Raw genomic sequence first — 57,671 nt, forward strand, 5'->3', positions numbered from 1 at the left:
TCTTCTTTTAACTCACTGATAATAAGATTTTTCAATGATTCAGGATTTGCCAATTGCTCACGAATAATGGCAGCTTTAGCTTCCAGTTCTTCTTGCTCACGGCGAATTTCCATTTCTTCAAGTTTGGCTAAATGGCGGAGCTTGAGTTCTAAAATGGCTTCAGCTTGAATTTCATCAATGCCAAAATGCTGCATCAATTCAGGTTTTGGCTGGTCTTCTTCACGAATAATCCGAATCACGGTATCAATATCTAAGTAGGCAATTAAAAGACCAGCCAAGATATGTAAACGCTTTTCAATTTTGGTTAAATGATATTGCAAACGACGCGTTACCGTTTGCTTACGGATCTCAATCCACTCTAACAAGATTCGGCGAATCGATTTCACCTGTGGGCGACCGTCGGCTCCAATCATGTTCAGGTTGACACGATAGCTTGATTCCAAATCAGTCGTCGCAAACAAGTGACTCATTACCGTTTCTGCATCGACACGATTCGAGCGCAGCACAATTACCAAACGCGTTGGATTCCGATGATCAGATTCATCACGAATATCGGCAACCAGTGGCAACTTCTTGGCAATCATTTGATCGGCAATTTGGGTCACAACCTTTGAACCAGAAACCTGATAGGGTAATTCGCTAATCACGATTTCATTTTTCTCGACCGTATATACTGCTCGAACACGGTAACTACCACGACCTGTGGTTTGAATTTTCAGTAATTCTTCAGGCGGAGTAATAATTTCAGCTTTGGTCGGTAAATCTGGCGCAGGAATATATTCTGCTAATTTTTCATCTGTGGTTTCAGGATTGCGAATCAGTGCAATCGTGCCTTTCACCACTTCACGCAAGTTATGTGGTGGGATATCGGTTGCCATCCCTACCGCGATACCCGTGGTACCATTCAATAAAATATTGGGAATACGTGCAGGCAACGTGATTGGCTCTTTCATTGAACCATCGAAGTTATCTTGCCATTCACTGGTGCCCTGCCCAAGCTCACTCAGCAATAATTCACTATAAGCCGAAAGTTTAGCTTCGGTATAACGCATTGCCGCGAATGATTTTGGATCATCAGGTGAACCCCAGTTGCCCTGACCCTCAACCAGTGGGTAACGATAGCTAAATGGCTGTGCCATCAACACCATCGCTTCATAACAGGCTGAGTCACCATGCGGATGGTATTTACCGAGTACGTCACCGACGGTACGTGCCGATTTTTTCGGCTTACCCGTCGATTTTAAGCCCAGCTCGCTCATCGCATAGACAATACGGCGCTGTACAGGTTTTAAACCATCACTGATATGGGGCAATGCACGATCCATAATCACGTACATGGCATAGTTCAAGTAAGCCTGTTCAGTGAATTCGGCTACGGAACGGTTTTCTGTTGCATGATGTGCAAGGCTGGTCATTTCAGCGAGTCATCCAAAATCATTTATTATCGTCAATGTTTTGTATGCTATGTGGATGAAAGCGTTGTGACAAGTCCTTGTTGTTGTTTAAACGTCAAATGGTGTCTTAGGAAGATTACAATGCCTCAAAACTTAAACATTCTTCATGATTTAGAAGCTGACAAGTGGCATAAAGCCGCTATTCAAGATAATATTTTTTGCTCTTGTCATATATTTTTCTTTTAACTTAGAAAAATCAATGCTCATCTGTGGAAGAAGCAGACTCGGCATCATCTTCTTTATAAATAAATTTCGGCATTTCCAAACCAAAATAAATTGCAATCAAACGTAGCGTAAAGCCAAATACCAAGGTAAAAATCACAGTAAGATCGTGTGGTAAACCGACTTCCAAGCATACCCAATAACAAATTACCGCAACAAAGGAAATACTGGCATAGAGCTCACGACGGAACACCAAAGGGACGTCATTACACAGAATATCGCGCAGAATACCACCCGACACTCCAGTGAGTACCCCTGCAACCGCTGACACCACAAAACCATGCCCCATCGACAAGGCAATCTGGCAACCAATAATAGTAAAACCAATTAAACCTAAGGCATCGAGTACCAAGAAGATATTACGCAGATGGCGCATCCATTTGGCAATAATAATCGTGACAAAGGCAGCAATACAGGTCAGTACTAAATATTCAGGATGCTTGACCCAGGTTAAAGGATAATGCCCGAGCAGCACATCACGTACTGAGCCACCACCTAATGCCGTGACACAGGCAATCAGTACCACACCAAACCAGTCCATACTGCGTCGACCTGCGGACAATGCACCTGTCATCGCTTCCGCAGTAATGGCAATAATATAAATTACGGTGAGTAACATCTGCCTACATCCCTAAATCAGGCGTAAAAGTGTGCGCTATTCTAAGACAAACTTAGATGAATTGCGCACAACATTGCTTAAATTTTTTCCCTGAGCCACAAATGCAGGGTTGTTTCATGGTGATTTGCATGTCTAGAGTCGGGTCAAGGAAATACCACTGTTGTTGATGCAATACAAAATGTGAAATTTCATGATGAATATGGGCCTGTTTACCATCATGATAATGTGCCTTGAACTCAACCAGCGCATGGGTTTTATCCAGCTTGGGTTGATGCTGCACCACGTCCAGTTTGAGCCATTGATTCGATTGGCTCCAGTCGGCAATCGCTGCCCGATCTAAAGCGCTTTGCTGCCCCAAGGCTGTCGTTTGCAGAATATAGTCAATCTGTTGCAATGCAAAAGCACTATAACGTGAGCGCATCAATTGCTCCGCAGTTTGAGCAACTTGCTGTTTTAAGTGCAACGGCTGACAACATGCAGCATATCGCCCCTGCCCACATGGACAATTTTGTGATGGTGTCATTTCCAATTCTCAAATGAAAATAGCCCTGAGAAAAACCTTGTACCACAAGGTCAAACTCAAAGGCTATTTGCTAAAGCTTAATTATTTCTCGGTTGTCTTCTCTTTCGCAAGGATGCGCACTTTTTCAATCTTGTGCCCATCCATTGTCACCACTTCAAAACGATAGCCATCGACTTCAATCATGTCACCATTTTCAGGTAAACGACCCAGATGGAATAAGATATAACCCGACAAGGTTGAGTATTCTTCGCTTTCGTCGACCAAATCTTTGCCCAATAACAAAGAAACGTGACGAATGTCGGTTGAACCTTCTAACAACATAGAACCGTCATCTAGACTTTCTGCAGTTGCTTCCAATTCATCTTCATCAGGGAATTCACCCGCAATCGCTTCTAGCATATCAATTGGAGTGGCTATCCCTTCAATCGAACCATATTCGTTCAGGACAATCGCCATTTGTAATGGTGCTTGACGTAATTGCTCCATCACCATCAACACTTGTGCATTTTCATGCACAATCACAGGTTCGCGTAAGTGTTTACTGAAATCAATCGCACCAGTTTCGATATATTCATTCAATACTTTATGGGTGAGAACAATACCTTCGATATTGTCTAACTCACCACGGGCAATGATCAAACGCGAATGGGTCATTGCCATTAAACGTTCTTTTAACTCAGCTGGATCATCATCCAAGTCTAGCCACTCCAACTCTGGACGCGGTGTCATCACCGACTTGACTGGACGCTCAGATAAACCCAATACCCCTTGAACCAAGACACTGTGATATACGCCATTGTCTTCATCAAAGACTTCTTTGGCATAAGCTTGAGTCGCTAAAACATCTTCTGCTTCTTTGTTCTGACTTTCGTTACCATTGCCCTTACTGCCCAACATACGCAGTACGGCAGAGGCGGTGCGGTAACGTAAATCGGTGGTCGTCACCAATTTCTCTTGGTTACGACGCATGGTTTGGTTGACCATTTCCACCAACACCGAGAAACCAATCGCAGCGTATAAATAACCTTTTGGAATATGGAAACCAAAGCCTTCAACCACCAATGAGAAACCAATCATCATCAGGAAGCCAAGACACAGAATCACCACGGTTGGGTGCTTATTCACAAAGTCCATCAGTGGTTTTGATGCCCAAAGCATAATACCAACAGCAATAATCATTGCCAGCATCATTACACTTTGATGCTTCACCATACCAACCGCAGTAATCACACTATCTAAAGAAAAGACTGCATCTAAAACTACAATCTGAACAATAACCATCCAGAAAGTGGCATGCACTGGATTTTCTTCTTTCAGTGTTTGGTGCCCCTCAATTCGCTCATGCAGCTCCATGGTGCCCTTAAATAATAAGAACACACCACCAAACAATAAAATTAGGTCACGACCAGAAAAGGCATGATCAAAAATATGAAACAGTGGTTCAGTGAGTGTCACGACCCATGCAATTGCCGCAAGCAATCCCAAACGCATCAGCAAGGCGAGAATCAAACCTACTCTACGAGCAGCATTGCGTTGTTCTGGTGGTAATTTCTCTGCCAGAATTGCAATAAAAACGAGGTTATCAATACCTAATACAATTTCAAGCACCACCAATGTGGCTAAGCCAACCCATGCAGCTGGATCAGACATCCATTCAAGAATCATTGAGGTGACCCCTCTGCAAAATCAGCAATATTGTTATGAAGTTGAGATTTTAAAAGGTCGGCACAAACAGCCAAAACATTTTTTTTAGGAAATAAGAACAATGCGGAGCGACAACAACCACTACTCATAGAGGGACAAAGATTAATAAAAGGATTTTCAGTATAGGCAAGATTGCAGTGAAATTCATCTTTTTTTGTGTTGAGGATGTTTTCAAATTCTTTCGAGGTACATCAAAAGCCCATTGTATGTAAAGTGTGCATAAAACTGTCACAAACCTGATTTAGCCTAGACAAGCACAATGAAAATGATAAGGTGAAAATAAACGAATGAATAGTGTATTAAGAATGACAGAGAAAAAAAGCATTAACCCGACTCCCATAACGACCCAATCTCTTATTGCGCTATATTGCGGTTCACGTACAGGCAACAAGCCAATTTACCGAGACAAGGCCATTGAACTTGCCCAGCATATTGCCAATCAAGGCTTCGGTATAGTCTACGGTGGTGCCAGTATTGGCTTAATGGGACAAGTGGCAGATACCGTACTGGAACATAGTGGCGAAGTAGTTGGTGTGATACCAGAATTTATGCTGGATTATGAAATTGCCCACCATAAACTAACCGAACTGCATATTGTCAGTAGCATGCATGAACGCAAAGCCCTAATGGCTGAACGTGCCAGTGCCTTTATTGCTCTACCAGGTGGTTTGGGAACTTTTGAAGAGATTCTGGAAATTGCCACTTGGGGACAACTCAACCAGCACCAGAAACCGATGATCATTTATAACGTAAACCGTTTTTATGATGCCTTGATTGCACAGCTTGATCATGCGGTTGAAGAAGGCTTCTTACCACCGCAGCACCGTGCCAAAGTGATTATTTGTGAAACACTGGAACAGATTTCAAGTGTGATTAAAAACTTAAATACACCCAGCCATATTGAAGTTTAAAACCACCCCATATAAAAAAAGCGGATCACATCGACCCGCTTTTTTTATATCTAAGACTTATTGTACATTCACTTGATATACCGCAGTTGAACCACTGACTTCATTACCCACCACCAATAAAGGCTTGCCGTTTGGTGAGTCTTTTGCTGTTATGAAAATCAAACCTTCGGGTCCTAAATCGCCCTGTTTTGCAGCATCGGTTTCAACAAAATTACGCGTCGTAAAATATTCAATAAACTTCGGTTTATTCGGTGTGCTAATGTCATACACCATCACCCCACTCATCCGCTCTAAGCCAATAAAAGCAAAAGTTTTCTTCCCAATCGTACCGATAGCAATACCCTCAGGCTCAGGACCTTTAGCTGCACTTCGTTTATCAAACGCTACTTCCTCATGATCAGTATTAAAGTAATTCGGGAAAAGCTCTGCTATTTTCTTTTCGAATTCGCTACCAGAGTCCCAGATCATTTGACCTTGAGTATTCCAGATACTGAATGAACGTGCACCATAAGCGTAAAGCTTGTCATAGACCAAATAACCATCTGCATCCAGTTTTGGGGTACCATCCGCAGACATCTGGTAACCCTTGGTCCAAGTTACTTTTAAACGGCCTAATTGGCTATCTTCACGACATCCTTTTGCATCTGTTGTCGTTGCCCCACAATAACCAAATACTGCGGCATTCAATCTCGCACCTTTGACGCCCACCGCAATTTTCTGCAAATGTGCTGGATATTCGTCTTTCACTTTATTGGTAAAACCACTGCTCTTGAATAAATCTTTCACACGTATTTCTTCGACAAAACCTTTGCTGGTATCACCGCCAAAATATGCATCTGAATCTTTTAACCAAGCTCTTGCATCACCTTCATTCGCAGTAACCAAATAGGTTTGACCATTGGCTTGATAATTGGCAATCGAGTCAGGTTGATACATACCAACCAAGCCAGCCCATGTTTTGATATCGATCTTTTTGTCTTTATCACTGACATCCAGTTCATTACCAATTTGCCCATGATCTTTATAACCCAATGGATAAATATCGGTGACTTTCTGCTGAGCGATATCTATTCGTGCAATCGCATTGTTTTCTTGCAGCGTGACCCACGCAGTTTTGCTGTCTGCAGAAATGGTTATATATTCTGGTTCTAAATCCTGAGCCACACTCGCATTTGGTCCAAAAATACGCACACCTTTAGCGATTAAATCCGCCTTTTGTGTATTCCATGCCTTAAAGTCCGCTACGCTGGCTTTGGGCTGTTGAATATTGCTGATATCAATAATGCTGACTGAACCTTCAGGATCAACTGAGTAGTCATCATTTGGTTCACCTTCATTGGCGACCAAAACAGTTTTGCCATCTGGGCTAAAAGTCAACATATCGGGCAAAGAACCCACGGTAACTTTGCTGATAAAACTTAAGTCTTTGGCATTAAAAAATACCACAATACCTGTATCAGTTTTTTTCTCGGCTTGGACCGCAATCGCAACAATGCCATTTTTAACCGCAACGCTGTTCACTTCCGAATTGGCTAAATAAGTACGGGCAGAAAGCTCTGCAAGATGAACTGGCTTTTCAGGTTTAGATGCATCTAAGACATCGACTAAGCCCTTTTGGGCATTAACCACAAAGAGCCGTTTGCTAGCGGCATCATAAGCGGGAATTTCAGCAGCACTTTTAGCGAAAACATTGGTTTCATAGCGCCCCAATAAACTTAACTTAATCGTTTCAGGCGTTGCTTCGACCACTTCCTCTACTGGAGTGTTTGTTTTGTGATTGTCGTTGTCATCATTACACGCCACTAACCCCACCGACAGTAACGCTGTCAGTAACACTGAAATCTTAAATTTCATGATCAAATTCCATACAATTTATTCTGTATGGCTAATCTAGTCGTTGGTGATGCAAATTAGATGACACTTTAATGTCAGTTTCATGACCACTCTTTGACAATTTTAGGCTTTATTTCACGCACAGTTGCATTAAACTAAAACTGCCTTTTTATCCATCATGGCTCATGACAACGACAACACATCAAGCGGTACAGCCTGAATTCCGAATGTTGGTGCTCTTGGTCTCGATTGGCTTTTTTATGCAAGCCTTGGACACCACCATCGTCAACACGGCAATTCCTGCCATGGCAGTACAACTCAATGAAAATCCCCTGCAAATGCATGGTGTCATTGTAGCCTATGTGCTGTCGGTTGCAGCATGTATCCCTTTAAGTGGTTGGTTGGCTGATCGCTTCGGTATTCGTAATATCTATCTGAGTTCCATGGTGATTTTCAGCTTGGCCTCGCTTGGCTGTGGCTTATCACAAAACCTAGAACAATTATTATTTTTCCGCGTCATTCAAGGCATCGGTGGTGCTTTGCTGATGCCCGTAGGGCGTTTGGCTTTATTAAAACTGATCCCACGCTCCCAATTTCTGTCTGCCATGAGTCTGATGAGCCTTGCAGGTTTGATTGGTCCATTAATGGGACCGACCTTGGGTGGTTGGCTAGTTGAAGTGACAACCTGGCACTGGATTTTTTTGATTAATCTGCCAATGGGTCTACTCGGCATGATCATGACTTTTAAAGTCATGCCGAACCAGAAAGAGCCAACAGTCAAATCCTTCGATTTAAGCGGTTTTATCCTGTTAATGGTCGCAATGGTTGGTCTGTCTTTAGGGATTGAAAATATTGCTTCATCTCAATATTCCAGCCTGATCAGTATTGGTCTACTCATTGCAGGATTGTTTGCAGCAATAGGCTATGCCTACCATGCGCATACGCATCAAAATGCGCTCTTTCATGGTCGCCTATTTCGCTACAAAATTTTCTCGATTGGCGTATTGGGCAATTTCTTTGCCCGTCTCGGCAGTAATGCGATTCCGTTCATCTTGCCATTGATGTTACAAGTGGCTTTTGGTTTCGAGCCGTTCATTACTGGCTTAATGATGATTCCAATGGTATTAGGCTCATTATTTTCCAAACCGATTATTCGCCCTTTGATTCAACGGGTCGGCTATCGTCGTTTTCTACTGACCAATACCGTCTTGGTTGGTTTGTGCATCGCCAGTTTTTCATTGATGACAGCCGCGATACCGCTTTGGTTGAAAGTGCTACACCTGTTTATCTTCGGTACACTCAATTCGCTACAATTTGTCGGCATGAATACCCTGACCCTGAAAGACTTAGCACAACAAGATGCCAGCAGTGGCAATAGCTTCTTATCCATGATTATGATGCTTTCAATGAGTATCGGGGTAGCGTTGGCAGGGACACTGATTAATGTGTTTGGGCAACACCTCTCAAGTGCATCACTAAGTACGGCATTCCATGCCACCTTGATCACACTTGGCTGTATTAACATCATTACCGCACTGGTATTTTGGCAAATCCCCAAAGAAACTACAGATTAAAGCGAAGAACCTAGAATTCGAGCCAATAAACAGAATAAGGAAAAGTAAAATGATCGTTCCCCAACATTGGGCAGAGGCCAAAACAAAAACCAAGATTGCAGGGCGACAATACACCATTAAACGCTTTGGTTGGTCAGATCAAAACCTTGCAGCAGCGCAATCGCATGCCGAGCAACGTGTAGCCGAAGCAATTGAAAGGATTAAGGCTGGTGAAAATATCCGAAGAATCGACCATAAAATTCCCTACAATGGTGCCGAAGGTGTACCAATCAGAGAACAGATTATTGCTCAGCATGATGATGTCATTATCACGCGAAACTCCTACGGCGCATTATGCTTAAATACCCCAGATGTGTTATTTGCAGATATCGATTTCGAATACGTACCTCGCTTTAGACTATATCTGTTGGCTTTTTCATTATTAATGCTGCTCGCGAGTATTGGGGCTGTTTACTTTGGTTCATGGATGATCTTGGGAATTGGATTGATTGTTTCCCTTATCTTGACAGGGCTAGTTGGCAAAGGGCTGTTCTATTTACAAAGCAAGTTGTTTGGAACTCCTGAACAGCGTGCATTGTCATCGATTCAGGATTTCTCTCAACAGCATCCCACATGGCATTTACGTGTTTATCTCACGCCAAAAGGTTATCGTGTGTTGGTAATGCATCAGATCTTTGAACCTAAAAGTAATGAAGCTCAATTATTATTTAACGCCATTCATGCAGATCCCAACTACGTCAGAATGTGTAAAAACCAGAATTGCTTCCGAGCCAGAATCAGCCCAAAACCTTGGCGAATTGGTGTGAATCGCTTAGCACTCGGGGTCTGGCCCGTCAGCGAAGCACGTTTAGTGATACGTGAAAACTGGGTTCGAGACTATCAGAAACAAGCTGAGAACTATGCATCATGCAAATTTGTGGCACAATTAGGCAGTCAGGTCACCCACATGAAGGCGAAGCGAGTACAATCTCTACATGACCAATACTGTAAATCTGACACTCGCTTAGACATCGCATAATACAAATGATATGGCAAAAAAATCGATAAAATTTCCACGCACTCAACATTACCCGACTTATGCCAGTATCGGTTTAGCCGTTATGTTGGGTGTGGTCAGTTACTTTGGTTTGTTCTATCAGCAAAAGGCCTCGGCACAAGATTATTCCATCCGTGGCTTTGATGTGTCTCATCATCAAGGTGAGATTAACTGGAACAAAATCTCGCCGATGCAATATCAATTCGTTTATTTAAAAGCCACGGAAGGCGGTGATTTTAGAGATCGTAACTTTCAGAAAAACTGGCTCAAAGCACGTGAACGTGGCCTGCATGTGGGTGCTTATCATTTTTATCGGCTGTGTCGTGATGGCGCCATACAAGCTGAAAATTTTATTGCGACCGTTCCGAAAAAAGCCGATGCCCTACCACCTGTGATCGATTTGGAATATGACAGTAACTGCATCAACACCTATACCAAAGAGCAGCTACTCAAAGAAATTCAGGTCATGCATGACCAACTGCAACAACATTATGGTAAACAGCCGATTTTTTATATTTCCAAAAGCTTTTACCACATTGTTTTGATGGGAAACTTTAATCAGACCCCACTTTGGGTTCGTGATTATGAAGGTAAACCTGAACTCAAAGATGGTCGACAATGGCTGTTTTGGCAGCATAGCAGCCAAGGCAAAATCGATGGCATTCCTAAAACCGTGGATTTAAATGTTTATGCCGAATCCCCAAAACAATGGCGGATTTTTCTGAAAACACAAGGCATTGAAGATGCCAAATGAGCTACGCAAAATCATCCATATTGATATGGATGCCTTTTATGCCTCAGTTGAGCTCAAAGATCGCCCAGATCTGAAAGATTTACCTGTGGTGATTTCCTCACATCATCCAAGAGCCGTCATTGCCGCAGCGTCTTATCCTGCCCGTGTCTTTGGACTCCGTTCTGCCATGTCGATGGGACAAGCCAAAAAACTCTGCCCGCAAGTCATCGTGATCGAACCGAATTTTGAAAAATATCGCGAAGTTTCTGCTCAAATTCATCAGATTTTTCAGCAATACACATCCTTAATTGAACCGCTTTCTTTAGATGAAGCCTATTTGGATGTGACTGAAAACTTAAAAAATATTGCCAGTGCCACGGAAGTCGCTACACAGATCCGTGCTGATATTTTTGCAGTCACAGGACTGACCGCCTCTGCGGGCGTGGCACCAAATAAGTTTTTGGCAAAAATTGCCTCGGATTGGAATAAACCCAATGGCTTATTTGTGATTAAACCCAATCAGGTGCTACGTTTTATTCAAGATTTAGCCTTGAATAAAATTCCTGGGGTGGGGAAAGTCACCCAAGAACGACTGCAACAACTGAATTTACATACCTTGGGCGATCTGCAAAAAATCGACGAAAATGTGCTGATTCATCATTTTGGAAAGTACGGCAAACAACTGTATTTATATGCACAAGGCATTGATCATCGACCAGTCAAAGCGGAGCGGGAACGTCAGCAGATTTCTAAGGAAATTACTTTTGACGATGATTACACTCTTGCTCAATGCAGCCATGCATGGCAGCCATTGACTGAACAAGTCTGGCGCAGCCTGAATAAAAAGCAGCTGACTGCCCGTGGTGTAACCGTCAAACTCAAGCTTAAAAATTTCCAAGTCTTACAGCACAGTAAAAGCTTTAAACAGCCACTGCAATCGCAACAAGACTTGGGACAAGTGCTATTACAACTGCTCGATGAAATGCATATCGACCCAGAATTTCAATTTCGTCTGGTTGGGGTAGGTGTTTATCAATTACAACCGCTACAGGAAGAATCACAACTTTCTTTATGGTGATGCGGTTTTTTTGTACAACCATACAATACTGACTGAAATTTATGTTTGCTTTTTATCCAATTTTCAGTACTCTAAACAGCGCAATAACATTATCCGTGTGACTTGCTTTGCTAAAGAAATCCTCACTTTTAGCATCTGCTCCTGTGGTTGGCGTGACGATCAAATCCGAATATTACAGGGCACTTCAAGTGTTCTTTATCAAGCCCCCTTCCCTATAAATATCTCAATTTAATCCTGCTCTCCTTGGCTACTTCAGTTAAACTCAGTTCATAAAACTAGAATATTTACGATTACGATTCGCTTATGAAGCAAAAACAAATTCTCTGTGTCGAAGATGAAGCTGCCATTGTCCTGCCGCTACGTTATGCGCTTGAGCGTGAAGGCTGGTCAGTCAGTTGGGCCAATACAGGCACACAGGCACTGCAATTACTGACGCAACAATCCTTTGATTTTATTATTTTAGATGTCGGACTCCCTGATCTGAATGGTTTCGAAGTCTGCAAACAATTACGCCAGAAAGACCAAACTCCTTTGCTATTTTTAACAGCACGTGATGATGAAATTGATCGAGTGGTCGGTCTAGAAATTGGTGCAGATGATTATTGCAGTAAACCGTTTAGTGCTCGTGAGATTGTGGCGAGAATTAAAGCGATTTGGCGCAGGATGGAAGTTCAGGCTCAGCCTGTTACAACATCTGTACCAACACCAGAAACTGAAGTCATTTTGCAATCAGCAATCTGGTCATGTAACCCACAGTCCTTGCAAATTAATTATCATCAGCAGGCACTACAACTGACTCGCTATGAATACCGCTTGTTATTTTTATTGATTCAACATCCAGAACAGGTATTTAGCCGTCAACAATTGATGGATCATATTTGGGAACATCCTGAACATAGCTTAGAACGTACCGTCGACACCCATATCAAAAGTTTAAGGCAAAAGCTCAAACAGATTACTCCACATGATGATCCGATTCGAACCCATCGTGGCTTTGGCTATAGTTTGATGAAGTTGGGCTAAAGCATGTCAATCTTTGTCCGTATCTGGTTTTTCTTTAGCTTGGTGGTGGTACTGAGTCTAGGTTTTATCGCTTATACCCTAACCCAGCAAGTGAAACCCAATGTACGACAAGTGGTTGAAGATACCCTCGCTGAAAATGCCAATATCATTGCCCAACTGATTGCGGAAGATGTCTATCACCATCAGGTGGATACGCCCGAATTTGATCAAAAAATTCAGGCAGCTTTATCTCGTCAACTGAATGCTACCATTTGGCAGCATCGCAAAGAACAGATTAACCAACAACTGTACATAACTGATCCCAAAGGCATCGTGATTTACGACTCGGAAGGCGAAGCTGTTGGGCAAGACTATTCGAAATGGAATGATGTCTACTTAACACTACGCGGCAAATACGGCGCACGTTCAACGGCAACCAATCCCTATGATCGCAATAGCAGTGTCATGCATATTGCAGCTCCGATTATTTACCAACAGCAATTGCTCGGTGTGGTCAGTATTGGTAAACCCAATCAGTCGGTACAACCTTATATCGAGCGCGCTGAACAGCAACTAATTTATCAAGCCCTCTGGATTGCAGCGCTCAGCTTATTATTGGCGAGCATGGTAGCGTATTGGCTAAGACATAGTATTGATCGCGTCCGACGCTATGCACAGGCATTGGCACCCGTGAATCAGGCACCTTTCTTTTATTCAGCTAAAGAACTCAATCAAGTGACTCAAGCACTGAGCGAAATGCGGGAAAAACTGGAAGATCGTGGCTATGTGGAGAACTATGTCAATACATTGACCCATGAACTCAAGAGCCCCCTCACTGCGATTCAAGCCAGCGCTGAATTACTTCAAGATGATTTACCACTGGCGGATCAGCAACAGTTTGCCCATCATATTATGCAGCAAAGTCAGCGTTTGCAGTCCTTGATTGAACGAATGTTGTTACTAACGCGCCTCGAAAAAAATCAGCATGTTTTAGAGTTTCAAGACTTAGACCTAAACGAGCTCATTCAACAATGCTTTCAGCAACAGCATACTGCTTTGCAACTGAAACAGATCCAAATACAACTTGATCTGCCCCAATACTGTTCGATCCATGCCGATCCCTTTTGGCTAAAACAAGCACTGAATAATCTGTTAGATAACGCCAGAGATTTCTGTCCTCCACAAGGGAAAATCGCAGTTCAAGTTCAACAAGACCTAACACATCAAAGCATCACCTTGCTGTTTTTTAATGAAGGCGATGCGATTCCTGAATATGCCTTAACCCGTGTATTTGAGACCTACTTTTCTCTACCGCGTCCGCATAATCAGCAACGCAGTACTGGCATTGGGCTGAGTATCGTCCAACAGATTATTCAGCAACACCACAGTCAGATTAGCATCCAAAATATTGAAGCGAATCGCCTCGGCTTCTTAGCAACACATCAATCTGGTGTGCTCTTGACCCTCACACTTCACACAAACTTCACTTAAGCTTCAAGCCGAACTCATTCGAAGCACATATCGCATATAGATACTGGTCATATCCTAATGACCATGGAATTTCATATGCGTCGCAATTTTATCAATCTTAAAATCGGAGCCATTCTGTTCCTGATTTTGATTTTTTATATTGGTTTGTTTTTTATTTCGAGCTTGGTCTCAGAACGCCAAAGCTATCAACAACAAGTTATTCGCGACATTGCCAATGAACAAATTCGTCCACAGCAAATTGTTGCACCCTATTTAAAACTACCCTATCAAGTGCAAACCACCTGTACCGATGAACAAAAGAAAAGCTATACCTGTACGCAAACCCTGTTCGTTGCTATCGGAGCTGAATCGACCGACTGGAATGCACAATTTAAGGTTTCGGACAGTACTTATAGACGCAATATTTATAAAGCGATCAGCTATCAAAACTTGATGTCAGGCAAAGGTACATTCAAGGCCATCGATAACGAAACAAAACGTGATTATTTGTGGGAACAAGCTGAAATTATTTTCCCAATCCAAGATGCGCGTGGGCTGAATGCCAAACCTGTATTCAATATTGATGGCCAAGTCTATAAGTTCGACTTTTCAGAACAAAGCCAAGGACAACGCGGTTTTGACCTGATGCACCTGACAGCGAAGCAGTACCCTGAACTGGTGCAAAAGTTCCAGCAGGGTTTTAAGTTTGGCCTGCAATTCGAGCTTGAAGGACTCAGTGAATTCAGCTTCATTCCGACCAGTTATGAAATGACCTATCAAGCCACAGGTAACTGGGGCGATGTTAAATATGATGGGCAAAGCCTACCCTTTAAAAAATCCAGTGAAAAACGCCAATTCCAAGCGGACTGGAAAAATATCGCACTGGGTAAACGTAATTTAGAAAATGTGTCACTGTGCGAAAATAGCCAATGCTTTTATAAAACTTTAAATGCTCAAGATCCACTACCAACCGCATCGGTAGAAACATACGATTCAGGCACGCCAGCAACTATCTCTGGCATTTCGACTCAATTCCTAGAGCCTGTCAATATCTATACCCAAACCGATCGTGCCATTAAATACGGTGTGATGGTGATCATCATTACCTTTGGTTGCTTCTTTCTGTTTGAGGTTTTAAAACAACTCAAAATCCACCCTGTGCAATATGCACTGGTTGCCATGGCGCAAGGGGTTTTCTTTGTTCTGCTACTTTCGATCAGTGAATATTACGCCTTTTCAATCGCCTATCTAGCAGCAGCAATCGCTTGTATTAGTCTCATCACATGGTATTTATATTTTGTGGTCAAAGGGATTAAACCTGCGCTGCTATTCGGGATTTTGCTCGGTGTGCTCTACGGCATGATGTATCTATTACTGCAATCCAGTGGTAAGACCTTCTTATTTGGCTCCATCCTGTCCTTCATCCTGATTGCCTGCGTCATGTTCATCACCCGTCATGTCAACTGGTACCAATCCGAACAACAAAGCTAATAAAAATATATCGGGGCGAAGTAATGTCTTCGCTTCTTTCACTGCATTGATAAGGAATAACACCATGTACCAAACAACTTATTTAGCGTTAAAGCAACTTAAACAGCTATGTCCCTTACATAGCTCGATTGCAAGCTGTCTGAATCAATTACGGCAAGCCAAAATCCAATTTCTGAATCTGGGGAATATTATTATTTGCCCACAACAACGCTGTATTTTGGTTTTCAAACATCGTAACTTAATGGAAATAGAAAGTTTTTTAGCCTGATTTATAGAAAATTACATTGCAGCTGAATAGCATCAAGTACAATCCCCACTATACTTTTCGATTTGGGAATCACTATGTCTGTGCAACGCCTTCATGTCACATCACGTTATTGCGAAGTTGCAATTTCAGGAAATCTTGTTCATCTAGCAGGCCAATTGGCTGATGATACCAGCGTTGATGTAACCGCACAGACACAGCAAACATTGGATAATATTGATCGTTTATTGGCAGAAGCAGGCACAGATAAAACCCATATTTTATCTGTGCTGATCTTTTTAAAAGACATTGAAAAAGATTATGCAGCGATGAATGCAGTATGGGATGCATGGATTGCTGAGGGGCATCCCCCAGCACGTACCTGCGTCGAATCTAAACTCTATGCACCTGATGTACTGGTTGAAATGACCGTGACTGCTGTTCTGCCTTAATAAGATTTCACTGCAAAATCGTTATATTTCAGCATGCGATCTGCTTTAGGCATCGACATTGAGCTTGTGGTTGAAGCTGCTACAGGTGCAGCTTCAAACAGATCAGGCACTAGATCCTCTCTGAGTTCCTGTTCAGTTGGAATGCTGCTATAACGCAACACGCGATAGCCTGCCAATTCAAGCAAACTGTCTTGATAGTGCTTTTGATGCAGACGATTGACATAGGATTCATCTGCAATCTCAATAATTGCAAGCACTTGATGCTGTTGGTCTAAAACGACAAAATCCGCAACCAAACCTTGATATTTACGACGTGTATGCGCAAATTTAGTGGTCAGTAAGGCATCAAAAGAAACATGTGCCAACACGGTATGACGTGGTAAAACAGCTTGTAAGCGCATCAAGGTAATTTGTTCTGCGATATTCAAAATACCACGGCGTTTTAACGGACTATCCTGACGCCTATTTTGTTGTAGGCGGCGAAGTGCAAGTGCTGTGATCAACAGCAACCCAACTGTTGTTATAAAATAATACATTTCTAACTAATCCCTTTAGATTTTTTATAATCATTTTGGCTTTATGCCAATTTTTTTAATCAAGAACATCGATAGCAAAGTCATTTTGCAGTGCAAACTTAAGTTTTTTAATCGTGTTTTCCTAGACGACCAAAGTCGTAATAGCCCTCTGCACTTTATTTATAATCATTCACAATCCAAGATTCAAGTCGTTATTGTCAGTTTATGTTTCTATAGACGATAGTTTTGCGATCAAATTGTGATCACATGACAATTTAGGCATAAAAAAAGAAGGCATGAACTCTCATGCCCTCTTCAATACAAAATTAACGATGTGCTTTGGTCTTAGACTTTGGCTTTCCTGAAAATGGTCTTTTCTCACCCGTTTCACGTGGTGGTAAACCATTATGTTGGGTTAAGACCTGTCCTTTTTGCGGACGCTGTTGACCTGACTGCGAACGAGATTGGCCTTGACCACGTTTTGCAGAATCCCCTGCAACAGATGAATTCTTTTTGCGTGCCGATTTATATTCACCTTCAGCAGTCCCTTGTGGCTGATAAGTTGGAATCAAATGCTGTTTTGAATTTCCGATGAGGTCCGCACGTCCCATTTCCTTCAAGGCTTCACGCAATAAGGGCCAGTTATTTGGATCATGGTAACGCAAGAATGCTTTATGCAAACGGCGACGTTTTTCACCTTTCACAATATCCACATTTTCCGTATAGCGTGCTACTTTAGACAGCGGATTCTTGCCTGAATAATACATTGTGGTCGCAGTAGCCATTGGCGATGGATAGAAGGTCTGCACCTGATCGGCACGGAAACCATTTTTCTTTAACCAAATCGCCAAGTTCATCATGTCGTAATCCGTCGTGCCCGGATGCGCAGCAATAAAGTATGGAATTAAATACTGTTCTTTACCTGCTTCCTTACTGAAACGCTCAAACATTTGCTTAAAACGATCATAAGTCCCGATACCAGGTTTCATCATCTTCGATAATGGGCCATTTTCGGTATGCTCAGGCGCAATTTTCAGGTAACCACCGACATGATGCTGAACCAACTCTTTCACATATTCAGGGTTTAAGACCGCAAGGTCATAACGCAGACCTGAACCAATCAGAATCTTCTTCACCCCTTTGATTTCACGTGCTTTACGATAAAGCTGAACCAAAGGTGCATGGTCGGTATGTAAGTTCTGACAAACACCTGGATAAACACACGATGGTTTACGGCAATTCTTTTCAATTTCAGGATCGTTACAGTGCAAACGGTACATGTTTGCCGTTGGTCCACCTAAGTCCGAGATAATCCCAGTGAAGTTAGGTGCAGTATCACGGATCTTTTCAATTTCACGTAAAATCGAATCTTCCGAGCGGTTTTGGATAATACGACCTTCATGCTCGGTAATCGAACAAAAGGTACAACCACCAAAACAGCCACGCATGATATTGACCGAGAACTTGATCATATCAAATGCTGGGAAACGTGCATTCGCATAAGATGGGTGCGGTAAGCGTGCATAAGGTAAATCAAATACATAGTCCATTTCCTCAGTAGTGAGAGGAATTGGCGGTGGATTGATCCAGACGTCACGCTCACCATGACGCTGTACCAAAGCTCGTGCATTACCAGGGTTAGTTTCAAGATGCAAAATACGGTTGGCATGGGCATAAAGCACCTGATCATCCGCAACTTCTTCAAAAGAAGGTAAACGGATTACCGCCAATTCACGTGGTGGTAATTTATGTTTAATTGCTTTGGATGGAGCAGGCTTTAACTGCACAATTTGGGTATCAGGATCAAGCTGATCACCTTCACGTACGATTGGATTTGCCACAAATTCTTTTTGGAAATTTTGATACTGTGCCAAGGAGTTGCCTTTTTCTTTTTCAACTTCACAGCCATCAATATCTTCAGTCATGACATAGGGGTTGATAATTGGATCCACACGTCCAATGGTATCAATGTCATTACTGGCAATTTCAACAAATTTTGCTTTCGATGCTTTATTGTGCTTATTAATAATAAATGCGGTACCACGGACATCGGTAATCTCGTGAACTTTTTCGCCTTTGGCTAAACGATGCATCACGTCAATAATCGCACGCTCGCCATTACCATACATCAGCAAATCAGCCTTTGAATCCATCAAGATTGAGCGACGGACTTTATCAGACCAATAATCATAATGTGCAATACGACGTAAACTGCCTTCAATGCCACCCAATAACACTGGAACATCTGGAAAGGCTTCACGACAACGCTGACAGTAAACCGTTGCAGCACGGTCTGGACGTTTATTCGCTTCATTATTTGGTGAATACGCATCATCAGAGCGGATTTTACGATCTGCCGTATAACGGTTGATCATCGAGTCCATATTCCCTGCGGTCACACCCCATGCAATGGTTGGCTTACCTAAAACACGGAAGCTTTCTACATTGGTCCAGTCTGGTTGCGCAATGATTCCAACACGGAAACCTTGTGCTTCAAGCACACGTCCAATCACACCAGATACAAAAGATGGATGGTCAATATAAGCATCGCCACAAACTAAAATAAAGTCACATGCATCCCAGCCGAGTAGATCCATTTCTTCTCGTGACATCGGCAAAAATGGTGCGGGTTCAAAACACGACGCCCAATATTTGTCGTAATCAAACAGCGCTTTAGGCGCAGTCTGCATGGTATAGGCAGTAGACATAGCTTGCGAATCTCGGCTAGCAGATGAAGGAGAGACATTTATCGGGGTTGGTTGTATTTTAACCCCTAAAATGAAAGCCGATCATTTTAACATGAATTTCATTCATTTTCCCTGTTTATAAAACATTCAGGAACAAGGAGATAACAATTTATTTGTATAAAGTTTAATCAAAATATCAATAACAGCAATCAGACCACACTTTGTGATCAATATGATGCCTGACTCGTTATTTCATTCGATCGGATCAGCTCTTTCACCGTATAACCCGATTCTATATAACCTTGACCTTCTGAAATGGTCTGACCATTCGCCAAAGTTGCTTCTAAACGATATCCGCCCTCACCCTTTACGAAGAATTGCGTTTCTATCGTCTTGTTATTTTCTAAGGGCTGGAAAAATATCTCATGCTGCACACCTGCTGTTTCCACATGTAGCTTCAGCTTACTAATCGTTTGCCCGCTGTGATTTGAGATTTGCATGTGGACTAAGGGCTGAAACCAATAATTAAAGCCCGCAGTTAAAGCACCAGCAAAAAAACTGATCAACAGTGCGATCAGCAAAATGATGATATATAGCAGTTTCTTGAATCTCATAAACACCTGACCCATCATCTGAATGGATGATTGTGAAGCAACAATCATCCATGAGGCCTTATATTAAAACTTAGCGCGCAGCGTGAGCTTCATATTTCTTGGCTCACCATAACGATTAGAGTCCGTTGTTAAATACGAGTAGTATTTTTTATCAAGGACATTATTGGCATTAACAGCAATCGTAATATTTTCACTCAAAGGATAACTCGCCATCAGGTTAACTAATGCATAACCTTCCTGTTTAGCTGGCTTAGAACCATAGCGTCCGACTAGCCATTCGCTTTGGTAATTGACCCCGCCACCAACGGTTAGATTGTTCGCTAACTTGTAAGTCGCAAATAAACGCGCAATATGTTCAGGTGTGGTTTCATTGAAGGTCTGACCTTGCTTGCTCACATCTTTCTTATATTCTGTCGTATTGTAAGTATAGCCTGCCGAAAGATTTAAATGTGGTAATACTTCCCCACGTAGTTCCGTTTCAATACCCTCACTAATTACTTCTCCAGCTGCAACATTACAGTACCCTTCTCCACCATTAAAAGCACACTGGCCTTTGCTGCTTTGATCTTGGAAAGCACGATTGATTTGGTTGGTTCTAAAAGCAGCAATTGAGGCAATTAGCTTATCGTCATTAAAGCTCCCTTTTACCCCAATTTCATAGACGTTGCCCTGAACTGGATCAAGCAATTTCTCATTACGATCTTTGACATTCTGCACCACAAAAGTATCAGTGAAGCTTGCATAACCCGTATATGTATCATTGAAGTCATAAGTTAAACCCACATAAGGCGTCCAGATATTATCTTTCTTATAATGAACCGCACGACTATCAACAAACTGACCTGTAACATTACTTTGATATTCTGAGTCATATTTGAATTGGCTCTCACGTACGCCTGTAATCAATTTTAATGAATCAGCTAAGTTCCAACGAGTGGTCAGATAAAATCCCGTTTGCTCGGTTGTTAAATATGAACGACCGCCATCTTTATCATAACGCGGCGCAGCATAAGGCAAGTTGTAAGGGCTAAAACTAAATACATTCACTAGCATTTGCTCAACACCAGCAGGTTTAGTCTTGGCTTGTCGATCCCACAATGAGCCATCTGCCATTATGGTATCCCAACTACTCCACTGACCAGGAGTATCACTTTTCTGATGATTGATCCCTGCAACAAGCTCATGTTCACGTCCTAACAAGCTAAATGCGCCTTTAGTAAAGAAATCGAATACATCTAATTGCTGGTTATAACGGTAGCCATATTTGTTGATTGTTGCCTTCGGATTATTCTTATCAATTGCACCTGTGTTAGCAAAAGCAAGACTGGTAAAGGCCATATCCATATCGATATCAGCTCTTAAATAACTACCCTTTACCATCCATCCATTCTCAAACTGATGAGTTAAATCAATAAAAGCCTGGCTATTTTTCTTGTCCCAAAAGTCTCGATAATCACAACCACAATTATTCCTATCCAGTCCTATATCAGAACCATCTGAATAACGTGGTAAACTATTCACAGGCACCGCATGTTCTTTTTGTTGGGAATAGCCAAAATTCAGCAAAGTATTTTTTGTCAGATCTGCGCTGATAATCCCGTAAAGTAAATTGCTGTCACGTGTGACAGCTTTCATCCATGAATCACCGTCTTGATAAGCTAAAACCAGTCGCCCCCTTACACTCCCAGATTCATTCAAACGGTTGGAAACATCGACTTCCCCACGAACAGTATTCCATGAGCCATAACTCACTGCACCGCTAGCGTGAAAATCTGCTGTTGGTTTTTTACGAATCAGATTCACTGTACCAGCCGGCTCTCCTGAACCTTGTAATAAGCCTGCTGCACCGCGCAAAACTTCAACACTCTCCAGCATCGCCATATCTGGCTTTGAAGAAGCCACATTAGTCGCATTGACTGCAACACCATCATATTGCATCAAATTGGAGTTCCATCCATCTCCCATATTGAAACCACGTATTGAGAAGTTGGTGCGTTCGGTGTTATCGCCCGTTAAAATGATCCCTGTAGTATTTAATAAAGCTTCACCTAAATTGGTTGCCCCCATGTCCTCCATTTGCTTTTGAGTAATCACAGAAACCGACTGAGGTGTTTCTTTAATACTCAGGTTGAGTTTGGTTGATGTACTGGCTTTTTTCTTGGTGTAATTATTTTCTAAGCCATCCTCCGCTGTGACCACAATAGTCGGTAATACATCTGTTTGTGTGGTTGTTGAGTCCGTAGCTGCGTAGCTTGTACCGATCCAACAACTATAGAGTGCAAGATAAATAATACTTTTAGGAAAAATTCGAGATTGAGAGATAGGATACTGCATGAGATTCTCCATTTAAAATGAGAATCATTATCTTTATATTTTACATTTAAACAACATTTATGTTCATATTTTATGCATTATTTTCTGCTTTAGCTTATCAACGCTGTAAATAAAGGAGACTTAACTTTTATTCAGGAAACATTGACTGTTTAGAAAACCGGAATAAAACACTCTCTAAATATCCTCTCCAATTATTCGAATAATAGAGTCTTGGACTTTAACCGCAACGCTAAAAATAGCCCCATTGCTAGAACCACAACCACCATAAGACTTATCCCCGTCCAGCCATAATTTTCCCAAACTAACCCTCCACTACTGCCAAGCAAACTTGAGCCGATGTAATAGCAAAATAAATAGAGTGAAGATGCGACAGCCCGATACTGAACAGCTTGAACAGAAACCCAACTGCTGGCTGTCGAATGTGCCGCAAAAAATGAAAAAGTAAAAATAGTGAGACCCAGTAAGATGCTCCAAAGCGACGGAATCAAGGTGATCAATAAACCAATAATCATCATCACCAGTAATACAGGTAACACTTTATCGCGCCCATATTTAAAGCCCCATTGTGCGGCTTTGGGTGAGCTATAAATCCCTGCCAGATAGGCAATCGAAATCAAACCAATCCATGTTTGCGATAGATGAAACGGTGCTTCTAATAAGTGGTAACTGATGTAGTTAAAGACCGTGACCAAGCAGCCCATTAAAATAAAACCTTGGGCAAATAAAATACGTAGTTTCGGGTCTTTTAGATTTTGCTCAAATGCTGCTTTAAAACGTGAGAATCGGAACGGAAATGGTTTGAAATGCTGTGATTTAGGTAATAACAGATAGAATAAGCAGGCAATCACAAAATTCAGAAAACCAATAATATAGGTTGCTGATTGCCAAGAAATAAAATCAACCAAAACCCCTGCAATCAGACGCCCACCCATGCCACCAATCGCTGTGCCTGAGATATAAAGCCCCATGGCAAAACCGATATCTTTCTGCGCAATCTCTTCTCCAATATAAGTCATTGCCACTGCGGCAACCCCACTGACCGCCAGACCAATCAAAACACGGGTACTAAGAAAGATTTCCCAAATCGGAAAAGAAGCACTAATCAGCAATAAAATCGAGACCAGAAATAAGGCAAATACCATAATCGGTTTACGCCCAAAACGGTCAGAAATAAAGCCTGTAAATAGCAGACCGATAGCCAACGCGATGGTAGAAAAAGAAAGGGGGAAACTACTGTGGGTCGGGGTGACATGAAAGAATTCTGCAAAAATCGGCATCATCGGCTGTACACAGTACAATGAGGAAAATGACGCGAAACCAGCGAAGAACAATGACCATAAAATCGCAGTAAACGATTTCGAACCATATTCAATATGGGTTGGGCGTATAACTGATTCAGACATCGGAACTCCTTATGCCCGATCAGTATACGCCTTCGACCGAAATGCGGAATGATCATTTCGGCCATTTTTATCAAATGTTTAAAATAATGCTTTAGGCAGATGAATCTGAATCATTTCATTATCATCGGCAAGTTTGGCATTGCGGCCCGATGAACCTGGAAAATTGTTGTCATTCAATACCGTCAAAGTGGTGCCATTTTCAATAATCACATCTTCAATGGTTTCAAATGGGAAGGCAAACACCTTACCTGTACCAATATCCCCTTCACGTGCTGTGCCATACAGCCCATTTGGATTGGCAATTTTCATTAAGTCGACCAAGTCTTCGCGTGCCACTACCTGCTTCGGTTCATTGAATTTAATCCGAATCAGTTTCTTATGGCCGCCGAGATTATTTTGACTCACATCGCGCTCAATAATGATGCCTTCTTTGTCATTAAACAGTTGGAAGTCGCCAATATTGGTGGCTTTGCTGTCGAGTACGAACCAATAATAAACACCCGTATAGGCTTTCTTCTGAAGATCAAATTGCGAGATCAGCAGTCTACCTGTCGAGTCATTCAGCAATGGCTTTTCCAGCAGCGGATACAGGTATTTGCCATCTGGTGAAATCGCCATGCCTTCAAAACCACTACTGCGCCCCACCAATGGCTCAACATAATTGATATTGGCTTTATTCAGTTGATTTTGCGGTGAGCGTAACTCTTGGCTCGGATTAAATGGATTTGGTAAAGCAATCGGAGCATCTAACAACACACCATCTGCTGAGAAATGTAGCAAGAATGGGCCAAATTCATCACCAATCCAATAGGTACCATCTGGCGCACGTTGCATCGATTCAGGATCAAAATCCGCCCCAGTCAATAAGCGTTCTGCCGTATTACCATTCACAATCTCAAAAGGAATCCGTTTATTTGGATCACGTAATTGAATGAAGCTTTGTACGGATACTTGTCCCGTGCCTTTGCTTTTGGTTTTAAAATCGGCTTTGATTTTATAAATGCGTAATAAGAAATCAGCAGAGTTATCCTGCGTGCCAAAACCATTATCGGCCATGGCCATATAACTGCCATCCTCATTTTTTAAGGCAGCAGAAAAACCTTGTACGGGTTGCCCTTTAAAAGGAGGATAAATGCCATTGGCACCACTCACCGCTTTACCTGAATCTGGTCCAACGGCATAGGTTGCGACAGGAAGCTTGGCGAAAGAAATCAGCGTAGGTTCTGTGACTTTGTCTGTCGATGTATTCTGATCTTGATTATTGTCATCATTATTACAGGCAGTTAAACCCAAAGCACTACAGCAAAATAAGGCCAATAAAGTTTTCTTGTTCATCATTTTATACATTTGGTAAAAATTTACGCAAATTAAAACAAGTTTTTATGACGCTTTTACTGCAATAAAATGAAGTCTTTATGGCGAAAAGATGACAATGCTACGCGACATTTTATCTTAGCAATCACCGCCACTACCGCAGCACCCACCTTACTCAAGCTTGATCGGTTGATATTCACCAGCAATCGCAGCTTTTAAAAAGTTTTGAAAGGTTGGGCATTGCATATGATTTTCTGCAGGGCATACCGCAGCATGTCTCAGTCCTTGGCTGATAAAGTGCAGACGTCGGGTCATTTGTTCCAGTTGCTCTGCTTTCTCATTCAGCATGAATCGGTCCAATTCGGGCTGACCACTTTCCCCAAACATATGTGCAATTTCATTGAGAGAAAAACCTGCTGCTCGCCCCAAAGCAATCAATGCCAATTGATCCAAGACGTGCTTGCCATATTGTCGACGTAATCCATGGCGGCCTATTGATCTAATTAAACCCTTTTCCTCATAAAAGCGTAAGGTTGAGGTCGTCACATTTGCCCGTTTAGCAACTTCTCCAATATCCATAAAAAACCCCTTGACTTCAAGTTGACTTGAACTTGCACACTATCTTTATCTCGTTTTATCCAGAAAAGATCAAGGTGAAAAAATGAAAACTACTGAACTATTATTCCAAATCCTCTGTTTAGGTGTTGGCGCCACGCTGATCATGGATATTTGGCTATTTATTTTAAAAAAACTCAATCAGCCCACCTTAAATTTTGCCTTACTGGGTCGTTGGGTCGGTTGGATGTTTCGAGGCAAATTCATCCATACATCGATTGCGCAAAGCCCTGCCATTCAAAGGGAATATGCCTTGGGTTGGCTGGCACATTACAGTGTCTGCATCCTCTTCGCGCTCAGCTTTATCCTGATTGTAGGAGATGTATGGTTACGGCAGCCTCAATTTAGCTCCGCGTTTATTTTCGGGGTGATTACAGTGCTCATTCCCTTTTTCATCATGCAACCGGCCATGGGCGCAGGTATTGCCTCATCTAAAACCGCACAACCTTTGCACAACTGCCTACGAAGTCTGATTAACCACGGTATTTTTGGCTGTGGTTTATATCTCAGCGCTCAATTGCTTGCACTGTTTCACTGAGGGATCAAACCGTGAAATCAATTGCCGTTATTTATCATAGCCGTCAAGGTCATACCCAATTTATTGCCCAACAGATTCAACTCGGAGCAGCACAAGTTGAACAGGTTAAAATTGATTTATTCACCGCTGAACAGTTGATGTCTCAACCCGAGCTACTCTGTCCCTATGATGGACTGATTTGGGGTTCACCAACCTATCTGGGTGGAGTTTCTGGCACATTGAAACAACTGATGGATGCCACTGGCCCATTATGGAAGAAGCAGGCATTTAAAGGAAAGTTAGCCGCTGGATTTACTGTTTCCTCACTGCCCGCAGGCGATAAGCAATCCACCTTGATTTCACTTTTCACCTTTGCAATGCAACACGGTATGATATGGGTGGGCAACCCAATTTTACCTGAGCAGCATCAAGGTGTTCCATATACACAAGCTGCCAATCGTCTCGGGTCATGGTCAGGTCTTATGGCACAAGCTGAACATGCCAGTCCGGCAAATGCTTTTGATTTTGGTGATATTAAAACGGCTCAGCTATTTGGGAAAAATTTTGCATTCAACTTAAGTGCATATCAAGGAGTGATATTCAGGTGAAAGCAGCAAGTCTTTTATTTCCATTGATTTTATCTTGCATGATGTCTTTTTTAATCTCTGGCATCACCACATTAAAGGCAGTGGGTTTTATCGATCATTTCTTTGCGATGTGGATGTCAGCATGGATCGTGGCTTGGATGTTTGCCTTTCCTAGCGTATTGGTCTGCGCGCCAATTGCACAAAGATTGGTGGGCTGGATTCTAAAGAAACGCTGATTTGCACTTTGTAAGTAAAAGCCTACAATAACTGTGGTGATTGGCGAATATACTGAATGAGATAGATTCACTAATATATCAATCATAGAGAGATAGGATGTCTCATTCAGAACAACAAGAAACACAGGATGTGGTCGTTGACAGGAGTTGGCGGCAAGAAACCAAATATCAGAAAGCCTCGACAGGATGTCGGGGCTTTTTTATTCAGCTTAATATCTAAAACTAAACGATTTACCTCTATAGATTGCATTGACTCCCATCGGCTTGCTCCCTACCATCCGCATGTTTTATCAATGACGGTCAAATTTTTCTACGATGATAATTTACAAAAAATTTTCTTTTTCTCGCTTTCACATTACTTTTGCTAAATTAAGTCTCATTTTTTTAAGTACTTACTTCACTGTCGCGTGTACGACAACCAAAGCACCTACGGTAAATCATTCCCAAAAATTATCTTCTGGTATTCAAAATGCTTTTTCCGTATCACCAACAACCGCAAATCGGGTCGCTCCAATCATCCTGCAAACGGCTGAGCGTCACAATATTTCACCACATTTATTGGCTGCACTGATTCGTCAAGAGTCTAGCTATAGAACTCGTGCACGCTCTTCAGCAGATGCCGTGGGTTTAACCCAAGTACGCCCAAAATTTTGGCAACAGTTCTGTCCTGGTGATTTATATGATGAACACGTCAACATCAATTGTGGTGCCTACATTTTAGCGAATTACTATCAATCGACAGGTGATTGGTCAAAAGCCCTCGGTTATTACAATGTTGGCCCTACAGGATATCGAAGAAGTCCATACATGCGTCAGCAAGCTGAACGCTATGCCAGCTCAGTCAAACGCCATGAACAAAGTTTAAAAGAAGCACTATAAAGCCCTGTTGTAAGCAAAAACCTACAATAACTGCGGTGATTGCCGAATATACCGAATGAGCTAAATTCACTAATATATCAAGTATAGAGAGACAGGATGTCTCATTCAGAACAACAAGAAACACAGGATGTGGTCGTTGACAGGAGTTGGCGGCAAGAAACCAAATATCAGAAAGCCTCGACAGGATGTCGGGGCTTTTTTATGACCCTCTCAAATCCAACCATGACCGTAAAATAACTACTATTGACTCCCCTAAACTGAGTGCATACCATCCTTATACTTCTGTTTGGTATCGGGTTCAGGTTTTGCACATCACATCGACTTCTTCTGATCAACATATGGCTTTTAAACCATTTGCCTCAATCATTTTAAAGATCAGCCTTGTTGTGCTTGCAATCAGTCTATCTGCATGTAGCAGTTTAAGCGGATCCTTTGCCAATCGCTCGAATCAACTTTCATCAGGCTTACAAAATGCCTATTCCGTTTCGCCTAGCACAGCAAATCGTTTATCACCCATGATTATCCAAAGTGCTGAGCGTTATGATGTATCACCGACTTTACTCGCCGCGCTGATTCGCCAAGAATCGAACTACAACAGTTCAGCGCGCTCACCAACAGGGGCAATCGGTTTAACCCAGATTATTTCCAGCCATTGGCGTCAGTCTTGCCCTGGCAATCTCTATGATGAGAATGTCAATATTAACTGTGGTGCACATGTGCTCTCGACCTACTATAGATCTGCTGGCAGTTGGTCTAAAGCAGTGGCCTATTACAATGTCGGACCGACAGGTTACGAACGCAGTTTTTGGACGCGGCATAAAGCCAAGAAATATGCTCGTTCGGTTAAACATCACGAAAAAAACTTGAAAAAAGCACTTTAAAATCAAAAAAAACCATGCTTAAAGCATGGTTTTTTATGGGCTGAATAACGAAATTAAGCTTCGTCAAACAAACCTTCAAATAAAACTGAAGATAAATAACGTTCACCACTATCTGGTAAAATCACCACAATGGTTTTGCCTTCATTTTCAGGACGTTCAGCAATTTGCGCTGCTGCCGCTAATGCTGCACCACTAGAAATGCCAACTAAAATCCCTTCTTGGGTTGCACACTTTCTTGCCCACTCAATTGCATCAGTACTATTCACGGGTAAAACTTCATCAACCAAATCTAGGTCTAAGTTTTTAGGAATAAAATTCGCACCAATCCCTTGAATTTTGTGTGGTGCAGGTGTGATGCTTTCTCCACGTTTAGTTTGCGTGATGATTGGTGATTCCGCAGGTTCAACCGCAACTGAATACAATGGTTTATTTTGAACTTGCTCAAAATAACGTGAAATACCTGTAATAGTTCCACCAGTTCCTACACCAGCAACCAAGATATCCACTTGACCATTGGTTGCCTGCCAAATTTCAGGGCCAGTGGTGTCTGTATGAATCTGTGGATTGGCTGGGTTCTCGAATTGTTGCGGCAAGAAATATTGTTCAGGATTTTCAGTGGCTAAACGAACAGCCTCATCCACCGCACCTTTCATACCTTTGGCTGGGTCAGTCAGAACCAGATCTGCACCTAATGCTTTTAATACTTTTCTACGCTCTAAACTCATACTTGCAGGCATAGTCAAGGTAATTGGATAACCTTTTGCTGCTGCAACGAATGCCAAAGCAATGCCTGTATTACCACTGGTCGGTTCAACAATATGCATACCTGTTTTAAGAACACCACGTTTTTCCGCATCTGCAATCAACGCTGCACCAATACGACATTTTACTGAAAATGCAGGGTTACGGCTTTCTACTTTTGCCAGTACCGTTGCACCCGTTTTAATGAGGCGATTGATACGAACTAAAGGTGTATTACCAATCGCTTCGGCATTATTTGAATAAACTGCGATACCTAGGTTGGCAGGTGTTGGAAATTGCTGATCGGTCGACATGTTATTTCCTTATTAGATTTGGAATGATTCTCAATCATTATAGGCTTGTCAGCCAAGGAGGAAAGTAGAAAACGTTAAGATTTATGAAAAGTTATAAATTATCGAAGTGAAATACCAACCTATTCTTATCTTTATGCGGTCTTTTACTTGAAATAATTTTATTAGATATGAATACCCTACATAGTTTTTACTACCAAAGTTCGCCCTCTCTCCAATCCGCGCAAATAGCATCATCAGCTGTGTTATGTGATAGTAACTCTTTCAACTTTACACTCAATGGATACAACAGAATTTCATGCTCATCTGTCAGATAAGTAGAGGCATTTTGTTTGATATATAAATCCCCCGACCAAGATGTCCAACCTAGTTTTTTATAAAATCCATCATCTTCAGGCTGTAATGCAGTAAGTTCATAACCCAAAGTAGTTAAAGCATCGATTAAATATCTTAATAATTGTGATGCAAGCCCCTTCCCCCGCATCCTGTAATCAGTCGTCACATATTCCACATAAGCAGTTTTTACACTGGTATCGTCATTAACAATGAACATTCGATCCGTCCATAGAGCGTGCGATACAATCTTTTCATCCAATATACCGACTAGATGGGAAGCCGTTTGCATGAAGGCATATTGACTCCAAGGATCTTCATCAAAAGCTGTAAAGCATAACTCAGCAATCTGTTCTCGCTGTAGTTTATGCAGATCTTGAGCGGTGATAATTTTAAATTGCATGAACTGATGCTCAATTCAAATTGTTTATATCTTAAGCAAGAAAAGGAAGAGTATGAAAGTTTTTAGTCAAATCTAATTAGAATAAATAAAATTCCGCGCAATAAAAAACACCCCAACCTCTCTCGAGATTGGGGTGTTTAGATTTAAAAGCTGGCGATGACTTACTCTCACATGGCAAGTGCCACACTACCATCAGCGCTAAGAGGTTTCACTTCTGAGTTCGGGAAGGGATCAGGTGGTTCACTCTTGCTATTGTCGCCAGCAAACTGTTTTGGTTTTGGGTGGTCTTACGTTTTTTGCCACTTAGTACCGAAAGAGTTATTAACGGATTAGTTAATTGAGTCGGTATTGTAACTAGATTTCACACTAAATCAAGTTATGTATTGAATTTATCTTGAATACAACAACTGTTTGGGTGTTGTATAGTCAAGCCTCACGAGCAATTAGTATTGGTCAGCTTCACACGTCACCGTGCTTCCACACCCAACCTATCAACGTCCTAGTCTCGAACGGCTCTTTAGAGGAATAAATTCCTAGGGAAATCTTATCTTGAGGTAGGCTTCCCGCTTAGATGCTTTCAGCGGTTATCCCTTCCGAACATAGCTACCCGGCGATGCGACTGGCGTCACAACCGGTACACCAGAGGTTCGTCCACTCTGGTCCTCTCGTACTAGGAGCAGATCCTCTCAAATTTCCAGCGCCCACGGTAGATAGGGACCGAACTGTCTCACGACGTTCTAAACCCAGCTCGCGTACCTCTTTAAATGGCGAACAGCCATACCCTTGGGACCTGCTTCAGCCCCAGGATGAGATGAGCCGACATCGAGGTGCCAAACACCGCCGTCGATATGAACTCTTGGGCGGTATCAGCCTGTTATCCCCAGAGTACCTTTTATCCGTTGAGCGATGGCCCTTCCATACAGAACCACCGGATCACTAAGACCTACTTTCGTACCTGCTCGACTTGTGGGTCTCGCAGTTAAGCGCGCTTTTGCCTTTATACTCTACGCGTGATTTCCGACCACGCTGAGCGCACCTTCGTACTCCTCCGTTACTCTTTAGGAGGAGACCGCCCCAGTCAAACTACCCACCAGACATGGTCCTCGCCCCGGATTACGGGGCAGAGTTAGAACCTCAACATTACCAGGGTGGTATTTCAAGGACGGCTCCATTGGAACTAGCGTTCCAACTTCAAAGCCTCCCACCTATCCTACACAAGTAAGGTCAAAGTTCAATGTCAAGCTGCAGTAAAGGTTCACGGGGTCTTTCCGTCTAGCCGCGGGTACACTGCATCTTCACAGCGATTTCGATTTCACTGAGCCTCTGCTGGAGACAGCGCCGCCATCATTATGCCATTCGTGCAGGTCGGAACTTACCCGACAAGGAATTTCGCTACCTTAGGACCGTTATAGTTACGGCCGCCGTTTACTGGGGCTTCGATCAAGAGCTTCGCTTACGCTAACCCCATCAATTAACCTTCCAGCACCGGGCAGGCATCACACCCTATACGTCCACTTTCGTGTTTGCAGAGTGCTATGTTTTTAATAAACAGTTGCAGCGGCCTGGTTTCTGTGGCTGCCAATAGCTCAGGGAGCAAGTCCCATCACCGTCAGCAGCGTACCTTCTCCCGAAGTTACGGTACCATTTTGCCTAGTTCCTTCAGCAGAGTTCTCTCAAGCGCTTTGGTCTACTCGACCTGACCACCTGTGTCGGTTTCGGGTACGATTCCTGTGTAACTGAAGCTTAGAGACTTTTCCTGGAAGCATGGTATCAGCCACTTCACTGTACAAGTACAGCTTGCTATCAGTTCTCAGCATAGAGTACCCCGGATTTGCCTAAGATACATGCCTACAACCTTCCACCTGGACAACCAACGCCAGGCTGACTTAACCTTCTCCGTCCTCTCATCGCATTACACAGAAGTATTGGAATATTAACCAATTTCCCATCGACTACGCCTCTCGGCCTCGCCTTAGGGGTCGACTCACCCAGCCCCGATTAACGTTGGACTGGAACCCTTGGTCTTTCAGCGAACGGGTTTTTCACCCGTTTTGTCGTTACTCACGTCAGCATTCGCACTTCTGATACCTCCAGCATACTTCTCAATACACCTTCATCGGCTTACAGAACGCTCCCCTACCACTTGACTAATGTCAAATCCGCAGCTTCGGCACATAGTTTTAGCCCCGTTACATCTTCCGCGCAGGCCGACTCGACTAGTGAGCTATTACGCTTTCTTTAAAGGGTGGCTGCTTCTAAGCCAACCTCCTAGCTGTCTATGCCTTCCCACATCGTTTCCCACTTAACTATGATTTTGGGGCCTTAGCTGGCGGTCTGGATTGTTTTCCTCTTGACTACGGACGTTAGCACCCGCAGTCTGTCTCCCGGATAGTACTCATTGGTATTCGGAGTTTGCATCGGTTTGGTAAGTCGGGATGACCCCCTAGCCGAAACAGTGCTCTACCCCCAATGGTATTCGTCCGAGGCGCTACCTAAATAGCTTTCGGGGAGAACCAGCTATCACCAGGCTTGATTAGCCTTTCACCCCTATCCACAAGTCATCCCCTGGCTTTTCAACGACAGTGGGTTCGGTCCTCCAGTTAGTGTTACCCAACCTTCAACCTGCTCATGGATAGATCGCCTGGTTTCGGGTCTATACCCAGCAACTAAACGCCCTATTAAGACTCGATTTCTCTACGGCTCCCCTATGCGGTTAACCTTGCTACTGAATATAAGTCGCTGACCCATTATACAAAAGGTACGCAGTCACCGAACAAGTCGGCTCCCACTGCTTGTATGCATGCGGTTTCAGGATCTATTTCACTCCCCTCACAGGGGTTCTTTTCGCCTTTCCCTCACGGTACTGGTTCACTATCGGTCAGTCAGGAGTATTTAGCCTTGGAGGATGGTCCCCCCATATTCAGACAAGGTTTCACGTGCCTCGCCCTACTCGTCATCATTGTGTGTGCCCTTTCGTGTACGGGAATATCACCCTCTACGTTCGCACTTCCCAGAGCGTTCCACTAGAACACACACAACTTAATGGGCTGCTCCCCGTTCGCTCGCCGCTACTAAGGGAATCTCAATTGATTTCTTTTCCTAAGGGTACTGAGATGTTTCACTTCCCCTCGTTCGCTTCATAAGCCTATGTATTCAGCTTATGATACCCGCCTTATAGCGGGTGGGTTCCCCCATTCAGAAATCTCCGGATCAAAGGATATTTGCCGCCTCCCCGGAGCTTTTCGCAGGCTATCACGTCTTTCATCGCCTCTGACTGCCAAGGCATCCACCACATGCACTTAATTACTTGACTATACAACCCCAAACAGTCGTTAACACATACAAGTGAGTGTTATCGTTGCAAACTTAATTGCTACTGGTTTGTTGTCTGTGAACTTAATCACCATACAGCTTCAATCTAAATTCATATACCAAAACGCTTGATTCAGTGTTTTTGCTAGTTCTCAATTTCATTCTTTCGAATGAATTGAGTGAACAATTTATTTCAGACTCAATTTTCTAATCTGTTAATGATTAACTACCACCTCGTCGGTGAGTAGTAAACTGTGATAAATCACAGAAGTTAATAAACTAAGATCTTTCGATCTTCTTATTTATTAATTTCTATAAGCTATCTTGGAATTTAACTTTCGTTTTCTACATTACTTCGTAATGTATGGTGGAGACTAGGAGAGTCGAACTCCTGACCTCCTGCGTGCAAAGCAGGCGCTCTACCAACTAAGCTAAGTCCCCAGCTTATCATTTAATGAACGACATATCTTTCAATCTAAGCTACTGCAATCAGATTTGGTGGGTCTGACAAGACTTGAACTTGTGACCCCACGCTTATCAAGCGTGTGCTCTAACCAACTGAGCTACAGACCCTCAGATACATCTTCGAAGAACAACTTGTTGTGGATTCTTACCGATCGTCAATCTTTCGTTAAGGAGGTGATCCAGCCGCAGGTTCCCCTACGGCTACCTTGTTACGACTTCACCCCAGTCATCGGCCACACCGTGGTAAGCGTCCTCCTTGCGGTTAGACTACCTACTTCTGGTGCAACAAACTCCCATGGTGTGACGGGCGGTGTGTACAAGGCCCGGGAACGTATTCACCGCGGCATTCTGATCCGCGATTACTAGCGATTCCGACTTCATGGAGTCGAGTTGCAGACTCCAATCCGGACTACGATCGGCTTTTTGAGATTAGCATCCTATCGCTAGGTAGCAACCCTTTGTACCGACCATTGTAGCACGTGTGTAGCCCTGGTCGTAAGGGCCATGATGACTTGACGTCGTCCCCGCCTTCCTCCAGTTTGTCACTGGCAGTATCCTTAAAGTTCCCGGCTTAACCCGCTGGCAAATAAGGAAAAGGGTTGCGCTCGTTGCGGGACTTAACCCAACATCTCACGACACGAGCTGACGACAGCCATGCAGCACCTGTATGTAAGTTCCCGAAGGCACCAATCCATCTCTGGAAAGTTCTTACTATGTCAAGACCAGGTAAGGTTCTTCGCGTTGCATCGAATTAAACCACATGCTCCACCGCTTGTGCGGGCCCCCGTCAATTCATTTGAGTTTTAGTCTTGCGACCGTACTCCCCAGGCGGTCTACTTATCGCGTTAGCTGCGCCACTAAAGCCTCAAAGGCCCCAACGGCTAGTAGACATCGTTTACGGCATGGACTACCAGGGTATCTAATCCTGTTTGCTCCCCATGCTTTCGTACCTCAGCGTCAGTATTAGGCCAGATGGCTGCCTTCGCCATCGGTATTCCTCCAGATCTCTACGCATTTCACCGCTACACCTGGAATTCTACCATCCTCTCCCATACTCTAGCTTCCCAGTATCGAATGCAATTCCCAAGTTAAGCTCGGGGATTTCACATCCGACTTAAAAAGCCGCCTACGCACGCTTTACGCCCAGTAAATCCGATTAACGCTCGCACCCTCTGTATTACCGCGGCTGCTGGCACAGAGTTAGCCGGTGCTTATTCTGCGAGTAACGTCCACTCATCCTAGGTATTAACTAGAAGAGCCTCCTCCTCGCTTAAAGTGCTTTACAACCAAAAGGCCTTCTTCACACACGCGGCATGGCTGGATCAGGCTTCCGCCCATTGTCCAATATTCCCCACTGCTGCCTCCCGTAGGAGTCTGGGCCGTGTCTCAGTCCCAGTGTGGCGGATCATCCTCTCAGACCCGCTACAGATCGTCGCCTTGGTAGGCCTTTACCCCACCAACTAGCTAATCCGACTTAGGCTCATCATTTAGCGCAAGGTCCGAAGATCCCCTGCTTTCTCCCGTAGGACGTATGCGGTATTAGCATTCCTTTCGGAATGTTGTCCCCCACTAAATGGCAGATTCCTAAGCATTACTCACCCGTCCGCCGCTAGGTTAGGTAGCAAGCTACCCTTCCCCGCTCGACTTGCATGTGTTAAGCCTGCCGCCAGCGTTCAATCTGAGCCATGATCAAACTCTTCAGTTTAAAATCATTAGTAGCTTATGGCTACAAATCTTGGCTCATCAATTTTCTGACTAAAAATTCGCTCAAATAAACTTCGAGAAATTTCTACCATTCAATCAATGAAATATTTTCGATCGATCAATCAGTAAAAATCCACACAAGTTGTTCTTCTATTCTCTTAATGATCTTCTCGATGATTCGTCATCATCAAGCTAGGTCGGCTATATTACTCTAAATTTCTTCAAAGTCAACAGGTAATTTAGATATTTAGCAAACTTATTAATCAAACCAAGAATCTAACCTCTCTAGCCAAATCCTTGTTTCTCAACAAGTTTTTATCTGCATCACCGCCGATGGATGTGCATTCTACAGCATTTCAGGGCAGGCGCAAGCACTTTTAAAAATTAAATTATTCGGTTGTTTTATTTTTAAACTTTAACTTATCTAATTCACTGATTTATATAATTTAAAATTTATTAATTTTCTTAAAAGTGAATTTAAATAAAGTAAGGCACTGTAATTTAAGCCTTTTCTATCAAATTTGTTTTAATTATCAGCGGAAAAACAACTTAATCTTTATATTTAGCTTTTATTTTAGCCACCTCACTTCACTAAAAAGTCTTTCCAGCATCCTCTTCATGCTTAAAATACAATCATCCAAATAAAAACAACGGCTTTGATAAGCTCAAAACCGTTGTTTTCAATATCGCAGTCAGAATTTTTGATTAAGAACTTGTGCCTCTCACAATATTCAAGAAATAAAGATGGCGTTCATATTGATCAATAATATCTTGGATTAAATCTTCCTGGGTCCAATCCATCACATCATAATTTTGACCACCTTCTCTTAAGAACACTTCTGCCTGAAAGTAATTGGCCTCATCTTCATCTGCACGCCCTAACATAAAGCTAGGTGGGACAGTGGCATGCGAAACCACTTTATACGTAAAGTTAATTTCATGATGATGATCGACATGCAGTTGCAAGCCATTTTCTATCTCACGAATATCCACTTCTAAATGGCGGCGTTTAAATTCACGTTGAATACTTTCAAAAGCCTTACGAACTTGCGTATCGATGTATTGCTGAACTTCTTCCTCTGTATGCGGATAATGCATGATCAGCCCCAAACGTTGCTGCCAACTTCTTGGGTTATTAATCGCTCGCGGTGTAATTCGTGCTTCCTGAATCGCTTTCATCTTGGTCACATCAAGTTTCAAGGCTTTCAATAAGCCCCAACTCATTAGCAACATAATAAAAGTAAAAGGCAATGCGCTCATAATGATAGAGGATTGCAATGCAGATAGACCACCGACCAACAATAGAATAATGGCCAATGCTGCCATTAATACCGTCCAAAATAGTCTCTGCCATGTCGGTGAATTTTCAGATTTCGCAGTCAGGTAGTCCGTTACCAATGCCCCAGAGTCGGCAGATGTGACGAAGAATAACATCACCAATACTGTCGCGAGTAAGCTCATCACCCCTGAAAAAGGCAAATGATTCAAAAATTCAAATAACGCAACAGATGAATCACTTTGTACGGCATGAATCAAACTCACATTATGCTCTTGCATAATATTGAACAGTGCAGCATTCCCTAAAAAGCCCATCCAGATAATGGTAAAACCAGTCGGGATGAGTAATACACCGACAATAAATTCACGGATGGTTCGTCCACGCGATACACGTGCAATAAACATCCCAACAAATGGCGACCATGAAATCCACCATGCCCAATACATAATGGTCCAGCCACCAATCCAGCCATTCGGTTGATAAGCATAGAGGTTAAAGGTCATACCAAATAGGTTCGACATATACGAACCCATGTTCTGAATGGTCGTTTGTAGTAGATAGATACTTGGGCCAGCAATAAATACAAAGGCTAAAAGTACCAAAGCCAAGACCAGATTCAGCTCAGAAAGACGTTTTACGCCTTTATCCAAACCGAGAAATACTGACATTGAAGCGAGAATACTTACAAAGACAATCAAACCCACTTGGACTTGACTACTTTGCTCCACCCCAAATAAATAATGTAAGCCAGAATTAATCTGAGTAACACCAAAACCCAGAGAGGTTGCTACCCCAAAGACCGTACCAATGGTGGCAAAGGTATCAATACCATCGCCCCAAGGACCATAAATCTTCTTTCCTATAATCGGATATAAAGCTGAACGCGTTTTTAAAGGCAGATTATGACGATAAGCAAAATAGGCTAAAGCCAATCCAACCACGGCGTAAATTGCCCACGCATGTAGACCCCAATGGAAAAAGGTAATGCGTAAAGCTTGCTGTGCAGAGGCTACACTCTCAGGGTCACCACTTGGTGGGGTGACATAGTGCATCACTGGCTCCGCCACACCAAAGAACATTAACCCGATCCCCATTCCTGCAGTAAATAGCATGGCAAACCATGAGCCATTGCTATATTCAGGCTGACTATGATCAGGTCCTAATTTGATTTTTCCACTGGCAGAGCAGGCAATATAAATCAATAAAATCAGGAAGACCGCAACAGACAATACATAGAACCAGCTAAATGAGTCTGTGATCCACTGCTTTAATTGTTGAGTCAAAAATTCAAATGAACTCGGTGCGATAATGACGATTGCCAGAAAAATCGCAATAATAATTACCGTGCTTAAAAACACGTTTGGATTGACATTCGCAAAATGCGAAGATGGCTTGGAAGGCATAATTCCCCCACGTTATTCTAATGATAATGGACAGGCCATAATGGCCAAAGAAGACATTCACAATGTGAATAAAAGCGAGCTTAAAGCATGTAAAACTCGATACTAATTATAAAAAATGTGAAAAATAAAGCAGTTGTAATGCTGTAACAAAGATAATGTTTAACCACTGCACTCTTTTGTCAAATACAGATTTAAAGCAATCTAAACGTTAAAATAAATTTCAGGCATTTTTACAAATGCCCGATGACACCGAGTTCAGTTAAATGTACTAAGTTTTCTGCTGAGCAATATTTTGCCAAAATTTGATGGGTATGCTCTCCCAAACGTGGTGGTGCAAGACGGTATTCCACAGGTGTTGCAGACAACTTCAACGGTGACGCAATCATTTTAAAATGACGATATTGGGGATGTGGGATCTCGACCACCATTTTCCGTACTTGTACTTGGGGTTCTTGTAATGCCTCATCCACATTATTGATCATCCCGACAGGCACTTTGACTGCATGAATCCGTTCTACCCAATATTGTGCAGCTTGGCTAAGAAAATGCTGATCCATTAAAGTGGTCAACTCTCCACGATGTGCAAGTCGATCCTGATTGAATCTAAACTTGGGATGCTCAGCCCATTCAGCTTGACCGATAGCCTGACACAGGGCTTTAAACTGGGCATCATTACCACAAGCAATAATAAAGTCCTTATCTTTTGCCTTAAACGTTTGATAAGGCACAATATTGGCATGTGCATTGCCCCAGCGCTTCGGTGCCTGACCTGTAATCAAGTAGTTCATCCCATGATTGGCTAAACCTGCGACCTGTACATCGAGCAAAGATAAATCAATATGCTGTCCTTTCCCCGTGGTTTGACGTGACCAAAGTGCAGCCTGAATCGCAATCGTGGCATACAAACCTGTTTGCAAATCGGTAACGGCAACCCCAACTTTTTGTGGGCCACCACCTGCTAAATCATCACGTTCACCCGTAATACTCATCAATCCCGCCATGCCCTGAATGACAAAATCATAACCAGGTTCAGATGCACGTGGTCCCGTTTGCCCAAAACCCGTAATTGAGCAATACACCAGACCCGGATTGATTTCGCTTAAACTGGCATAGTCCAGCCCATATTTACGCAATGAACCAACTTTATAATTTTCAATCAGGACATCACTGTCTTTGACCATTTCTCTGAGTAAAGCTTGGCCTTCATTTGACGCTATATCAATCGCAACCGAATATTTATTCCGATTCGCAGATTGATAATATCCCGCCTCTCTTGTGCTTTGTCCCGTATCGTCTTTCATCCATGGTGGTCCCCACATACGAGTATCATCACCCGTTTTAGGACGTTCAATCTTAATGACTTCAGCCCCTAAATCAGCCAGAATCTGACTGCACCAAGGCCCTGCCAAAACCCGACTTAGATCTAGTACACGCAAACCTGTCAATGCACCCATAATGATCCCTCCTGATTATGCTTTTTGTGGATCGTATTGACGATCACGAATAAATAACCCTGGTAACACCCCTGCAATAAAATAGGCTGCTCCCATGATAATAAATGCCATGGTAAAGGTTCCGCCAGAAGCTAAAAAACCGATGGTTGCTGGTGCGATTGCTGCACCCACACGACCGATGTTATAAGCCCCACCAATCGCAGTGCCACGCACATCAGTTGAAAAAGATTCCGCCATATAGGTTGCATTGACACCGTATGGAATCCCATAAAGAAAGCCAAAGGTAATTAATAAATACAGAATATTGTCAGGCGTATTAAAGAAAATTATGATTGGTAGAAAGATTGCACTGGCCAACGTTCCAAACACAAAAATGGCACGGCGATTGAATTTATCCGCCAAATAACCAGCCAGAATCTTGCCTAAAATCATTGCAGTATAAGAACCAACCATATAACTGGTAAGCGACTTAAAGTTCATATTGACTTCGGTTTCCAGATAACTTGGCATCCAGTTGTTAATGCCGTAATAACCGAACTGTAAAAAGAATGCTGTACTCATCCACAACAAGAACATTTTCCGATGCTTTAGATTGGCAAAAATTTGTGTATAAATACTTTGGCTTTTCGGTTGTTCTTGAGGCGTAACAACGTCCTGTATTTGAGGAGACAAGCTTTTAATTTTTGAGAGCTGCCACGATTTAGGTTCAGGCACAAAGCGCTGCAAAATGATATTAATTGCCGCAGGAATCACTGTAATGAAGAATAGAATACGCCAGCCATGCTCTGGAATAATGGCACCTGCAAGTAGGGTTGCGACAATATAGCCAACGGTTTGACCCGTTTGTAAAGTGCCCAGTACCGTGGTGCGATAAGAAGTTGGAACATATTCAGCCATTAAGGTATTGCAAGCCATATACAGGGCACCAATCCCTAATGCTCCGATAAAACGTAGTGACATAAATTGTTCAAAGCTTTGGGTAAAGCCCAACAAACAGGTCGCAACTGAAAAGAAAGTCACGGAGTGGGCAATGGTTCTGACCCGCCCAAATTTGTCACAGGCCCAACCACCCAAAATACCGCCAATCCCCATCCCAGCTAAAGATGCACTACCAAGTGCACCCGCCTGAAAGGTAGATAATCCAAATTCCGTTTTTAAGCTGGTCAGACTATAGGACAGCAACATAATATCGACACCATCCACCACCATGGCGAAGTAGGCAAACAACAAGGCAAATTTCCATGTGTGTGGAGTAATCCGCTCATAGGTTCCCAAATTGGATGGCCATTTGCTCATATTAGGACTTGCTACCGCTTGAACATCATTGTTCATTTGACACCTCATTTTCTCAAATGGGTCTGGTCTTTCATCAATCATTCAAGTGATGAATACTTTGCTACCGTGCAATTTATTGTTTTTAGCAAAGTGTCTTTTTCCACCTAAAATACGCTTGATGAATCCTTGACGATTGTAATTGGTATAGGTCAATATTTTTTAGGCATGAATTTGCCCTAAGATACGCCCGAAAGCGTATCTTTACGTTCAACTGGATAATGAAACTTTAGTTAGAAAATGCAGCGATGCCTGTTTGCGCTCGGCCTAAAATTAATGCATGAACATCATGGGTACCTTCATAGGTGTTCACCACTTCTAGATTGACTAGATGCCGTGCTACACCAAACTCATCACTGATGCCATTACCGCCCATCATGTCTCGTGCCAATCTGGCAATTTCCAGCGCTTTACCACAGTTATTACGTTTGATCAGCGAAGTCCCTTCTACTGAAGCAATGCCTGCATCTTTCATTTGACCAAAACGTAATGCGATTTGCAGACCCAAGGCAATTTCGGTTTGCATGTCTGCCAGTTTTTTCTGAATCAACTGATTGGCAGCCAGAGGTCGACCAAACTGTTTACGATCCATGGTGTATTGATGTGCAGTATGCCAACAGAATTCAGCAGCTCCCATCGCCCCCCATGCAATACCGTAACGGGCACTGTTCAAACAGGTAAACGGTCCTTTCAAACCACGCACCTCTGGGAACGCGTTTTCTTCGGGAACAAAGACCTGATCCATGACGATTTCACCCGTAATCGATGCACGAAGTCCGACTTTGCCGTGTATTGCAGGTGCAGACAGCCCTTCCCAACCTTTTTCCAGAATAAAACCGCGAATTTCCCCGACATTGCCTGTCTCAGAAACTTCTTTGGCCCAGACTACAAATACATCTGCGATTGGACTATTGGTAATCCACATTTTGCTGCCACTAAGGCGATAACCGCCTGCAACTTTTTTAGCGCGGCACAACATACTACCAGGGTCTGAACCATGATCAGGCTCAGTTAAACCGAAACAACCGATGTATTCACCTGTTGCCAGTTTAGGGAGGTATTTCTGTTTTTGTGCTTCGGTACCAAATTCATCAATCGGTACCATTACCAATGAGCTTTGTACGCTGGCCATCGAACGATAGCCTGAATCGACTCGTTCAATTTCGCGGGCAATCAAACCATAACTGACATAATTCAGTCCTGCACCACCATATTGCTCTGAAATGGTTGGACCCAACAGTCCTAGCTCACCCATTTCCCGAAAAATAGCTGGATCAGTTTTTTCATGGCGAAATTGTTCCAATACACGTGGCATGAGCTTATCTTGACAGTAGGCCTGAGCACTGTCACGAATCATGCGCTCTTCTGAGCTGAGTTGCTGTTCAAGTAAAAATGGATCTTGCCAGTTAAAAGAGACACGCTTTCCTTGATTTGCCATGACTTTTTATCTTCCTTTTAATCGATCTTGATATAAGTTCTGCTGTTGATGCTAGGCCAGATTGCACAGTGAAGCAAACGATGTTTTTTCATACAGCTATGCAGAAAACGCATAGCTCAATTGAAATCACTGCTGCTGTTCTGCTAAAAAGAGGGTTCAGGATAAGGTAAAAATTTGAACGATCTTCAGGTCATCACTCTTTTTCGCAATTAATTCAAGGATGCTGTTATGCGACGTATGATTCCCTCATTACAGTCACTGATTTGCTTTGAAGCGGCTGCCAAACATAAAACCTATACCCATGCAGCACAGGAACTCAGCATGACACAAAGTGCGATTTCTAGGCAGATTCAACAACTAGAAGAATTTCTCAATCTGCAATTGTTTCACAGAGTAAGGCATGGCGTAGAGCTCACCAGTGCAGGCGAGCAATACCTCAAGAATATCAAGACACATCTGTTGGGGCTGGAGCACAGCACCCTTGATCTAATGTCGCATCAAGGACTGGGCGGTACACTCAAACTGGGCGTGGTTCCAACCTTTGCAACACGTTGGTTATTGCCACGTCTTTATCGTTTCAATGAGATTTATCCTGAAATTACCATTCACCTCGAGACCAGTACCAAACCATTTTTATTTAGTGAACAAATTTTTGATGCCGCAATTTATGCAGGTACACCTGCTCAAGTAGAAAACTGGCCTGGCACCACAGCACATTTTTTAATGCCTGAGGAGGTTGTTGCCGTTTGTTCTCCCGCCTTGATCAAGAAATTTTATCCAGCATCGATTGAATACGACCCACCTGCCACCCTTGATCTAAGTGCTGAACAACTCTCGAAGCTCCCACTATTACAGCAAACCACTCGCCCAGCAATTTGGAAGGAATGGTTTGAGAGTCTAAATTACAATGCGCCATATGCCATGGAAGGCCAGCGTCATGAGCTTTTTTCCATGTTGGCTGTTGCTGCCACACATCATCTAGGTGTGGCATTAATTCCGCAAATGCTGATTGAAAAAGAATTGAACCAAGGCGAACTCATCATCGTGTCATCACATAAATTGACTGGTTCACGTTGCTATTATTTTGTATATGCCGAACAGCCAGACAATCCTATCATGCTGAAATTCATCGAATGGCTGCAACAAGAGACCGCTGTACCGACAATCTCAACATATGCATCAAATTAATTATTTTTAGGCTGATGACTAATATATTGCAATGCAATCAAGCGAGATACCACTACAGCCAGATACATCACCCCACCAAACATTTGCAACATTGCCAGTACTCTTGCAGCTGGGCTAATCGGGATCAAATCAGATAAACCTGTTGCCGACTGTAGGCTGAAACTGAGAAATAAAAGATCCAACCAATGTTGTAATGCCTGCGGTTGATTTGAATTTTGAAAACTGTTCGGTAGCAACAACTGACAGATACTATATAGAAAGGCAAATGCCCAAGCGATGAGGGTAAATACCGCCCCTGCCGCAAACAATTCATCTTTGGTGAGATAACGATCCGCAAACATATAGCGCAACAAACCATATGCTGCATAGAAATAAGCCAACGCTTCAAAACTATGTGCGATGATCTGAATCATCAAATTGCTATAGCCAATAAAAATCAGGATCGAAAATAAAAAAGCACCACTGACAAAAACCAGTCCCCAAAAGGTAAATACAGGGGTTTGCCGAATCACTTTAGCGATGATCAGTAAGGCCAATACGCCCAATGACCAAGTTAAGGCACGAAATTCGCTATCGCCATAAGTGAGCATCGCCAAAATTAACAAGGCCAATTGAACCAGCAATAACCATGCAGATGGAAGTAAACGAAAGCCCTGCCAAAATTGTTTTAAGGTTTGCATGTTGTTATTCCTAAGTCTTGTTCTGGTTTTGTTATCGATAGCATCATACTGCATCTAAAAAAGAAACAATCATTTTAGACAGTTCTTGTTGCAGTCGTTGTTCTTCAATGAGAAAAGTATTTTTACTGGCATAACGCATCATGGTAAATAAGGTACTGTTAATAATCACAAAAGACTTATGTTTTAAGGTCTCAAAATCCCAATGCGGATAGTAACGACCAAATAAATACATGCCGATTTCTAAAAAATGCTGCTCTAAAACTTGTGCCGCTTCCGAATCACTATAGGCATGCCAGTTTTTTAAGATTTCGATAAAAAAACCTTGATCGGATTTCAAAGATTCAAAGCCAAAAGCAATACTTAATGTGATGATGTCTTGAATAGAGGTTTGTTGTTGTAGCATCACCAGTTGCTTTACGGCTTGCCCCAAGCTTTCACTTTTACGCAACAATAGTTCTGCGATGATTTGTTCTTTATTTTCAAAATACTGATAGATCGACCCAACACTAACGCCTGATTTTTCAGAGATTTTAGGCGTAGTCACCTGCAAAACCCCATATTCAGAAATACATTTCTGCGCCCCTTCCAAAATGCTTTCGACAATCATTTTGGCACGTTGCTGCTGTGGTCGTTTTCTCATAAACAGACTCGACTGGAATGCGAATTGAATGCGAATAATTATTCATATTAAGCTTTGATTAAATAACAATCACAGGCTTTATGCAATGCAAAGCATCATTAAACCTAAACGCTTGGCTGCGTTTGAAGATATGAGTCAGTCCAATATCAAAACCAGAATTCTGAGTTATATGACTCATCAGCAGGTTCAGCCAAGTTATGCAGAGTATCAGGCACTGAATACCGCCCTGCAAAGCGGTGATGCGCCCATGGATCAGCTGCTGCTATGGGTGCTTCAGAATCCGAAGCAACATCGTAAATACTTTGAAACTGCCCTATATCAAGGCCTCGATAAACTGCCACATGAAATTCCTGAACTCACCCAATTCTTCCAGCTAGTTGAGCAAAAACCTGCTTGGTATGATCAAAACAAAATTGATGCTGCACTGAAATTTACCTATCGTTTGGGAATCAATAACGGACTGATCCTCCGAGATTTATCCCTAATGACTGGCTATATGTACCCTGGTTTTAACCAACCCTTGGTACTGACAGGCGCATTAAAAAAACAGGCAGGTACACGTTTGGCTGAAACCACCAAATGGTGGGTCGATATTACCGAACAAAATGGTTTTGAACGTTTTAGCAAAGGTTTCACCTCCACCATTTTTGTACGTTTTATTCATTCACTCGTGCGTCATCAACTGCAAAAATCAGAAAAATGGGATGCCGACACTTGGGGAATTCCGATCAATCAATATGATCAGGCGATGACCAATATCGCTTTTAGTGGTGTGGTATTGCTTGGGATACGGGCTTTAGGCATTTTTCCGAGTAAACAAGAAGTCGACAGCTTTCTACATTTTTGGAAATACGCAGGCTGGCTAATGGGCGTTGAAGAAAAATGGTTAGTCGATCATGAAGCCGATGGTTGGAAACTGATTTACTGGATGCACTTCGCACATCCTCAATCTGATGCCAGCAGCGTTTCATTGGGTTCCAGTCTTTCCAAAGAACCCTTTGAGCGAAAATATCGCTATCTACGTTCTTTCCAACAAAAACTGGCCTATAAGCAACATCTAGAGATTACTCAATTTTTTATTGGCCGTAAGAAAATGCGGAAGCTCGGTTTAGCTCCACAATCAGCATCTTGGTTTGCATATTATCTGATTGGTCGTAATTTAGCCTTATATACAGGCGCTAAACATATTCCAAAATTAAACAGCTTCCTTGAACAAAATGGACGGCAAGTACAACGCATTGGCTTGTCTTTATACCGCAACCAAGGGCAGCAACTAGCGAGTATGCATCAATAAGCCATAAAAAAGCCCTCAATCAATGAGGGCTTTTACTTTATACTTGGTTTTGATTAGTGATCTGATGCACCAGAAGCACCAATACCTGTCATTGAACGAACAAACTGAGCATCAAAGGCTTTACGTTCTTTCTCTGCACGCGCTGATTTATCAGTTACAGAGAAGAACCAGCAGCAAAGGAATGATAAAGGCATTGCAAATAATGCTGGACCATTGAATGGGTTTGGCGCAGTTTCAGAAATTGCCAAAGTATCGACCCAAACTGCTTTAGATAGAATGATCAGGCTTACCGCACCAACTAAACCAACAACGCCACCAATCACTGCACCACGTGTGGTCAAACCTTTCCAGAACATTGATAACACGAGAATTGGGAAGTTTGCACAACATGCAACTGAGAATGCTAGACCCACCATAAAAGCAACGTTTTGCTTCTCAAACAGGATACCCAAGATCATGGCAAAGATTGCTAAACCTAAAGTTGCAATTTTTGACATCTTCAATTCAGATTCAGGGGTAGTTTTGCCTTTTTTGAACACGTTGGCATATAAGTCATGTGAAATCGCTGAAGCACCTGACAAAGTCAAACCAGCTACCACCGCAAGAATTGTTGCGAATGCGACCGCTGAAATGAAGCCCATGAACAAGTCACCACCAACTGCATCACTCAAATGCACAGCAGCCATGTTGTTACCACCAACCAACTCTAATTTTCCTGTCACTGCTGCTTTTGCAACATCAAGGAACTGTGGGTTGTTCGCAACAAATAGGATTGCACCGAAACCGATAATGAAGGTGAGCAGATAGAAGTAACCAATAAAGCCTGTTGCAACCACAACTGATTTACGTGCTTCTTTCGCATCTTTTACGGTAAAGAAACGCATAAGAATATGAGGTAAACCTGCCGTACCAAACATCAACGCAAGACCAAGTGATAACGCATCAATTGGATTTGCCGCGAGTTTGCCTGGCCCCATGATTTTTGATGCTTCCTCCCAGCTCATACTATGCGCTTGGCTATACACACCAATGGCTTGGTTAAACATATTAGTGAAGCTAAAGCCAACTGCTTTCATTACCATAAAGGCCATGAACGTCGCACCACTGAGTAACATCACCGCTTTGATGATCTGTACCCAAGTCGTTGCCAACATACCACCGAAGATCACATAAGCCATCATCAATAGACCGACGATCACAACTGCGATGTTGTAGTTCAAACCAAATAGCAATTTGATCAACTGACCTGCACCTACCATCTGTGCAATCAGGTAGAACGCAACCACGACCAATGAGCTGAAAGCCGCCAAGGTACGGACTGGCTTTTCTTCCAAACGGAATGACACCACGTCTGACAGATTATATTTACCCAAGTTACGTAAGCGTTCCGCAACAAGGAAAAGTACAATTGGCCAACCCACCATGAAACCAAGTGAGTAAAGTAAGCCATCAAAACCTGAACTAAAAACTAGTGCTGAAATACCCAAAAATGATGCCGCTGACATATAGTCACCCGCAATCGCCAAACCATTTTGGAATCCACTAATTCCACCACCTGCCGTATAAAAGTCTTGTGCAGATTGAGTTTGCTTTGCCGCCCATTTGGTAATGAACAATGTGAAACCGACAAAGATCATAAACATAATGATTGCGTGCCAGTTGGTCGCCTGCTGTTCAGCAGCACCTAGGTCTGGACCCGCGAATGCAATACTTGAGCAGCAAAAACTTAGCAGCGTGAACAGTATCGCTTTGAATGATGTCCCTTTCATCTCAGTGCATCCCTTTTTCATGTGCAATGGCCTCAACTTCCTTGAGGGCTGCTTCATTCAGTTGGTCAAGTTTCGTATTGGCAATATAGGAATACACACCGCATAAGATAAATGACAATACGATAATGCCTAAACCAAGGGGAATTCCCCACGTGGTCACACCACCGCTAAATGAACTTGCTAAAAATTCTTTGTTATAGCCAACCAAAAGCATAAACCCAACGTAGATAAACAGCATGATTGCTGTTAATGTCCAACTTAATGTGCGCTTTTTGCTGACCATCTCTTGAAACTTTGGATTTCGTAGAATTCGATCTACCTGTGAATCATCCATAATTGACTCCTTATTTTTGTGTCCAACCGTGGACCCCTTTTTCACATGGGATTTTTCATTATCCAAAGTAACAAGATTATGCTTGACTCGTAACTTAGACTTTGGTCTCTAAATGACAATCTCTACTCCTTGCTATACCCGCACTTCGGGTATGATAAAAAATGGAATTTGATCACGTGAGCAATATGAACAGTTGGCTTATTCTTGGTGTGCTTGCCCTGTATATTGTGCTGTTATTCGGCTGCGCTTTTTTTGGTGAAAAACATGCCAGCCGTTTAAGCACTCGCGGCCGCATGCTACTGTTTAGTTTGACTTTAGGCGTCTATTGCTCATCATGGACCTTTTACGGCGCAACAGGTGCTGCGGTACGTCAGGGGGTTATTTTTCTACCGATTTATCTCGGTCCCTTGCTGTTCATCTGGTTTGGTTATGACATCTGGAAACGCTTAGGTCGAATACGTCAACATCATGCGATTTCTTCGATTGCCGATTTTGTCGCAGCGCGTTATGGCAAAAGTGGTAGCTTAGCAGCACTGGTAACCATCCTTGCCGTGATTGCAATCGTGCCTTATTTGGCTTTGCAATTGCGTGCCATTGCCCTCAGTGCATCCGTCATTCTCGAGCAAAATGCGCATATCCATACCACTACCAATAGTGTGTTAGTGCTGACCGCAGTGCTGGCGATTTTGGCAATGATTTTTGGCACTCGCCATATTGCGCATACCGAACAGCACGGTGGTTTAATGCTCGCAGTGGCGTTTGAGTCCTTTGTTAAACTGTTTGCTTTGCTCTGTGTTGCTGCTTTTTTCTTATTGCAGTCACCCGACAACATCAAACAGGTCAGCAGCGATGTCAGTCAGCATTTTCATGACCTGCAACAACTGGGAGTGCCTGAAACTTTTTGGATTCAAACCCTACTTGCAGGCTTAGCCATGATTTGCTTGCCACGTCAATTTCATGTAGCAGTGGTTGAATTACGGGATGAAAAGCATATTCGTGGTGCACGACGCTGGTTCGCGGCCTATCTGATTCTTACTGTGATTGCGATTATTCCGATTGCCAGTTGGGCGCTACACTCTTTACCTGAATCACTTGGTACACCTGATATTGCGGTATTGGCCTTACCTTTAAGCTATCAACAAGAATGGTTGGCCTTATTGGCATTTTTGGGTGGTTTCTCTGCATCTACAGGCATGCTGTTGGTAGCTTCAGTAGCACTGTCGATCATGCTCAGTAATGACCTGATCATGCCCGCATTATGGCGCTTTAAAATCATTTCTCGCCATGATCAGCACCTACCTCGCGTACTCAAATTGACACGTCGCATTAGTATCGTCAGTGTGATGTTACTGGGCTTCTTATTCTTCCATTTCTTTAATGATATCAATCAACTTTCAGTCTTTGGTTTATTGGCCTTTAGTGCGGTGGCACAATTTTCTCCCGCCTTGATTGGTGGGCTATATTGGCGTGGTGCAAGTCGCCAAGGCGTCTATGTCGGCCTACTCATGGGCTTTGCCATGTGGAGCTATACACTGCTGTTTCCAACAGTATTGCGCAGCCTACCAGATCACTATCAAGAATTTGCACAACATCTGTTATTGTTTGGCCCCTTCGATATCAATGGCTTACGCCCTGAAGCATTGCTTGGATTCGAATCCTTTGCTCCCCTCACCCACGGTGTGTTGTGGTCACTGGGGCTCAATGTGGTGCTGTATATCTGGGTGTCTCGTCTATATCGTCCAAGTGTAGCAGAGCAAATTCAAGCAGAAAGCTTTTTCTATTATGAAAGTAAACCTCTACCATCGGCTCAGTCCAATACAGATCTAAGCGATCTACACCTGAATGCCGCACGCCTGAAAGTCGGTGACTTATTGGCTCTGGCCAAACGGGTTACGGGTGATAAACCTACCCTTCAAGCCTTCCAACAGTTTTGTGAACAAAACCATGTCGTGTTAAATGAAAATCACGTTGCCAATGGTATGTGGTGGCGTTTCACTGAGCAGTATCTGGCAGGGATTATTGGCGCAGCTTCTGCCCGTACACTGCTCACTACTGCCATGATTAACAATGGCTTGGCACTCGGGCAAGTTGCCAATATTCTCGACCAAGCCTCACAATGGCAGCGTTTTAACCAGAACCTACTCATGACCATGATCGACCATATGACCCAAGGCGTCAGTGTGGTGGATAAAAATATGTGTCTGGTGGCATGGAACAACCAATATTTAAAGCTATTTGATTATCCTAAAGATCTGGTCTACGTCGGCTGTCCGATCGCAGATCTGATTCGCTATAACGCTGAACGCGGTGAATGTGGTCCTGGCCCTGTTGAGGAACATGTGCGTAAACGACTGCACTGGATGAAAGTGGGTAGCGCACATGAGTTTGAGCGGATTCGCAAAGATGGGTTGGTCATTCAGATGCGTGGTAATCCAATTGAAGGCGGTGGTTTCGTGACCACTTTTGCCGATATTACTGCCTTCCGTGAAAATGAAGCAGTATTGGAAGAACGTGTTAGTGATCGAACTCAGCAGCTTGCCAATGCATTGACCGAGCAACAACTCGCGCTAGAACAAGCAGATAAAGCCAATCAATCGAAAAGCCGCTTCCTTGCCGCGGCCAGTCATGATCTATTACAGCCGATGCATGCTGCCCGTTTATTTAGTACCGCATTAGAGCAGAGTGTGCATTCAACGGAAGACCAACAGACCTTGCAACAACTGGATCGTGCCTTGTATGGTGCAGAAAGCATGCTCTCTGCGCTACTGGATATTGCCCGTTTAGAAGGGGGTACGATTCAGCCAAAGCGCCAAGCTTATGCACTGCATGACCTATTAAATGATCTGGAATTACAGTTCAAATCCATTGCTGCACAGCGCAATATTCAACTGTCAGTTCACGACACCAAATTTTGGGTCGATACCGATCCACAATGGATGCGACGTATTATTCAAAACTTTGTCAGCAATGCATTGCGTTATACCGCTCAAGGTCGTGTAGTCGTTGGTGTATTACGTTCGGCACAGCGTCCAAACCATATTCGTATCGGAGTTTGGGACACAGGACCAGGTATTCATGAACAACAACGCCTAAAACTATTCCAAGAGTTTGAACGCTGTGGACATACTTCGCCTTGGGGTGAACAAGGTCTGGGCTTAGGCCTTGCCATTGTACAACGTATGACCAGCCTGCTCGATTTTCCTGTGCATGTTTATTCAGAATTGGGCAAAGGCTCTTGCTTCATGATTGAAGTACCGCTTGCCGAAGCACCAAAAATTCAAATGGCAACACCGCATGTGACGGCACTACAACATACCGCCTATAAAGTATTGTGTCTGGACAATGACGAAACCATTTTAGAAGGCATGCGCACTTTACTGAGCAAATGGGGCTATCAGATTTTTACTGCAACAGAACCTGAGCAAGCACTACGACTGATTGAACAAGAGGACATTCAGGTCTGGCTGATCGACCAGCATTTGAACCATGATCAACGCGGTCTAGACTTCATTGAGCAACATCGACTGCCCCATATTCCAGTCGCGCTTATTACCGCAGATTCTGACCCAGAGCTCCCGCACTACTTAAAACAGCAGAATATTGTGTTGTTGAAAAAGCCGCTCAAACCTGCAGGCTTACGCGCGTGGTTATCTGGTTTAAAAATCATGCCCATGCAATAACTAGCAAAATATTTTGCAACATAGGCCAAAATGATCAAAACAATGCACTTCGGTCGACGATAAATTGACCAAAGTGCTCAAATCATTATTGGCTATGGCAAAAACGTTCACTTACATTAGTGAACGTTTGTACACTTACTTACAATTTAACAAGTGTTTGTTTTTGCTTTTAAATTCAACCCTTAAAATCACATCTACAACTTTAGTCGTATTCTACTTGTTTTCTCGATACCGCATAAATTGATCAAGTTCAACGAAACCTAGACCTCGGCTTGTTGGGTTTCTCATTACAAATTGTCAAAAAGGACATTGATCATGAATAACAGCCACCCTTCAACTGACCATAGCTCACAACAGTTTTATCGCCAATACAGTGCGAATGCCCTGTTACCAGAACTGGACTGGCAAACCATCTTTGTGCACAGCAAACTGGATGAAACACATTTACGCGCACTGAATACGCTTTACCAAGCCGCTGTTCCACTGGCACTCAATGTATTTAACCAACTCAATTTTGATGTGTTTGCACCTGCTGCCTATCACCCACAAGGGCTTGGCTTGTTTGAAAAACTGGCAGAGCAAGAAGAGACTTTCTTAGACGCACTCGAAGCAGAATCATCTCATCTTGATCATGAAACACGTCATCAAATCTGGAGTATGCTGTTACGTGGTGGTGCAGTATTGGTATTTAAAGCATGGTTAGGACATGTCAAAGGCGGTGAAAACCAACTGGATAAAACCCAGTTCGATGAACTTTCAGATTTACTGTTTATCAAAACGCGCCCTGAACAATTAGCCCAACGCTTAAAAGTCGATGCCAATGCTGCTTTGACGCACATTTTCTTAATGTATGAAAATGATGTATTCTTAGACCATTTTAATAGCTTAGAAACCGCTGCTTTATTTGTTGATTTAGGCGTTTATGATGCAGCATTTTTAAGTCTGCGTGATGATCGCGTTGCAGAATATCTCAAAGCCAAAGGCTATGTGACCCAAGAACAAATTGATGATTTGCAATGTGCTTTAAATCCATTGTATTGCGATAGCTTAATGCCAAAACAAGACTGTTTGGCTTAAACTTAGGAAAAACAAGGTGGCTGAGCCACCTTGTTTTTTTGTTGCTTAGAACTTCATACTCATACGCATCCAATAGTTGCGTCCAATATTATTGAACTGCTCACTTGCCCCATAACCAAACATAGATGCGCCTGCTTTATTCAGGTGTTCGGTATAGGTTTTATCTAGCACATTATCTACGCCTACAGAAACATCAACCGCATCTGTGAGCTTATAAGTTCCATTTAAAGCTAAAGTATTAAATGCTTTGCTTTGATTCATGTCGTAGCCAACCACATTACCTTCATTCAAACTCACGCGGTTTTGCTTAGCAACAGCACGCCATAACAGACCCAAGCTGTATTTTTCTTCCACATAACGTAGGTTCACACGTCCTTCTAAGGGTGCAATTTGTGGTAAAGCACGACCATCAGAAGTGTTTTTACCCCATGCATACATGGTTGAAACATCCGCTTGCAAGTGATCTGTAAATTGATAACCGACCCCAGCTTCAGCTCCAGCAATGGTCGCATCTACATTACGCGCCAAAGGATAGCGTTGATTTGATCCACCGTATTGCAACAAGATAAAGTCTTTAATTAAACCAGCATAAGCAGAAGCCCATGTATTCCATGCGCCATGTTCCGCTTGAAAACCTAGATCTAATTGCGCAGTACGTTCGTTTTTCAGGTTGTCTAAGTTATCAATCATACGATAGCTTGTTTTACCCATCATATCGGTTGAACCGACACCACGATCGGTAGAGGTACTATAAAGTTCCCAAAAATCTGGAGTACGTTCAACATAACCTAAGCCTGCATAGGTTTTTAAGCCGTGTTCAGGTAAGGTTTTTTCGATACGGATAAAACCACTTGGGTTGGTATCGCTTCGACTTTTACCATTTTCCAGACTGTCAATTTTGACTTGATCAACGCGCGCACCTGCAACCCATTTTTGATTCGCATCGGTGTTATAAGTCCATTCACTAAACGCACCATAAGACTGGAATTTCAGATCATTGCTAAATGGTGAATTCATGCTTGGCATGGCATACATGATCATGTTGCCACCATGTTTGTTATGCTGGGTATCGACCCCAGACACCACACTGAACCTGTCCCAGTCTGTCGTAACCGCTAATCGGGTGTTCAAGGTACGGCGGGCAACTTCCATTTCCATTTTATTCGGTACAGTCATGTCCATGCCATGCATCTTCATGGTTGTCATTGGCGGTGTACGTAAACGGAAATTATCCATGATGTGATTGTTATAGCTGTAGTCAACTTGTGCTTCGACTTTCTTAATCACATCCGTCAGATTCTTCTGTTCAGCATGTAGACCTAAGCTTTCACGTTTAAATTGAGAACCATCCATACCACGGCCTGCATAGGCAGCTTCACCATCCCCTTTACCTGCACGAAGCTCTAACCAAGAATCATCTGTTGGTTTCCAACCAAGAGCAAGGTCAGCATTCCAGCGTTTCCAGTTCGAATGTACGGATTGATCATCACCATCTTTATAATTATCCGCTTCCGAACGATTGGCATTTAAACGCGCATATTTCGTTTCATCACCAACAGCAGCTTCAACATTATGGTCAAGACGCCCATAAGAGCCCATCACCACACTGGCCTGCCCACGATACGGTTTTTCTTGTGTTAATTTTTCAGGTTCACGCTCAAAAATTACTGTTGCGGCTGAACCCGTATTGGCATATTGAACTGTTTGCGGTCCTTTGATTACGGTAATTTTGTCAAAACTTTCAGGCTGAATATATGAGGTAGGTGCATCCATTCGTGATGGACAAGCGCCAAGGTTTTCACTGCCATCCACCAACATTTTAATGCGTGAACCAAACATGCCTCGGAACGTGACATCACCATTGGTACCACCATTTTTAATGGCATTAAAACCCATAATACTCTGTAAATAATCTGCCCCATCTGTTGCAGGTACAGGTTGAATCGGCTGTTTAGGATCAGCTTGCACCACCAAACCATTATTCTCATTCGGTTGTTGTGCAGTCACAACAATTGGCGCCAGTGAAACATGAGTATGTGAATGATCTTCTTGTACAACTGGATTTGCCCAGACCATTGCGGTATTTGAGGCAGCAAGAATCGCAACCGTGAGGGGTTGTAATAAAAATTTAGGTTGAGCCATGATCGGTCTCTCTTCAAAACATAAATAAAACAGCGCTAGAGTTCTGAAAACCCTAACGAAAATGAAGTTTTTAAGTTATGCAGAGAGTGGCGGAGCCCGCCCTTGTGGCAATAAGAACAGCCGTTGCAGTGCAAAGTAAACATGCTTGAAAGCTTGTTGATAAGCAACTAAACGGATGTGGATACGGACCAGAACTTCTTTTACACCCAATTCAGGTGGCAATACTAAATTGGCATAGACCGTACAGTACTGACATTGATGATTGGGATCATGATGATCATGCTGCGGCATCGAGACTTGAGCGTGCTCAAGCTGATGGCTGTGATGATGTGTACTATGTGCCGAGTGACTTTGCGCTGTTTCCGCTTGAGGCAAAAGCAATGCCTTGGTAATGGTTTCACATACAGGCGCGATTTGATATTGCTTCGGAAGTAGCGGCTGCAAGAAAACCGCAATCTGTAAACAGACCGCGGTGAATGCGAGTAACAAACCACAACGAAACAAAGAAAGCATCTTTAACAGTGTTTATCGCTTAACGTTTGACGCTTACTTTTTCTTTTTCACGTTGGCGAACTACTTTTTCCACTTTTTCACGTGCACGCTGACGCTTTAATGGCGATAAATAATCGACAAAAAGTTTGCCATTTAAGTGATCCATTTCATGTTGGATACAAACAGCGAGAAGTTCGTCAGCTTCTAACACAAATGCTTGACCTTCAAGGTTAATTGCCTCGATTTTTACACGTGACGGACGCTCAACTTTATCGTATATTTGAGGCACAGAGAGACAGCCTTCTTCATAAGGCTGAGTATCTTCGGTCAGTGGAATGACTTTGGGGTTAATGAACACCATCGGTTGGTTTTTCTCTTCAGAGATGTCCATAACAATAAGCTGAATATGATGATCAACCTGAGTTGCCGCTAAACCTATACCCGGTGCCTCGTACATGGTTTCAAACATATCTGCTGCAAGCTGACGAATATCATCAGTGACTTCTTCGACTGGTTTGGCGATGGTACGAAGGCGGGGATCAGGAAAACTTAGAATAGGTAATAAGGCCATACAGTCGTCCTCACTTATGCCATTGATCAAAAAACCAACTAAAGGGAATACTTGATCAAAAAAATTGTGTGTAAAGTCGTTATTATAACGCAACTACACACATAATTTTTAGGAATTATGATAATGAAAAAGGTTTTAAACGGCATACACTCATTTCATGCCTTGGGGTTAAAAAAACAACTAATTGCCGCTGCAATTTGTGCGGGATTAGGCATGAGCATTAATTTTGCCCACGCAGCCAGCCCAAATGTCAGTCCACCTTCAGTCAAAGTCGGTGCGCCGCATGTCTATGTGGTGAAAAAAGGCGATACGCTTTGGGATATTTCGGGTAAGTTTTTAAGTAAGCCTTGGCGCTGGCCCGAAATTTGGGCAAGTAATAAACATGTGAAAAATCCGCACTGGATTTATCCAGGGGATCGCTTACTACTTTGTAGTTTGAACGGTAAACCTTTAATCGGTAAAGATGAAGGTGATGGCTGTGACGGTATTATTCGTCGCTATACAGGTAATACTTCAAACTTACGTCCACAGGTTCGTGTTGAAGCGTTGAACAATAGTGTTCCCGTAATTCCTTTGGCACATATCCAGCAATGGTTAGAACGTACCCTCGTTATTCCAGCAGATGCGATTGCCAATACACCTTATATCTTAGGTACAGCAGATAATCGTGTAATGGCAGGTAAAGGTCAAAGTGTTTATGT

At 42.9% G+C, this 57,671-nt stretch carries 45 protein-coding genes, 2 tRNA genes and 3 rRNA genes (2 of these 50 cut by a window edge); 20 read left to right on the forward strand and 30 right to left on the reverse strand.

The window, feature by feature from the left end:
* From parC to NDN11_RS17005, 4 genes are all read right to left on the reverse strand, one after another.
* Positions 1–1,415, reverse strand: the 5' portion of a protein-coding gene (gene parC / locus NDN11_RS16990; RefSeq protein ID WP_251110286.1) for a DNA topoisomerase IV subunit A. Its footprint begins 805 nt before the window's first position; 1,415 of the gene's 2,220 nt are visible here — the first part of the coding sequence; it begins with the start codon at positions 1,413–1,415; its stop codon lies beyond the left edge, outside the window.
* 235 nt (positions 1,416–1,650) lie between these two features.
* Positions 1,651–2,295 (reverse strand): trimeric intracellular cation channel family protein, encoded by a 645-nt coding sequence (locus NDN11_RS16995; protein ID WP_004802075.1) that lies wholly within the window; start codon positions 2,293–2,295, stop codon positions 1,651–1,653.
* A gap of 52 nt (positions 2,296–2,347) precedes the next feature.
* Positions 2,348–2,818 carry a YchJ family protein gene (locus tag NDN11_RS17000; protein WP_167250158.1) on the reverse strand — a complete coding sequence of 157 codons (471 nt, stop codon included), beginning with the start codon at positions 2,816–2,818 and terminating at the stop codon, positions 2,348–2,350.
* A gap of 81 nt (positions 2,819–2,899) precedes the next feature.
* Positions 2,900–4,483 carry a TerC family protein gene (locus NDN11_RS17005; protein WP_251110287.1) on the reverse strand — a complete coding sequence of 528 codons (1,584 nt, stop codon included), beginning with the start codon at positions 4,481–4,483 and terminating at the stop codon, positions 2,900–2,902.
* Positions 4,484–4,809: 326 nt separating this feature from the next.
* On the opposite strand from NDN11_RS17005, the gene NDN11_RS17010 reads away from it, so the two are divergent.
* Positions 4,810–5,433: an LOG family protein gene (locus tag NDN11_RS17010; RefSeq protein WP_167250154.1), complete on the forward strand. Its 624-nt coding sequence runs from the start codon at positions 4,810–4,812 to the stop codon at positions 5,431–5,433.
* 57 nt (positions 5,434–5,490) lie between these two features.
* On the opposite strand, the gene NDN11_RS17015 is transcribed toward NDN11_RS17010, so the two are convergent.
* Entirely contained in the window at positions 5,491–7,287 is a 1,797-nt protein-coding gene (locus NDN11_RS17015; protein WP_251110288.1) for a choice-of-anchor I family protein, read from the reverse strand.
* A 164-nt stretch (positions 7,288–7,451) separates the two neighbouring features.
* Between NDN11_RS17015 and mdtD the strand changes: the two genes are divergently transcribed.
* The 9 genes from mdtD (at position 7,452) to NDN11_RS17060 (ending at position 16,346) form a co-directional block, all read left to right on the forward strand.
* Positions 7,452–8,840, forward strand: coding sequence for a multidrug transporter subunit MdtD (gene mdtD, locus NDN11_RS17020; protein WP_251110289.1), 1,389 nt, complete (start codon positions 7,452–7,454; stop codon positions 8,838–8,840).
* Positions 8,841–8,889: 49 nt separating this feature from the next.
* Positions 8,890–9,858: a hypothetical protein gene (locus tag NDN11_RS17025; protein WP_251110290.1), complete on the forward strand. Its 969-nt coding sequence runs from the start codon at positions 8,890–8,892 to the stop codon at positions 9,856–9,858.
* 10 nt (positions 9,859–9,868) lie between these two features.
* The gene (locus NDN11_RS17030) at positions 9,869–10,630 is read left to right on the forward strand and encodes a glycoside hydrolase family 25 protein (protein ID WP_251110291.1); all 762 of its coding nucleotides are present in this window, start codon (positions 9,869–9,871) and stop codon (positions 10,628–10,630) included.
* Positions 10,620–11,687, forward strand: a complete 1,068-nt coding sequence (dinB, locus tag NDN11_RS17035) for a DNA polymerase IV (RefSeq protein ID WP_251110292.1) — start codon at positions 10,620–10,622, stop codon at positions 11,685–11,687. Before NDN11_RS17030 ends, dinB begins: the two co-directional genes overlap by 11 nt.
* A 303-nt stretch (positions 11,688–11,990) precedes the next feature.
* Entirely contained in the window at positions 11,991–12,710 is a 720-nt protein-coding gene (creB, locus tag NDN11_RS17040) for a two-component system response regulator CreB (RefSeq protein WP_251110293.1), read from the forward strand.
* 42 nt (positions 12,711–12,752) lie between these two features.
* Entirely contained in the window at positions 12,753–14,180 is a 1,428-nt protein-coding gene (gene creC, locus NDN11_RS17045; protein WP_251111563.1) for a two-component system sensor histidine kinase CreC, read from the forward strand.
* A 75-nt stretch (positions 14,181–14,255) separates the two neighbouring features.
* Positions 14,256–15,650 carry a cell envelope integrity protein CreD gene (gene creD, locus NDN11_RS17050; protein ID WP_251110294.1) on the forward strand — a complete coding sequence of 465 codons (1,395 nt, stop codon included), beginning with the start codon at positions 14,256–14,258 and terminating at the stop codon, positions 15,648–15,650.
* Between the two features lie 64 nt (positions 15,651–15,714).
* Positions 15,715–15,918, forward strand: coding sequence for a hypothetical protein (locus NDN11_RS17055; protein WP_005314689.1), 204 nt, complete (start codon positions 15,715–15,717; stop codon positions 15,916–15,918).
* Between the two features lie 74 nt (positions 15,919–15,992).
* The gene (locus tag NDN11_RS17060) at positions 15,993–16,346 is read left to right on the forward strand and encodes a RidA family protein (RefSeq protein WP_167250134.1); all 354 of its coding nucleotides are present in this window, start codon (positions 15,993–15,995) and stop codon (positions 16,344–16,346) included.
* Here NDN11_RS17060 and NDN11_RS17065 read toward each other — a convergent pair.
* From NDN11_RS17065 to NDN11_RS17095, 7 genes are all read right to left on the reverse strand, one after another.
* Complete coding sequence (locus NDN11_RS17065) at positions 16,343–16,882, reverse strand: DUF2726 domain-containing protein (RefSeq protein ID WP_167250132.1); 540 nt, start codon at positions 16,880–16,882, stop codon at positions 16,343–16,345. The genes NDN11_RS17060 and NDN11_RS17065 overlap by 4 nt on opposite strands.
* A 305-nt stretch (positions 16,883–17,187) precedes the next feature.
* The gene (locus NDN11_RS17070) at positions 17,188–19,569 is read right to left on the reverse strand and encodes a YgiQ family radical SAM protein (protein WP_167250130.1); all 2,382 of its coding nucleotides are present in this window, start codon (positions 19,567–19,569) and stop codon (positions 17,188–17,190) included.
* A 206-nt stretch (positions 19,570–19,775) separates the two neighbouring features.
* Positions 19,776–20,162, reverse strand: a complete 387-nt coding sequence (locus NDN11_RS17075; RefSeq protein ID WP_167250576.1) for a hypothetical protein — start codon at positions 20,160–20,162, stop codon at positions 19,776–19,778.
* A 63-nt stretch (positions 20,163–20,225) separates the two neighbouring features.
* A complete protein-coding gene (locus NDN11_RS17080) occupies positions 20,226–22,496 on the reverse strand; it encodes a TonB-dependent siderophore receptor (protein WP_251110295.1) in 2,271 nt (756 codons plus the stop codon).
* A 191-nt stretch (positions 22,497–22,687) separates the two neighbouring features.
* Positions 22,688–23,899 (reverse strand): MFS transporter, encoded by a 1,212-nt coding sequence (locus NDN11_RS17085; RefSeq protein ID WP_167250126.1) that lies wholly within the window; start codon positions 23,897–23,899, stop codon positions 22,688–22,690.
* 78 nt (positions 23,900–23,977) lie between these two features.
* Positions 23,978–25,234: an esterase-like activity of phytase family protein gene (locus tag NDN11_RS17090; RefSeq protein WP_251110296.1), complete on the reverse strand. Its 1,257-nt coding sequence runs from the start codon at positions 25,232–25,234 to the stop codon at positions 23,978–23,980.
* Positions 25,235–25,384: 150 nt separating this feature from the next.
* Positions 25,385–25,792: a helix-turn-helix domain-containing protein gene (locus NDN11_RS17095; protein WP_251110297.1), complete on the reverse strand. Its 408-nt coding sequence runs from the start codon at positions 25,790–25,792 to the stop codon at positions 25,385–25,387.
* Positions 25,793–25,874: 82 nt separating this feature from the next.
* Between NDN11_RS17095 and NDN11_RS17100 the strand changes: the two genes are divergently transcribed.
* The 5 genes from NDN11_RS17100 (at position 25,875) to NDN11_RS17120 (ending at position 28,928) form a co-directional block, all read left to right on the forward strand.
* Positions 25,875–26,366: a DUF2938 domain-containing protein gene (locus NDN11_RS17100; RefSeq protein ID WP_251110298.1), complete on the forward strand. Its 492-nt coding sequence runs from the start codon at positions 25,875–25,877 to the stop codon at positions 26,364–26,366.
* Between the two features lie 11 nt (positions 26,367–26,377).
* Positions 26,378–26,953, forward strand: coding sequence for a flavodoxin family protein (locus tag NDN11_RS17105; protein ID WP_251110299.1), 576 nt, complete (start codon positions 26,378–26,380; stop codon positions 26,951–26,953).
* Positions 26,950–27,168, forward strand: a complete 219-nt coding sequence (locus NDN11_RS17110; protein WP_004656444.1) for a DUF2798 domain-containing protein — start codon at positions 26,950–26,952, stop codon at positions 27,166–27,168. The genes NDN11_RS17105 and NDN11_RS17110 overlap by 4 nt, the downstream gene beginning before the upstream one ends.
* A gap of 315 nt (positions 27,169–27,483) precedes the next feature.
* Entirely contained in the window at positions 27,484–28,047 is a 564-nt protein-coding gene (locus NDN11_RS17115; RefSeq protein WP_251110300.1) for a lytic transglycosylase domain-containing protein, read from the forward strand.
* A gap of 338 nt (positions 28,048–28,385) precedes the next feature.
* On the forward strand, positions 28,386–28,928 hold the full coding sequence (locus NDN11_RS17120; protein ID WP_241329629.1) for a lytic transglycosylase domain-containing protein: 543 nt from the start codon (positions 28,386–28,388) through the stop codon (positions 28,926–28,928).
* A gap of 53 nt (positions 28,929–28,981) precedes the next feature.
* Here NDN11_RS17120 and cysK read toward each other — a convergent pair whose 3' ends face one another.
* The 11 genes from cysK to NDN11_RS17175 all read right to left on the reverse strand — a co-directional run bounded on the left by cysK (position 28,982) and on the right by NDN11_RS17175 (position 43,103).
* Complete coding sequence (cysK, locus tag NDN11_RS17125) at positions 28,982–29,983, reverse strand: cysteine synthase A (RefSeq protein WP_251110301.1); 1,002 nt, start codon at positions 29,981–29,983, stop codon at positions 28,982–28,984.
* Positions 29,984–30,173: 190 nt separating this feature from the next.
* A complete protein-coding gene (locus NDN11_RS17130) occupies positions 30,174–30,716 on the reverse strand; it encodes a GNAT family N-acetyltransferase (RefSeq protein ID WP_251110302.1) in 543 nt (180 codons plus the stop codon).
* Positions 30,717–30,864: 148 nt separating this feature from the next.
* A 5S ribosomal RNA gene (gene rrf / locus NDN11_RS17135) occupies positions 30,865–30,979 on the reverse strand.
* Positions 30,980–31,138: 159 nt separating this feature from the next.
* A 23S ribosomal RNA gene (locus NDN11_RS17140) occupies positions 31,139–34,029 on the reverse strand.
* Between the two features lie 364 nt (positions 34,030–34,393).
* Positions 34,394–34,469: transfer RNA gene (locus tag NDN11_RS17145), tRNA-Ala, on the reverse strand.
* A gap of 55 nt (positions 34,470–34,524) precedes the next feature.
* Positions 34,525–34,601, reverse strand: a tRNA-Ile gene (locus tag NDN11_RS17150).
* 59 nt (positions 34,602–34,660) lie between these two features.
* Positions 34,661–36,198 (reverse strand): 16S ribosomal RNA (locus tag NDN11_RS17155).
* Together the 16S, 23S and 5S rRNA genes with 2 tRNA genes alongside form the textbook arrangement of a ribosomal RNA operon.
* 704 nt (positions 36,199–36,902) lie before the next feature.
* Positions 36,903–38,879, reverse strand: a complete 1,977-nt coding sequence (locus NDN11_RS17160; protein WP_251110303.1) for a glycine betaine transporter — start codon at positions 38,877–38,879, stop codon at positions 36,903–36,905.
* 230 nt (positions 38,880–39,109) lie between these two features.
* Positions 39,110–40,333 carry a CaiB/BaiF CoA transferase family protein gene (locus NDN11_RS17165; protein ID WP_251110304.1) on the reverse strand — a complete coding sequence of 408 codons (1,224 nt, stop codon included), beginning with the start codon at positions 40,331–40,333 and terminating at the stop codon, positions 39,110–39,112.
* A gap of 15 nt (positions 40,334–40,348) precedes the next feature.
* Complete coding sequence (locus NDN11_RS17170; RefSeq protein WP_251110305.1) at positions 40,349–41,665, reverse strand: MFS transporter; 1,317 nt, start codon at positions 41,663–41,665, stop codon at positions 40,349–40,351.
* A gap of 229 nt (positions 41,666–41,894) precedes the next feature.
* Complete coding sequence (locus NDN11_RS17175; RefSeq protein WP_251110306.1) at positions 41,895–43,103, reverse strand: acyl-CoA dehydrogenase; 1,209 nt, start codon at positions 43,101–43,103, stop codon at positions 41,895–41,897.
* 228 nt (positions 43,104–43,331) lie between these two features.
* On the opposite strand from NDN11_RS17175, the gene NDN11_RS17180 reads away from it, so the two are divergent.
* Positions 43,332–44,291 (forward strand): LysR family transcriptional regulator, encoded by a 960-nt coding sequence (locus NDN11_RS17180; protein ID WP_251110307.1) that lies wholly within the window; start codon positions 43,332–43,334, stop codon positions 44,289–44,291.
* Here NDN11_RS17180 and NDN11_RS17185 read toward each other — a convergent pair.
* Both NDN11_RS17185 and NDN11_RS17190 read right to left on the reverse strand, forming a co-directional pair.
* The gene (locus NDN11_RS17185) at positions 44,288–44,971 is read right to left on the reverse strand and encodes an ion channel (RefSeq protein ID WP_167250899.1); all 684 of its coding nucleotides are present in this window, start codon (positions 44,969–44,971) and stop codon (positions 44,288–44,290) included. The two genes, NDN11_RS17180 and NDN11_RS17185, sit on opposite strands and share 4 nt — an antisense overlap.
* A 43-nt stretch (positions 44,972–45,014) precedes the next feature.
* Positions 45,015–45,611, reverse strand: coding sequence for a TetR/AcrR family transcriptional regulator (locus tag NDN11_RS17190; RefSeq protein ID WP_033133979.1), 597 nt, complete (start codon positions 45,609–45,611; stop codon positions 45,015–45,017).
* 85 nt (positions 45,612–45,696) lie between these two features.
* On the opposite strand from NDN11_RS17190, the gene NDN11_RS17195 reads away from it, so the two are divergent.
* The gene (locus NDN11_RS17195) at positions 45,697–46,905 is read left to right on the forward strand and encodes an oxygenase MpaB family protein (RefSeq protein ID WP_251110308.1); all 1,209 of its coding nucleotides are present in this window, start codon (positions 45,697–45,699) and stop codon (positions 46,903–46,905) included.
* A gap of 53 nt (positions 46,906–46,958) precedes the next feature.
* Here NDN11_RS17195 and NDN11_RS17200 read toward each other — a convergent pair whose 3' ends face one another.
* Both NDN11_RS17200 and NDN11_RS17205 read right to left on the reverse strand, forming a co-directional pair.
* A complete protein-coding gene (locus NDN11_RS17200) occupies positions 46,959–48,674 on the reverse strand; it encodes a cation acetate symporter (protein WP_167250905.1) in 1,716 nt (571 codons plus the stop codon).
* A gap of 1 nt (position 48,675) precedes the next feature.
* Positions 48,676–49,008, reverse strand: a complete 333-nt coding sequence (locus NDN11_RS17205) for a DUF485 domain-containing protein (protein WP_004656466.1) — start codon at positions 49,006–49,008, stop codon at positions 48,676–48,678.
* A gap of 185 nt (positions 49,009–49,193) precedes the next feature.
* Between NDN11_RS17205 and NDN11_RS17210 the strand changes: the two genes are divergently transcribed.
* Both NDN11_RS17210 and NDN11_RS17215 read left to right on the forward strand, forming a co-directional pair.
* Positions 49,194–52,688 carry a hybrid sensor histidine kinase/response regulator gene (locus NDN11_RS17210; protein WP_251110309.1) on the forward strand — a complete coding sequence of 1,165 codons (3,495 nt, stop codon included), beginning with the start codon at positions 49,194–49,196 and terminating at the stop codon, positions 52,686–52,688.
* 315 nt (positions 52,689–53,003) lie between these two features.
* Positions 53,004–53,765, forward strand: a complete 762-nt coding sequence (locus NDN11_RS17215; protein ID WP_251110310.1) for a hypothetical protein — start codon at positions 53,004–53,006, stop codon at positions 53,763–53,765.
* Positions 53,766–53,810: 45 nt separating this feature from the next.
* On the opposite strand, the gene NDN11_RS17220 is transcribed toward NDN11_RS17215, so the two are convergent.
* The 3 genes from NDN11_RS17220 to def form a co-directional block, all read right to left on the reverse strand.
* Positions 53,811–55,907, reverse strand: coding sequence for a TonB-dependent copper receptor (locus tag NDN11_RS17220; protein WP_251110311.1), 2,097 nt, complete (start codon positions 55,905–55,907; stop codon positions 53,811–53,813).
* 75 nt (positions 55,908–55,982) lie between these two features.
* Entirely contained in the window at positions 55,983–56,420 is a 438-nt protein-coding gene (locus NDN11_RS17225) for a DUF2946 family protein (protein WP_167250913.1), read from the reverse strand.
* A gap of 19 nt (positions 56,421–56,439) precedes the next feature.
* Positions 56,440–56,970 carry a peptide deformylase gene (gene def, locus NDN11_RS17230; RefSeq protein WP_004802009.1) on the reverse strand — a complete coding sequence of 177 codons (531 nt, stop codon included), beginning with the start codon at positions 56,968–56,970 and terminating at the stop codon, positions 56,440–56,442.
* Between the two features lie 123 nt (positions 56,971–57,093).
* On the opposite strand from def, the gene NDN11_RS17235 reads away from it, so the two are divergent.
* Positions 57,094–57,671 carry the 5' portion of a LysM peptidoglycan-binding domain-containing protein gene (locus NDN11_RS17235; RefSeq protein WP_251110312.1) on the forward strand. 574 nt of this gene lie beyond the right edge of the window, so the window shows 578 of its 1,152 coding nt (coding positions 1–578); it begins with the start codon at positions 57,094–57,096; the stop codon falls past the right edge of the window.

It is taken from the genome of Acinetobacter sp. C26M (genome assembly GCF_023702675.1).
Classification (GTDB): domain Bacteria; phylum Pseudomonadota; class Gammaproteobacteria; order Pseudomonadales; family Moraxellaceae; genus Acinetobacter.

Excerpts from the sequence above, each read along its gene's own strand:
- NDN11_RS17190 (WP_033133979.1), bottom strand. The coding sequence starts at position 45,611 with ATGAGAAAACGACCACAGCAGCAACGTGCCAAAATGATTGTCGAAAGC.
- NDN11_RS17185 (WP_167250899.1), bottom strand. The coding sequence starts at position 44,971 with ATGCAAACCTTAAAACAATTTTGGCAGGGCTTTCGTTTACTTCCATCT.
- NDN11_RS17085 (WP_167250126.1), bottom strand. The coding sequence starts at position 23,899 with ATGTCTGAATCAGTTATACGCCCAACCCATATTGAATATGGTTCGAAA.
- NDN11_RS17055 (WP_005314689.1), top strand. The coding sequence starts at position 15,715 with ATGTACCAAACAACTTATTTAGCGTTAAAGCAACTTAAACAGCTATGT.
- NDN11_RS17180 (WP_251110307.1), top strand. The coding sequence starts at position 43,332 with ATGCGACGTATGATTCCCTCATTACAGTCACTGATTTGCTTTGAAGCG.
- NDN11_RS17175 (WP_251110306.1), bottom strand. The coding sequence starts at position 43,103 with ATGGCAAATCAAGGAAAGCGTGTCTCTTTTAACTGGCAAGATCCATTT.
- creD (WP_251110294.1), top strand. The coding sequence starts at position 14,256 with ATGCGTCGCAATTTTATCAATCTTAAAATCGGAGCCATTCTGTTCCTG.
- NDN11_RS17070 (WP_167250130.1), bottom strand. The coding sequence starts at position 19,569 with ATGTCTACTGCCTATACCATGCAGACTGCGCCTAAAGCGCTGTTTGAT.
- NDN11_RS17095 (WP_251110297.1), bottom strand. The coding sequence starts at position 25,792 with ATGGATATTGGAGAAGTTGCTAAACGGGCAAATGTGACGACCTCAACC.
- NDN11_RS17025 (WP_251110290.1), top strand. The coding sequence starts at position 8,890 with ATGATCGTTCCCCAACATTGGGCAGAGGCCAAAACAAAAACCAAGATT.
- NDN11_RS17200 (WP_167250905.1), bottom strand. The coding sequence starts at position 48,674 with ATGAAAGGGACATCATTCAAAGCGATACTGTTCACGCTGCTAAGTTTT.
- NDN11_RS17075 (WP_167250576.1), bottom strand. The coding sequence starts at position 20,162 with ATGAGATTCAAGAAACTGCTATATATCATCATTTTGCTGATCGCACTG.
- NDN11_RS17090 (WP_251110296.1), bottom strand. The coding sequence starts at position 25,234 with ATGAACAAGAAAACTTTATTGGCCTTATTTTGCTGTAGTGCTTTGGGT.
- mdtD (WP_251110289.1), top strand. The coding sequence starts at position 7,452 with ATGACAACGACAACACATCAAGCGGTACAGCCTGAATTCCGAATGTTG.
- NDN11_RS17205 (WP_004656466.1), bottom strand. The coding sequence starts at position 49,008 with ATGGATGATTCACAGGTAGATCGAATTCTACGAAATCCAAAGTTTCAA.
- NDN11_RS17060 (WP_167250134.1), top strand. The coding sequence starts at position 15,993 with ATGTCTGTGCAACGCCTTCATGTCACATCACGTTATTGCGAAGTTGCA.
- NDN11_RS17005 (WP_251110287.1), bottom strand. The coding sequence starts at position 4,483 with ATGATTCTTGAATGGATGTCTGATCCAGCTGCATGGGTTGGCTTAGCC.
- NDN11_RS17195 (WP_251110308.1), top strand. The coding sequence starts at position 45,697 with ATGCAAAGCATCATTAAACCTAAACGCTTGGCTGCGTTTGAAGATATG.
- NDN11_RS17120 (WP_241329629.1), top strand. The coding sequence starts at position 28,386 with ATGGCTTTTAAACCATTTGCCTCAATCATTTTAAAGATCAGCCTTGTT.
- NDN11_RS17160 (WP_251110303.1), bottom strand. The coding sequence starts at position 38,879 with ATGCCTTCCAAGCCATCTTCGCATTTTGCGAATGTCAATCCAAACGTG.
- NDN11_RS17215 (WP_251110310.1), top strand. The coding sequence starts at position 53,004 with ATGAATAACAGCCACCCTTCAACTGACCATAGCTCACAACAGTTTTAT.
- NDN11_RS17030 (WP_251110291.1), top strand. The coding sequence starts at position 9,869 with ATGGCAAAAAAATCGATAAAATTTCCACGCACTCAACATTACCCGACT.
- NDN11_RS17165 (WP_251110304.1), bottom strand. The coding sequence starts at position 40,333 with ATGGGTGCATTGACAGGTTTGCGTGTACTAGATCTAAGTCGGGTTTTG.
- def (WP_004802009.1), bottom strand. The coding sequence starts at position 56,970 with ATGGCCTTATTACCTATTCTAAGTTTTCCTGATCCCCGCCTTCGTACC.
- NDN11_RS17210 (WP_251110309.1), top strand. The coding sequence starts at position 49,194 with ATGAACAGTTGGCTTATTCTTGGTGTGCTTGCCCTGTATATTGTGCTG.
- NDN11_RS17080 (WP_251110295.1), bottom strand. The coding sequence starts at position 22,496 with ATGCAGTATCCTATCTCTCAATCTCGAATTTTTCCTAAAAGTATTATT.
- NDN11_RS17000 (WP_167250158.1), bottom strand. The coding sequence starts at position 2,818 with ATGACACCATCACAAAATTGTCCATGTGGGCAGGGGCGATATGCTGCA.
- NDN11_RS17100 (WP_251110298.1), top strand. The coding sequence starts at position 25,875 with ATGAAAACTACTGAACTATTATTCCAAATCCTCTGTTTAGGTGTTGGC.
- NDN11_RS17065 (WP_167250132.1), bottom strand. The coding sequence starts at position 16,882 with ATGTATTATTTTATAACAACAGTTGGGTTGCTGTTGATCACAGCACTT.
- NDN11_RS17130 (WP_251110302.1), bottom strand. The coding sequence starts at position 30,716 with ATGCAATTTAAAATTATCACCGCTCAAGATCTGCATAAACTACAGCGA.
- NDN11_RS17010 (WP_167250154.1), top strand. The coding sequence starts at position 4,810 with ATGAATAGTGTATTAAGAATGACAGAGAAAAAAAGCATTAACCCGACT.
- NDN11_RS17225 (WP_167250913.1), bottom strand. The coding sequence starts at position 56,420 with ATGCTTTCTTTGTTTCGTTGTGGTTTGTTACTCGCATTCACCGCGGTC.
- NDN11_RS17015 (WP_251110288.1), bottom strand. The coding sequence starts at position 7,287 with ATGAAATTTAAGATTTCAGTGTTACTGACAGCGTTACTGTCGGTGGGG.
- dinB (WP_251110292.1), top strand. The coding sequence starts at position 10,620 with ATGCCAAATGAGCTACGCAAAATCATCCATATTGATATGGATGCCTTT.
- NDN11_RS17220 (WP_251110311.1), bottom strand. The coding sequence starts at position 55,907 with ATGGCTCAACCTAAATTTTTATTACAACCCCTCACGGTTGCGATTCTT.
- creB (WP_251110293.1), top strand. The coding sequence starts at position 11,991 with ATGAAGCAAAAACAAATTCTCTGTGTCGAAGATGAAGCTGCCATTGTC.
- NDN11_RS17170 (WP_251110305.1), bottom strand. The coding sequence starts at position 41,665 with ATGAACAATGATGTTCAAGCGGTAGCAAGTCCTAATATGAGCAAATGG.
- cysK (WP_251110301.1), bottom strand. The coding sequence starts at position 29,983 with ATGTCGACCGATCAGCAATTTCCAACACCTGCCAACCTAGGTATCGCA.
- NDN11_RS16995 (WP_004802075.1), bottom strand. The coding sequence starts at position 2,295 with ATGTTACTCACCGTAATTTATATTATTGCCATTACTGCGGAAGCGATG.
- NDN11_RS17115 (WP_251110300.1), top strand. The coding sequence starts at position 27,484 with ATGATAATTTACAAAAAATTTTCTTTTTCTCGCTTTCACATTACTTTT.